Origin of the sequence: Roseovarius sp. ZX-A-9, assembly GCF_028369135.1 — a bacterium.
In the GTDB taxonomy this organism is placed as follows: domain Bacteria; phylum Pseudomonadota; class Alphaproteobacteria; order Rhodobacterales; family Rhodobacteraceae; genus Roseovarius.
Map to the genome: position 1 here is coordinate 55,874 of NZ_JAPWHW010000007.1, position 55,694 is coordinate 111,567.

The 55,694-nt window shown below is 62.6% G+C and carries 61 protein-coding genes (2 of these 61 running past the window's edge); 26 read left to right on the plus strand and 35 right to left on the minus strand.

Features of this window, described 5'->3' with window-relative positions:
- The 8 genes from O3306_RS08555 to O3306_RS08590 form a co-directional block, all read left to right on the plus strand.
- On the plus strand, positions 1 to 265 hold the 3' portion of the coding sequence (locus O3306_RS08555) for a DUF6524 family protein (protein ID WP_272005726.1). It extends 131 nt beyond the left edge of the window; 265 of the gene's 396 nt are visible here — the last part of the coding sequence; its start codon lies off the left edge, out of view; the stop codon is at positions 263 to 265.
- A gap of 116 nt (positions 266 to 381) precedes the next feature.
- Positions 382 to 741 carry a preprotein translocase subunit SecG gene (secG, locus tag O3306_RS08560; protein ID WP_272005728.1) on the plus strand — a complete coding sequence of 120 codons (360 nt, stop codon included), beginning with the start codon at positions 382 to 384 and terminating at the stop codon, positions 739 to 741.
- 184 nt (positions 742 to 925) lie between these two features.
- Positions 926 to 2,569: a CTP synthase gene (locus tag O3306_RS08565; protein ID WP_272005731.1), complete on the plus strand. Its 1,644-nt coding sequence runs from the start codon at positions 926 to 928 to the stop codon at positions 2,567 to 2,569.
- A 98-nt stretch (positions 2,570 to 2,667) separates the two neighbouring features.
- Complete coding sequence (locus tag O3306_RS08570; protein WP_334312345.1) at positions 2,668 to 3,066, plus strand: DUF2946 family protein; 399 nt, start codon at positions 2,668 to 2,670, stop codon at positions 3,064 to 3,066.
- Between the two features lie 254 nt (positions 3,067 to 3,320).
- Positions 3,321 to 4,421, plus strand: a complete 1,101-nt coding sequence (locus O3306_RS08575) for an ABC transporter substrate-binding protein (protein ID WP_272005737.1) — start codon at positions 3,321 to 3,323, stop codon at positions 4,419 to 4,421.
- The gene (locus O3306_RS08580) at positions 4,414 to 5,460 is read left to right on the plus strand and encodes a FecCD family ABC transporter permease (protein WP_272005739.1); all 1,047 of its coding nucleotides are present in this window, start codon (positions 4,414 to 4,416) and stop codon (positions 5,458 to 5,460) included. Before O3306_RS08575 ends, O3306_RS08580 begins: the two co-directional genes overlap by 8 nt.
- Positions 5,460 to 6,251 carry an ABC transporter ATP-binding protein gene (locus O3306_RS08585; protein ID WP_272005742.1) on the plus strand — a complete coding sequence of 264 codons (792 nt, stop codon included), beginning with the start codon at positions 5,460 to 5,462 and terminating at the stop codon, positions 6,249 to 6,251. The genes O3306_RS08580 and O3306_RS08585 overlap by 1 nt, the downstream gene beginning before the upstream one ends.
- 134 nt (positions 6,252 to 6,385) lie before the next feature.
- The gene (locus O3306_RS08590; protein ID WP_272005745.1) at positions 6,386 to 7,126 is read left to right on the plus strand and encodes an MIP family channel protein; all 741 of its coding nucleotides are present in this window, start codon (positions 6,386 to 6,388) and stop codon (positions 7,124 to 7,126) included.
- Between the two features lie 113 nt (positions 7,127 to 7,239).
- Here O3306_RS08590 and O3306_RS08595 read toward each other — a convergent pair whose 3' ends face one another.
- From O3306_RS08595 to O3306_RS08625, 7 genes are read right to left on the minus strand one after another with little or no spacing between them, the layout of a single operon-like run.
- Positions 7,240 to 7,752, minus strand: coding sequence for a DUF3299 domain-containing protein (locus O3306_RS08595; protein WP_272005748.1), 513 nt, complete (start codon positions 7,750 to 7,752; stop codon positions 7,240 to 7,242).
- Between the two features lie 20 nt (positions 7,753 to 7,772).
- Positions 7,773 to 9,023 carry an ABC transporter permease gene (locus O3306_RS08600; RefSeq protein ID WP_272006107.1) on the minus strand — a complete coding sequence of 417 codons (1,251 nt, stop codon included), beginning with the start codon at positions 9,021 to 9,023 and terminating at the stop codon, positions 7,773 to 7,775.
- Positions 9,023 to 9,736, minus strand: coding sequence for an ABC transporter ATP-binding protein (locus tag O3306_RS08605; protein ID WP_272005750.1), 714 nt, complete (start codon positions 9,734 to 9,736; stop codon positions 9,023 to 9,025). Before O3306_RS08605 ends, O3306_RS08600 begins: the two co-directional genes overlap by 1 nt.
- 11 nt (positions 9,737 to 9,747) lie before the next feature.
- The gene (locus tag O3306_RS08610; protein WP_272005752.1) at positions 9,748 to 10,305 is read right to left on the minus strand and encodes a DUF2796 domain-containing protein; all 558 of its coding nucleotides are present in this window, start codon (positions 10,303 to 10,305) and stop codon (positions 9,748 to 9,750) included.
- A 38-nt stretch (positions 10,306 to 10,343) separates the two neighbouring features.
- Positions 10,344 to 11,141, minus strand: a complete 798-nt coding sequence (locus tag O3306_RS08615; RefSeq protein ID WP_272005755.1) for a metal ABC transporter permease — start codon at positions 11,139 to 11,141, stop codon at positions 10,344 to 10,346.
- On the minus strand, positions 11,141 to 11,899 hold the full coding sequence (locus tag O3306_RS08620; RefSeq protein ID WP_272005757.1) for an ATP-binding cassette domain-containing protein: 759 nt from the start codon (positions 11,897 to 11,899) through the stop codon (positions 11,141 to 11,143). The genes O3306_RS08615 and O3306_RS08620 overlap by 1 nt, the downstream gene beginning before the upstream one ends.
- On the minus strand, positions 11,896 to 12,408 hold the full coding sequence (locus O3306_RS08625) for a transcriptional repressor (protein ID WP_272005759.1): 513 nt from the start codon (positions 12,406 to 12,408) through the stop codon (positions 11,896 to 11,898). The genes O3306_RS08620 and O3306_RS08625 overlap by 4 nt, the downstream gene beginning before the upstream one ends.
- 56 nt (positions 12,409 to 12,464) lie before the next feature.
- Here O3306_RS08625 and O3306_RS08630 point away from each other — a divergent pair, with 56 nt between their 5' ends.
- Positions 12,465 to 13,454: a zinc ABC transporter substrate-binding protein gene (locus tag O3306_RS08630; protein WP_272005762.1), complete on the plus strand. Its 990-nt coding sequence runs from the start codon at positions 12,465 to 12,467 to the stop codon at positions 13,452 to 13,454.
- A 162-nt stretch (positions 13,455 to 13,616) separates the two neighbouring features.
- On the opposite strand, the gene O3306_RS08635 is transcribed toward O3306_RS08630, so the two are convergent.
- From O3306_RS08635 to O3306_RS08725, 19 genes are all read right to left on the minus strand, one after another.
- Complete coding sequence (locus tag O3306_RS08635) at positions 13,617 to 14,306, minus strand: amino acid ABC transporter permease (protein WP_272005765.1); 690 nt, start codon at positions 14,304 to 14,306, stop codon at positions 13,617 to 13,619.
- Between the two features lie 12 nt (positions 14,307 to 14,318).
- Positions 14,319 to 15,008 (minus strand): amino acid ABC transporter permease, encoded by a 690-nt coding sequence (locus tag O3306_RS08640; RefSeq protein WP_272005768.1) that lies wholly within the window; start codon positions 15,006 to 15,008, stop codon positions 14,319 to 14,321.
- A 79-nt stretch (positions 15,009 to 15,087) separates the two neighbouring features.
- Positions 15,088 to 15,885: a transporter substrate-binding domain-containing protein gene (locus O3306_RS08645; RefSeq protein ID WP_272005769.1), complete on the minus strand. Its 798-nt coding sequence runs from the start codon at positions 15,883 to 15,885 to the stop codon at positions 15,088 to 15,090.
- A 33-nt stretch (positions 15,886 to 15,918) separates the two neighbouring features.
- Complete coding sequence (locus O3306_RS08650; RefSeq protein ID WP_272005771.1) at positions 15,919 to 16,668, minus strand: amino acid ABC transporter ATP-binding protein; 750 nt, start codon at positions 16,666 to 16,668, stop codon at positions 15,919 to 15,921.
- Positions 16,661 to 17,536, minus strand: coding sequence for a diaminopimelate epimerase (gene dapF / locus O3306_RS08655; protein ID WP_272005774.1), 876 nt, complete (start codon positions 17,534 to 17,536; stop codon positions 16,661 to 16,663). The genes O3306_RS08650 and dapF overlap by 8 nt, the downstream gene beginning before the upstream one ends.
- Positions 17,537 to 17,859: 323 nt before the next feature.
- The gene (gene recN, locus O3306_RS08660; RefSeq protein WP_272005777.1) at positions 17,860 to 19,506 is read right to left on the minus strand and encodes a DNA repair protein RecN; all 1,647 of its coding nucleotides are present in this window, start codon (positions 19,504 to 19,506) and stop codon (positions 17,860 to 17,862) included.
- A gap of 40 nt (positions 19,507 to 19,546) precedes the next feature.
- On the minus strand, positions 19,547 to 20,365 hold the full coding sequence (locus O3306_RS08665) for an outer membrane protein assembly factor BamD (RefSeq protein ID WP_272005780.1): 819 nt from the start codon (positions 20,363 to 20,365) through the stop codon (positions 19,547 to 19,549).
- 233 nt (positions 20,366 to 20,598) lie between these two features.
- Positions 20,599 to 21,519, minus strand: a complete 921-nt coding sequence (lpxC, locus tag O3306_RS08670; RefSeq protein ID WP_272005783.1) for a UDP-3-O-acyl-N-acetylglucosamine deacetylase — start codon at positions 21,517 to 21,519, stop codon at positions 20,599 to 20,601.
- Between the two features lie 252 nt (positions 21,520 to 21,771).
- Positions 21,772 to 23,427: a cell division protein FtsZ gene (gene ftsZ / locus O3306_RS08675; RefSeq protein ID WP_272005786.1), complete on the minus strand. Its 1,656-nt coding sequence runs from the start codon at positions 23,425 to 23,427 to the stop codon at positions 21,772 to 21,774.
- 532 nt (positions 23,428 to 23,959) lie between these two features.
- A complete protein-coding gene (locus O3306_RS08680) occupies positions 23,960 to 24,658 on the minus strand; it encodes a VPLPA-CTERM sorting domain-containing protein (RefSeq protein ID WP_272005788.1) in 699 nt (232 codons plus the stop codon).
- Positions 24,659 to 24,857: 199 nt separating this feature from the next.
- Positions 24,858 to 26,192 (minus strand): cell division protein FtsA, encoded by a 1,335-nt coding sequence (gene ftsA, locus O3306_RS08685; protein WP_272005791.1) that lies wholly within the window; start codon positions 26,190 to 26,192, stop codon positions 24,858 to 24,860.
- Positions 26,189 to 27,064, minus strand: coding sequence for a cell division protein FtsQ/DivIB (locus O3306_RS08690; RefSeq protein WP_272005794.1), 876 nt, complete (start codon positions 27,062 to 27,064; stop codon positions 26,189 to 26,191). The genes ftsA and O3306_RS08690 overlap by 4 nt, the downstream gene beginning before the upstream one ends.
- Positions 27,052 to 27,972 carry a D-alanine--D-alanine ligase gene (locus tag O3306_RS08695; protein ID WP_272005796.1) on the minus strand — a complete coding sequence of 307 codons (921 nt, stop codon included), beginning with the start codon at positions 27,970 to 27,972 and terminating at the stop codon, positions 27,052 to 27,054. The genes O3306_RS08690 and O3306_RS08695 overlap by 13 nt, the downstream gene beginning before the upstream one ends.
- Before the next feature lie 47 nt (positions 27,973 to 28,019).
- Entirely contained in the window at positions 28,020 to 28,961 is a 942-nt protein-coding gene (gene murB, locus O3306_RS08700) for a UDP-N-acetylmuramate dehydrogenase (RefSeq protein WP_272005799.1), read from the minus strand.
- A 158-nt stretch (positions 28,962 to 29,119) separates the two neighbouring features.
- On the minus strand, positions 29,120 to 29,362 hold the full coding sequence (locus tag O3306_RS08705) for a DUF2484 family protein (protein ID WP_272005802.1): 243 nt from the start codon (positions 29,360 to 29,362) through the stop codon (positions 29,120 to 29,122).
- Between the two features lie 4 nt (positions 29,363 to 29,366).
- Positions 29,367 to 30,782, minus strand: coding sequence for a UDP-N-acetylmuramate--L-alanine ligase (murC, locus tag O3306_RS08710; RefSeq protein ID WP_272005804.1), 1,416 nt, complete (start codon positions 30,780 to 30,782; stop codon positions 29,367 to 29,369).
- Between the two features lies 1 nt (position 30,783).
- Complete coding sequence (locus tag O3306_RS08715) at positions 30,784 to 31,887, minus strand: UDP-N-acetylglucosamine--N-acetylmuramyl-(pentapeptide) pyrophosphoryl-undecaprenol N-acetylglucosamine transferase (protein ID WP_272005806.1); 1,104 nt, start codon at positions 31,885 to 31,887, stop codon at positions 30,784 to 30,786.
- Positions 31,888 to 31,929: 42 nt separating this feature from the next.
- Positions 31,930 to 33,096, minus strand: coding sequence for a peptidoglycan glycosyltransferase FtsW (locus O3306_RS08720; protein WP_272005809.1), 1,167 nt, complete (start codon positions 33,094 to 33,096; stop codon positions 31,930 to 31,932).
- 110 nt (positions 33,097 to 33,206) lie between these two features.
- Complete coding sequence (locus O3306_RS08725; protein ID WP_272005812.1) at positions 33,207 to 33,731, minus strand: peroxiredoxin-like family protein; 525 nt, start codon at positions 33,729 to 33,731, stop codon at positions 33,207 to 33,209.
- Between the two features lie 111 nt (positions 33,732 to 33,842).
- Between O3306_RS08725 and O3306_RS08730 the strand changes: the two genes are divergently transcribed.
- Positions 33,843 to 35,039, plus strand: coding sequence for an NAD(P)/FAD-dependent oxidoreductase (locus O3306_RS08730; protein WP_272005815.1), 1,197 nt, complete (start codon positions 33,843 to 33,845; stop codon positions 35,037 to 35,039).
- A gap of 135 nt (positions 35,040 to 35,174) precedes the next feature.
- On the opposite strand, the gene map is transcribed toward O3306_RS08730, so the two are convergent.
- Together map and sfsA are read right to left on the minus strand one after the other, a co-directional pair.
- The gene (gene map, locus O3306_RS08735; protein WP_272005818.1) at positions 35,175 to 35,987 is read right to left on the minus strand and encodes a type I methionyl aminopeptidase; all 813 of its coding nucleotides are present in this window, start codon (positions 35,985 to 35,987) and stop codon (positions 35,175 to 35,177) included.
- A 122-nt stretch (positions 35,988 to 36,109) separates the two neighbouring features.
- Positions 36,110 to 36,811 carry a DNA/RNA nuclease SfsA gene (sfsA, locus tag O3306_RS08740; protein WP_272005821.1) on the minus strand — a complete coding sequence of 234 codons (702 nt, stop codon included), beginning with the start codon at positions 36,809 to 36,811 and terminating at the stop codon, positions 36,110 to 36,112.
- Between the two features lie 48 nt (positions 36,812 to 36,859).
- Here sfsA and O3306_RS08745 point away from each other — a divergent pair, with 48 nt between their 5' ends.
- From O3306_RS08745 to O3306_RS08765, 5 genes are read left to right on the plus strand one after another with little or no spacing between them, the layout of a single operon-like run.
- Complete coding sequence (locus O3306_RS08745) at positions 36,860 to 37,579, plus strand: competence/damage-inducible protein A (protein ID WP_272005824.1); 720 nt, start codon at positions 36,860 to 36,862, stop codon at positions 37,577 to 37,579.
- A 13-nt stretch (positions 37,580 to 37,592) separates the two neighbouring features.
- On the plus strand, positions 37,593 to 38,333 hold the full coding sequence (locus O3306_RS08750; protein ID WP_272005826.1) for a GNAT family N-acetyltransferase: 741 nt from the start codon (positions 37,593 to 37,595) through the stop codon (positions 38,331 to 38,333).
- Positions 38,330 to 38,905: a peroxidase-related enzyme gene (locus tag O3306_RS08755; protein WP_272005829.1), complete on the plus strand. Its 576-nt coding sequence runs from the start codon at positions 38,330 to 38,332 to the stop codon at positions 38,903 to 38,905. Before O3306_RS08750 ends, O3306_RS08755 begins: the two co-directional genes overlap by 4 nt.
- Positions 38,889 to 39,905, plus strand: coding sequence for an OmpA family protein (locus O3306_RS08760; RefSeq protein WP_272005832.1), 1,017 nt, complete (start codon positions 38,889 to 38,891; stop codon positions 39,903 to 39,905). Before O3306_RS08755 ends, O3306_RS08760 begins: the two co-directional genes overlap by 17 nt.
- Complete coding sequence (locus tag O3306_RS08765; protein ID WP_272005835.1) at positions 39,902 to 40,390, plus strand: GNAT family N-acetyltransferase; 489 nt, start codon at positions 39,902 to 39,904, stop codon at positions 40,388 to 40,390. Before O3306_RS08760 ends, O3306_RS08765 begins: the two co-directional genes overlap by 4 nt.
- A gap of 24 nt (positions 40,391 to 40,414) precedes the next feature.
- Here the strand turns inward: O3306_RS08765 and O3306_RS08770 are convergent, their stop codons facing one another.
- From O3306_RS08770 to O3306_RS08800, 7 genes are all read right to left on the minus strand, one after another.
- Positions 40,415 to 42,250: a carbamoyltransferase family protein gene (locus O3306_RS08770; protein ID WP_272005838.1), complete on the minus strand. Its 1,836-nt coding sequence runs from the start codon at positions 42,248 to 42,250 to the stop codon at positions 40,415 to 40,417.
- A 1-nt stretch (position 42,251) separates the two neighbouring features.
- On the minus strand, positions 42,252 to 42,404 hold the full coding sequence (locus O3306_RS08775; RefSeq protein WP_272005840.1) for a DUF5989 family protein: 153 nt from the start codon (positions 42,402 to 42,404) through the stop codon (positions 42,252 to 42,254).
- 9 nt (positions 42,405 to 42,413) lie between these two features.
- Positions 42,414 to 42,812, minus strand: coding sequence for an SxtJ family membrane protein (locus tag O3306_RS08780; protein WP_272005844.1), 399 nt, complete (start codon positions 42,810 to 42,812; stop codon positions 42,414 to 42,416).
- A 100-nt stretch (positions 42,813 to 42,912) separates the two neighbouring features.
- Positions 42,913 to 44,013, minus strand: a complete 1,101-nt coding sequence (locus tag O3306_RS08785; protein WP_272005848.1) for a hypothetical protein — start codon at positions 44,011 to 44,013, stop codon at positions 42,913 to 42,915.
- 97 nt (positions 44,014 to 44,110) lie between these two features.
- A complete protein-coding gene (locus O3306_RS08790; protein WP_272005852.1) occupies positions 44,111 to 45,166 on the minus strand; it encodes a YeeE/YedE family protein in 1,056 nt (351 codons plus the stop codon).
- A gap of 27 nt (positions 45,167 to 45,193) precedes the next feature.
- Positions 45,194 to 45,529 (minus strand): ArsR/SmtB family transcription factor, encoded by a 336-nt coding sequence (locus O3306_RS08795; protein ID WP_272005854.1) that lies wholly within the window; start codon positions 45,527 to 45,529, stop codon positions 45,194 to 45,196.
- Between the two features lie 112 nt (positions 45,530 to 45,641).
- Positions 45,642 to 46,013: a hypothetical protein gene (locus O3306_RS08800; protein WP_272005856.1), complete on the minus strand. Its 372-nt coding sequence runs from the start codon at positions 46,011 to 46,013 to the stop codon at positions 45,642 to 45,644.
- A gap of 79 nt (positions 46,014 to 46,092) precedes the next feature.
- Here O3306_RS08800 and O3306_RS08805 point away from each other — a divergent pair, with 79 nt between their 5' ends.
- The 11 genes from O3306_RS08805 to O3306_RS08855 all read left to right on the plus strand — a co-directional run.
- The gene (locus O3306_RS08805; protein ID WP_272005859.1) at positions 46,093 to 46,830 is read left to right on the plus strand and encodes a cytochrome c biogenesis CcdA family protein; all 738 of its coding nucleotides are present in this window, start codon (positions 46,093 to 46,095) and stop codon (positions 46,828 to 46,830) included.
- Between the two features lie 14 nt (positions 46,831 to 46,844).
- A complete protein-coding gene (locus O3306_RS08810) occupies positions 46,845 to 47,423 on the plus strand; it encodes a thioredoxin family protein (RefSeq protein ID WP_272005861.1) in 579 nt (192 codons plus the stop codon).
- Positions 47,424 to 47,541: 118 nt separating this feature from the next.
- Positions 47,542 to 48,015, plus strand: coding sequence for a sulfur oxidation c-type cytochrome SoxX (gene soxX, locus O3306_RS08815; protein WP_272005864.1), 474 nt, complete (start codon positions 47,542 to 47,544; stop codon positions 48,013 to 48,015).
- 40 nt (positions 48,016 to 48,055) lie between these two features.
- Positions 48,056 to 48,475: a thiosulfate oxidation carrier protein SoxY gene (gene soxY / locus O3306_RS08820; RefSeq protein ID WP_272005867.1), complete on the plus strand. Its 420-nt coding sequence runs from the start codon at positions 48,056 to 48,058 to the stop codon at positions 48,473 to 48,475.
- 22 nt (positions 48,476 to 48,497) lie between these two features.
- Complete coding sequence (gene soxZ, locus O3306_RS08825) at positions 48,498 to 48,827, plus strand: thiosulfate oxidation carrier complex protein SoxZ (protein ID WP_272005870.1); 330 nt, start codon at positions 48,498 to 48,500, stop codon at positions 48,825 to 48,827.
- A 28-nt stretch (positions 48,828 to 48,855) separates the two neighbouring features.
- The gene (gene soxA, locus O3306_RS08830; RefSeq protein ID WP_272005873.1) at positions 48,856 to 49,710 is read left to right on the plus strand and encodes a sulfur oxidation c-type cytochrome SoxA; all 855 of its coding nucleotides are present in this window, start codon (positions 48,856 to 48,858) and stop codon (positions 49,708 to 49,710) included.
- Positions 49,711 to 49,800: 90 nt separating this feature from the next.
- Entirely contained in the window at positions 49,801 to 51,498 is a 1,698-nt protein-coding gene (soxB, locus tag O3306_RS08835) for a thiosulfohydrolase SoxB (protein ID WP_272005875.1), read from the plus strand.
- Positions 51,499 to 51,524: 26 nt separating this feature from the next.
- Positions 51,525 to 52,793, plus strand: coding sequence for a sulfite dehydrogenase (gene soxC / locus O3306_RS08840; protein WP_272005878.1), 1,269 nt, complete (start codon positions 51,525 to 51,527; stop codon positions 52,791 to 52,793).
- A complete protein-coding gene (locus tag O3306_RS08845; RefSeq protein WP_272005881.1) occupies positions 52,777 to 53,814 on the plus strand; it encodes a c-type cytochrome in 1,038 nt (345 codons plus the stop codon). Before soxC ends, O3306_RS08845 begins: the two co-directional genes overlap by 17 nt.
- A 3-nt stretch (positions 53,815 to 53,817) precedes the next feature.
- A complete protein-coding gene (locus tag O3306_RS08850; protein ID WP_272005884.1) occupies positions 53,818 to 54,522 on the plus strand; it encodes a c-type cytochrome in 705 nt (234 codons plus the stop codon).
- Between the two features lie 45 nt (positions 54,523 to 54,567).
- Positions 54,568 to 55,694, plus strand: partial view of an NAD(P)/FAD-dependent oxidoreductase gene (locus tag O3306_RS08855; RefSeq protein ID WP_272005886.1) — the 5' portion only. Its footprint extends 139 nt past the window's final position; the window shows 1,127 of its 1,266 coding nt (coding positions 1-1,127); it begins with the start codon at positions 54,568 to 54,570; the stop codon falls past the right edge of the window.

The window sequence follows — 55,694 nt, forward strand, 5'->3', positions numbered from 1 at the left end:
GCTGCTGCTGGCCGCGGGCTATATCATCTACCTTCGCGCGACACTGCGGTCGATCGGCGGCTTCGGGATGCTGCTGGTGGCGGCGATCATCGGCGCGGTGCTGTGGGTGCTGTATGATTACGGTGTGTTCACGCTCCGAAACGACGCGGCAATGGTCTGGCTGGGCCTTGTCACGCTGGCCACGGTGCTGGGCATCGGGCTGAGCTGGAGCCATGTGCGCCGCCGTCTGAGCGGGCAGTCTGACATGGACGATATCGGCGACTGAACGCGCGACGGCCCAACGCGGGCCCAACCGGCGCCACGCGGGGGCGATTGCCGGGTTGCGGGACCGGACGTTATTGCATAGATACCCCCCTGAACCATTCCAACGCGGGCCGCTACATGGAAAACGTCGTCCTCATCATTCATCTCCTTCTGGCACTGGCGCTGATTGGCGTCGTGCTGATCCAGCGCTCGGAAGGGGGCGGACTTGGCATGGGAGGCGGCGGTGCTGTCGCCGGCCGCTCGGCAGCGACGGCACTGGGCAAGATGACGTGGATCCTGGCGATCGCCTTTCTTTGCACCTCGATGGCGCTGACGATCATCGCGGCACGCAATGCGGCAGGCAGTTCGGTACTGGACCGCATCATGGACGCGCCGGCACCCGCGGCAGCAGAAGAAGAAGCGCCCGACCTGACCGGAGGCAGCCTGTTGCCGCCAGCGGCCGGTGACGATGCGCCACTTCTACCCACAGCAGAGTAACCAAAACTAAGCCTTGGGGCATATCGGAATGACGCAACATCATGTTGCGGCCCGGTTGCATATCAAGGCCGAATCCTGATAGGCTTAAACCCCGTGGGCAGCGGTTCATCGCAGGCCGCCAGCGGCGCTATTGGGCCGATCTGACAAGGCAAGAGCCAAGCATAGCACGGGGGATCACCGACACATGGCGCGCTATATCTTCATCACAGGCGGTGTCGTTTCCTCGCTGGGCAAGGGGCTGGCATCGGCGGCACTCGGGGCGTTGTTGCAGGCACGCGGCTTCTCGGTGCGGCTGCGCAAGCTTGATCCTTATCTCAACGTCGATCCCGGCACGATGTCGCCTTTCGAGCATGGCGAGGTGTTCGTCACCGATGATGGCGCGGAAACCGACCTTGACCTGGGCCATTACGAGCGGTTCACCGGCGTACCCGCCCGGATGACCGACTCGGTCAGTTCGGGGCGCATCTATTCCAACGTTCTGGAAAAGGAGCGCCGAGGCGATTACCTCGGCAAGACCATTCAGGTGGTCCCGCACGTCACCAACGAGATCAAGGATTTCCTGAATATCGGCGATGACGAGGTCGATTTCATGCTCTGCGAAATCGGCGGCACGGTGGGCGACATCGAGGGCCTGCCCTTTTTCGAGGCGATCCGGCAGTTCAGCCATGACCGCCCGCGCGGCCAGTGTATCTTCATGCATCTGACGTTGCTGCCTTACCTTGCGGCCAGCGGCGAGTTGAAGACCAAGCCGACCCAGCACAGCGTCAAGGAATTGCAGAGCATCGGCATCGCGCCCGATATCCTGGTCTGCCGCTCGGAACATCCCATCCCGGACAAGGAGCGCGAGAAAATCGCGCTGTTCTGCAATGTCCGCAAAGAGGCCGTGGTGGCCGCCTATGACCTGGCGTCGATTTACGAGGCACCCCTGGCCTATCATCGCGAAGGGTTGGATCAGGCGGTGCTGGACGCGTTTCAGATTTCGCCCGCGCCGCGCCCCGATCTGGCGGTCTGGCGGGATGTGGCCGACCGCATCCACAAGACTGACGGCACGGTGAATATCGCGATCGTCGGGAAATATGTGCAGCTTGAAGACGCCTACAAGTCGATCAAGGAAGCGTTGACCCATGGCGGCATGGCCAACCGGGTCAAGGTCAATGTCGAATGGGTCGATGCCGAAGTGTTCGACACCCAGGACCCCGCGCCGCATCTCGAAGGCTTTCATGCGATCCTGGTGCCCGGCGGCTTTGGCGAGCGCGGCACCGAGGGCAAGATCAAGGCAGCCCAGTTCGCCCGCGAACGGAAAATCCCCTACCTGGGGATCTGCCTTGGAATGCAGCTGGCGGTAATCGAGGCGGCGCGCAACGTCGCCGGGATGGCGACAGCGGGATCGGAGGAATTCGATCACGAGACCGGCCAGAAACGCTTTGAGCCGGTGGTCTACCACCTGAAGGAATGGGTGCAGGGCAACGCCAAGGTGCGCCGCAAGGTCGGCGACGACAAGGGCGGCACGATGCGCCTGGGGGCCTATGACGCGACGCTCAAGGAAGGCTCCAAGGTGGCCGGGATCTATGGCACGACCTCAATCGAGGAACGCCACCGGCATCGCTACGAGGTGGATATCAAATACATGGAAAACCTGGAAGAGCACGGCCTGCGTTTTTCCGGCATGTCCCCCGATGGCCGCCTGCCCGAGATCGTCGAGTGGACAAACCATCCGTGGTTCATCGGGGTTCAGTTCCACCCCGAGCTGAAATCCAAACCCTTCGCGCCGCATCCGCTCTTTGCCGATTTCGTGCGCGCCGCGATCGAGACTTCGCGCCTGGTCTGAGCCCGCAGTCGCGGCAACGGTCCTTTGTGGGATATGAGGCCTGAGCCGCGAATCCTTCCGGCTTGTGTGCCCTGAGGCAGCAATCTACCTTGCCTCGCATGATTCCCCGCGAGTCCTTCAGATTGCGCGCGCTTTTGCTGCGCGGGCTTGTTCTCCTGTCTCTGTTTTTGTCGGGAATTGTCCCCGATGGAATGATGCGGCTGGCAGAGGACGGCGGCACGCGTCTTGTGCTTTGCACAGGTGACGGCCCGCAGGAGATCTGGTTGACGCCAGATGGGGAACGTCGGCCAGTACCCCCCGGGGACACGAACGAGGCCGCGCATCAGCAACACTGCATTCAGGTGAGCCTCGCCCTGAGCGATGTTCAGCCTCAGGCCGTGGCCCGATTGTTGCAGGTCGCGCTGCCCGTGGAATTTGCGGCAGGCGCGCATCAAACTTTCAAACGCCTGAACGCGGCCACGGCGGCCTCCCCTCGCGCACCGCCAATCCTGCTGTAACCAAAAGGACGTCCACGACGTCTGGACTGCAGGCGGCCGCCGATGAGGTGGCGCGTATTTTTACAGCCACGCACCAACCACGACCCACCGCCCGAATTGCGCCAAAGCCCCCTGTCGGGAGCCGGGCGAAAATGCGGTGTGCTGCGCGGCATGGCCATTTGCATCCAGACACGTAGGCGGGACCGTCGGGCGTTCTCACGCCCTGAAAGCGCAGGATTGCGCCAGCCCCAACATTTGAAATCTGGAAAAAGACAATGTCTCTCACACTTAAATCGGTCATGGCCGCAGGCCTTCTTGCGGCGATCGGCTCTACAGCTGTTGCTGAAATCACCATCACGGATCTGCGCGACCGCACGGTCACGCTGGAAAATCCCGCACAACGGGTCATGCTCGGGTTCTACTACCAGGATTTCCTTGCCATCACCGGCGAAGGCGCGATGGATCGCATCGTTGGCCTTTCACGCGGCCCCTGGGCAGAGTGGAGACCGGGCCAATGGGAGGTCTACACGCAAGCCTTTCCGCAACTGGCAGACCTGCCAGATGTCGGCGACACCGGAAGCTCCACCTTCTCTATCGAAGCTGCAATCGCGACCGATCCCGATCTCGTGATTCTTGCGGCATGGCAATATGACGCCCTTGGCGAAAGCGCCGAGCAATTCGCGGCGGCGGATATCCCGGTGTTGGTTGTCGACTACAACGCGCAGACGCTGGAAAAACACCTCGCTTCCACCCGCGCCATTGGGGCGGCAATGGGGACGGAAGACCGCGCTGAACAGATTGCCACGTTCTACGAAGACATGCTGGCCGACACGGCAAGCCGCGTCGCGGCCTCAACGGAGGCGCCGAAACGGATCTATGTCGAGCTTGCCCAGAAGGGGCCGGACGAGGTCGGCAACTCCTATTCCGGCGGCATGTGGGGGGGCATCATTGACGGCCTCGGGGGGCACAATATCGCGAACGGGCAAATCGAAAACTGGGGGCCGCTGGCACCAGAATATGTTCTGGCGCAGCAACCAGAGGTCATCGTGCTTGCGGGTTCGGAATGGCTTGACCGTCCTGCTGCGGTCCCGCTGGGTTTTGCGCAGGATGCCGATCTGGCCAAGGCACGGATGCGTGCCTATCTGGGGCGGCCCGGTTGGGCGGAACTTCCTGCCGCGCAAGACGGGCAGCTTTTCGGGATCTACCACGGCGGCACTCGGTCGATTTCGGATTTCGCCTATTTCCGCTTTCTGGGAAAGGTCCTGCATCCCGAAGCTTTCGCCGATGTTGATCCGCAGGCCGAACTTGCAAAGTTCTATGCCGACTGGCTTCCCGTCAGACTTGACGGCACATTCATGATCCAAGCGGATGAGTGATGTCATCCCAAGCCTGAGTGGTGTTCCACGCCGCGCTGGTTTGACTCGCGCGGGGGCGGTTCTTGCCGCCCTCGCCGGGCTTGTTTGCCTGATGGTGGGGGATCTGATCACGGGTCCAGCGGGCCTTCCGCTGAGCGAAGTTCTGACGGGCATAGCCGCCGGGCCTTCGGGTGCGGACAAGGGGCTGGCCACCATCCTGTGGCTGTTGCGGATGCCGCAAACTCTCACGGCGGCATTGGTGGGGGCGTGTCTGGGGGTTGCGGGGCTGATGATGCAAACCATCCTGGCGAACCCGTTAGCCAGCCCCTATACGCTTGGGTTCTCGGCTGCTGCGGGCTCTGGCGCGGCCAGTGTCATTCTGTTTGGCTCTGCCCTGCCGGTGGCGATGTGGCTTGGCGTTCCGCTTGCGGCATTTGCAGGCACGCTGGTTGCTGCGGGCCTGATCTATCTCGTTGCGAAATATCGCGGTTCTTCGCCCGAGATCCTCGTTCTGGCGGGGATTGCCGTGTTGTTTTTCTTCCAGTCCTTGCAATCCCTGCTGCAATTCATGGCCGCGCCGGAAATATTGCAGCAGATCGTTTTCTGGCTGTTCGGCAGCCTGCTGAAGGCCACCTGGACAAGCGTCAAGGTTATCACGGTGCTGTTTGCGCTTTGCCTGCCCTTCCTGCTGCGCGATGCGTGGAACCTTACCTCATTGCGCCTTGGCGACAGCAATGCGGCAAGCCTCGGGCTTGATGTCGACGCGCTGCGCCGCCGGACGCTTGTGATCGTCGCGGTGTTAACGGCGGCGGCGGTGAGCTTTACGGGGACCATCGGATTCGTTGGCCTGATCGCACCGCATGTTGCCCGAACGCTGGTCGGCGAAGACCATCGTTTCGCGCTGCCGATGTCGGCGATCATGGGGGCTATCGTTCTTGTTGCTGCCTCGGTGGCGGGGAAACTCATCTCTCCCGGGGCCGTGATCCCCGTGGGGATCATCACCGCCATCGCGGGCATCCCGATGCTTGTCGGCGTCATCTTGCGGAAAGGAACACGCTGATGGGTCGCTTCACCCTCAACCGCTTTTGCGTCCATGTGAAAAAGCGATGCTTGCTTCAGATCGATGCCCTCGATCTGCCCTCGCACGGGATTATCGGGGTTCTTGGTCCGAACGGGGCCGGAAAATCCACCCTCCTGCGCGCGCTTGCGGGCATTGCGCGCCACTCGGGGGAAAAGTCACTCGACGGGTCATGGCCTTCGCCGGAAGACATCGGGTTTCTGCCACAGAATTTCACGGTGAATGCCGCGTTAAGCGTTTCCGAATGTGTGCTTCTGGGGCGGCGCGAGCAACTGGGCTGGCGTGTCACCGACAAGGACCGCCTGATCGTCCATGATGCGCTTGCGCGTTTTGGCCTGACCCATTTGGCCGAACGCCCCATGACATCGCTTTCAGGGGGGCAGCAACAACTCGTCCTTTTGGCGCAGCGCCTGTCACGCGCCCCGCGCCTGCTGATCCTTGACGAGCCGACCAGCGCGCTTGATCTGCGCCACCAGATCAATGTGCTGAGCTACCTCAGGGACTTTCACAGTGACCACACGCTCATCATTGCCGCGCTGCATGACCTCACCCTTGCAGGACGGTTTTCCGATGCGCTTGTCCTGATCGAGAACGGCAGATTGCATGCGCAGGGGCTGCCGAGCGAGATCCTGAGTCCCGAGATGCTTGATCCTGTTTACGAGATTTCGAGCGAGTGCTTGCAAGATCGTTCGGGGGCTCCGGTCGTGGTGCCTCACATGGCGGGGAAATCGGCTCTTGGTATCTTCGATGCCAAGACAGATACCCGCCCTTGAAGCGGCGCGACTCTGAAAAAAGGGGGGGACGCGTTGGTCGCGCAGGCCCGGTCCTGCGGTGGCGGGGCCAATTTTCCCCCTTCTTCAGTGTCGCGATTGCACCATAACGAGCCGATCAACAGAGAGGCTTCACTATGAAAAAAGAAATTGCAGAAATATTTGGGACATTCGTTCTGGTTTTCTTCGGGGTTGGTTCCGCTGTCCTTGCCGGTGGCGGGATCGGCGTGGCTACCCCCATTTCCATCACCGGGATCAGCCTGGCATTCGGGATTTCGGTTGTCGCGATGGCCTATTCGATCGGGCAAGTGTCCGGGGCGCATCTCAACCCGGCGGTGTCGCTGGGCGCCATGGTGGCTGGCCGGATCGATTCAAAAACATTCATCAGCTATTCCATCGCGCAAACGCTGGGCGCGACCCTCGCGGCGCTTGCAGTCTTTCTGATCGCCAAAAACAGTTCTGGCGGGTTCGATATCGCTGCGAACGGGCTCGGCCAGAATGGATTTGGTGAAGGGTATGGCGGGGAGTTCAACCTGTTGGGCGCCTTCATCTTCGAGTTCGTGGCAACCATGGTCTTCATCGTTGTCATCCTGGGTGTGACCGAAGAGAAGACAGGCTCGCCCATGCTTGCTGGTCTCGTGATCGGCTTGACGCTGACCATGATTCACCTTGTGGGTATCACCGTGACAGGAACGTCGGTCAATCCGGCGCGCTCGATCGGGCCGGCCCTGTTTGTCGGTGGTACAGCCCTCGCACAGCTTTGGCTGTTCATCGTCGCGCCACTGCTTGGCGCATTGGCGGGCGGGATGCTGCATAAGCTCAAGGTGACATCGCCACCTGAGAACACGGAAGAAGTCGCATCAGGCAGCGAGGCGTAGTTTCACGTCGAAAAATGGCCGGGGGCAAAACGCCCCCGGTTCAACATCCGAATTCAGGATGGCGGGCTGACCCGGAACCCGGCTGATCTTTCGCCCAAAGGGTTCAGGCGGCGTCACATCCACTCGTAAAGCTCGATCTCATCGACCTCGATCTCGTAGCCGATTTCAGCCAGGTTCGTGCTGATCGGGTTGACCTTGATCGTTCCGGTCACCCAGATCGCATCCCACATCGATTCACTCGGCCACGGGGTCTTTGTCGTGGCAAATACCAGTTGATTGGGCGGCGGCGGCGGGACGTGGATACATGCGCCGACATAGGGTGTCAGAATAAACTCTGTAATGCCGGTCCCGCCCGTTTCGAGCGGGAGCATGTATCCCGGCATCTTGATCCGTGTTCCGTCAAGCGACAGGTTGAACTTCGTGGCGTTCTCGTCGAATTCGGGTAGCCATGTGTCGCTCTGTTCGTCCAGATTTCCGTCGCCAACGATTTCCGGATAGGGAACGCCCGTCGGGATGAGATCCTCCCAGGTGATTTCGCGAACCGGGGCCGCAAGGGCCGGATGCCGCGCACAGAGGAGCGAAACACTTGCAAGGCCAAACATGGCGGCGCGGCGGGACGTATTCATGTAAAACTCCTCCTTTTCATTCAGCTTCTGACGGTCATGCCATCCGACAATGACAGCCTGTAGGCGCGAAGCGCGGGAAACAGGCTGGTCACGGCGGCCGCGAGGACAACGCCAAGCGCGACGACTGCTTCTCGGGATGACAGTGGCTCCATGGGCAAATACAGACCGAATGCAGCATCAACATATGGCCGGCCCACCCACAAGCCCGCGTAGAGCAGGCCGATCCCGAGCAGGACGGCGATCATGGCCATCAGGACCGCTTCCAGCATCAACAGCCCCATGATGGTCAGCGGCCTCGCGCCGACCGCGCGCAGGATCGCCATCTCTCGGCGGCGTTCGTTCAGCCCGGAAAAGATCATCGCGGCCATCCCCAGAAGGGCGGTCGCCACCACCATCGCGGAAACACCGATGAGCGCCTTTTCGGCGATGCCGACAATGCCCCACAACTCTTGCAACGCAACGCCCGGCAGGACCGCCAGCAGGGGCTCTTCGGGGTATTGGTTGATGCTGCGTTGCAGGGAAAAGATCTGCAGCCGGGATTTCACGCCGATCATGGCCGCAGTGATTGCGCCGGGGGTGAGGTCCATCTGGCGGATCTCATCGGGGGTTGTGGCCTGACCGGGGATCTGCGCGCCGCTTTGCCAATCGACATGAATGGCCTCAATCGCTTCAAGGCTGACGATCACGGTACGGTCAACCGGCGTGCCGGTCTTGGCCAGGATGCCCGCAACACGGAACGGCTGGTTGTCGTGGTTCACGAAGGATCCAAGACCATGCGCCACGACCAATGGATCATCCACGCCGTAACCCAACGTCGCGGCCACATCCGCCCCGATCACGGCATCGAACAGATCGTCGAACGGGCGGCCCTGCGCGAAGGCCAGCGCCCTGCCCCCGCGGTATTTGTACCGCTGGAAATATTCTGCGGTTGTGCCCATGACGCGAAACTGTCGGTGGCTGTCCCCAAGTGACATCGGCACGATCCAGTCCACCTCGGGTCGTGCGGCGATGTCCTGGTAGGTTTCCCAACTGACATTGTTTGTCGCATTGCCGATGCGGAACACCGAATACAGCAGAAGCTGCACCGCGCCGGATCGCGCCCCGACGATCAGGTCGGTATCTGAAATCGTGTCTCCAAAGCTGGCCTTGGCCCCTGTGCGCACCTTTTCGACACCCAGAAACAGCGCGACAGACAGCGCCACGGAAAATATCGTCAAACCGACCGTCAACCGGCGTGCGAGCAAGCTGCACAGTGCCATGCGTAACAGGATCATGCCGCAGCCTCGCGGGTGACGGTTGCGATCCGTTCCATCCTGATGCAGCGATCAAAGCGCGGGGCAAGCCGTTCGTCATGGCTGACCATTAGCAATGTCGACCCGGCGGCGGCGCATTGTTCAAAAAGCAGATCAAGAAAATTTGCCTGTGATCCGGCATCCAGCGCCGAGGTGGGTTCGTCCGCGACGATCAATGACGGTGCGCCGATCAGGGCGCGCGCGACCGCCACCCGCTGTTGCTGGCCCACGCTGAGGCGGTCGGCGGTGTGGGATTTCATCACGCTCCGCGGCAAACCGAGCGCATCGGTCAGGACGAGGGCAGCGGCACGGGCATCCCCGGCACGGGCGCGCCGTTCGGGTGCAAAACGCAGGGGCAGCAGGATGTTGTCCAAAGGGGAGGCATAGGGCAGCAGATTGAATTGCTGAAACACGATCCCGATCTTTTCCGCGCGAAATCGGTCCCGTGCGGCGGGGCGCATTGACGATATTTCGGTGCCGTCAACGCAGATTGAGCCGCTTTTCGGGGCGTTGATGCCGCAGATCAGCGACAGGAGCGTCGACTTCCCCGACCCGCTTTCCCCCAGCAACAACACGCGTTCGCCCTGCCCGATGCGAAAATCGGGGACCGTCAGGCCGAACGCATTGCGCCCGGCCCAGTTGAATTCGACCTGACTGAGGGTCAGGGCGGATTTGGCGCCTATCCCGGTCACATATGTCCCCGTCAAATCAGCCCCGACAGGTCAAGAACGGGTGCGTTCCGCTCGACCTCGAAGCCTTGCGCGCCTTTGGCGGAGATCATCTGCACATCGACTTCCCGCGCCTTCGGGAAGGTTTGGAAATACGCGAATTCGATACGGTCGATGGCGCTCGGGTCGGTGCAGTTCAGCAAATATTCTGCGTGGAACTCGGTATGGTGCGCGCCGTCGTCTTTGGCGTGATCATCATGCCCATCGGCGTGGTCGTGGTGTTCATCCACAAGATGCGCATGCGCCTCGACAACCGTGCACCCCGCAGCCGCTGGCAGGACGAAAAGCGACAGCGGGGCCGATAGCGCCGCAATCGCAGCATCCTGTTTGGCGCGGTCGGCTTGCGTGTGCGCCCGATATTCAAAGCCCATGATATCGGCGCCGGGTGCCTCCAGCTCTAGCAAAACCTGCGTCCCTTCAATGGCGATGTTCAACGCAGAGTGCCCGTGTTCATGGGCGCCAAGCTCGCGCGTTTGCTGAGCGAGAAGCGTAGACGGCGCCATGAGGGCGATGACCAAAGCTGTCTTTTTCATATTGTCGTGTCCGTTTTGAAAGTGAGAGGTTGAGGTCTTCACTGGGCAGAGGCGCGAAGGCTGCTCACGATGCTGAGCGCCGCAAAGATCAAGGCGGCAACGCAGACAATGGACGGCCCAGCCGGCGTGTCGAACACATAGGCCGCGCGCAGCCCGACCAAGGCCGACACGCTGCCGATGCCTGCCGCCACCACGGCCATGCCTTCCGGTGTGCGGCTCAAGGGGCGTGCGGCGGCGGCTGGGATGATCAGCATTGCGGCAATCAGCAAAACGCCGACGACCTTGATGGCGACCGCGACGGTAATCGCAAGGGCCAGCGTCAGAACCAACTGTTCGCGCTTGGGGTTGATCCCGCTGGCATAGGCCAGGTCCTCGTTCAACGTGGCGGTCAGCAGGTCCGACCAGCGCCAGCCGATCAGCGCGACAACCAGCCCCGCGCCCGCCCAGATCACGGCCAGATCGGTGCGCGACACCGCAAGGATATCGCCAAAGAGATAGGCCATCAGGTCAATGCGAACGCCTGAGAGGAACGACACGGCCACCAGACCAAAGGCCAGCGCCGAATGCGCCATGACACCCAGAAGCGTGTCCATCGCATAGCCCCGACCCATCAGCAGGTTTACCGTTAGCGCCATGATCAACGCGACCACCAAGGCCCCTGCAAAGACCGATATGGACAGGGCCAGTGAAAGAGCGATGCCCAAAATCGCGGCATGTGCCGTTGCATCGCCGAAATAGGCCATGCGACGCCAGACGACGAAGCAGCCCAAAGGGGCCGCTGCAAAGGCCACACCGATTCCGGCGAGGGTTGCGCGCACCATGAAATCATCGAGCATTATTCGGCGGCCTCTGTCTGAGTGTGGTTGCATGCGCCATGCGCATGATGTTCGTGGTCATGGTCGTGATCATGCCGGTAAAGCGCCAGCGCCCCCATTGTGCCGGAGCCAAACAGCGCACGGTATTCCGGCGCAGACGCCACGACCTCGGGCGCGCCTTCGCAGCACACATGTCCGTTCAGGCAGATCACGCGATCCGAGGCGCTCATCACCACATGCAATTCGTGGCTGATCATCAACACGGCGCAGCCCGTGTCACGGCGCACGGTTTCGATCTGCCGGTAGAACGCGGCAGAACCGGGCTGATCAAGCCCCTGCGTTGCCTCGTCCAAGATCAGAAGCTGGGGCTTGCCGATCAGGGCCCGCGCCAGCAGCACCCGTTGAAACTGCCCCCCCGACAGCCGTGACATCTGCGCCCCGGCCAGATCCGGCACGCCCGCCTGTTCGAGCGCGGCGGCAATCTCGGCGGGGGTCGCACCGTGGGGCAATGCGAGGAAGCGCGCCACGTTCATGGGCAAGGTCGGATCAATATGCAGCTTTTGCGGCACATAGCCCAACCGGACACCTTCCGCGCGCGTCACCTTCCCTTTTGACGGCTTAACCGCCCCGATGATGGCGCGTAAAAGGCTGGTTTTTCCCGATCCGTTCGGACCGACGATGGTCACGATCTCACCGGCATCAATGCCGAGGGATACGTTTGAAAGCACGGTATTGGCACCGTAACGGATGCTCAGGTTCTCGACATCAACGAGGCTCATGCGTCGGCCTGCTCTGCACAGCCGGGGCACAGGCCCTCGGCCTCGACCACGGTGCGTTCAATCCGAAACCCGGTTGCCTTTGCAGCCGACGCAAGGACGCTGCGGGAGGTTCGCGATTGCGCCTCGGCCACCGAATCGCACAGGCGACAGATCATGAAAGCAGGTGCGTGGATCTGGTCGGGATGTGCGCAGGCGATAAAGGCATTGAGCCGCTCGATCTTGTGGGCAAGCCCGTGGGTTACCAGGAAATCAAGCGCACGGTAGGCGACGGGCGGCTGCGACCCGAAGCCCTCTTCGCGCAACCGGTCGAGAATGACATAGGCCCCGAGGGCCCTGTGTTCTTGCAGCAGGATTTCCAGCACCTTCCGGCGCACGGGCGTAAACCGCAGCCCGTCATCCGCACAGCGCGTTTCAGCTGCCAACAGCCCTTCGCTGACACAGGCGGCGTGATCATGCCGCTCAAAACCGAGAGGGACATCGGTAGAAATATTCGAGGAGCCACTTGTCATATTATAACACTTCTCGTACTGAACGTGTAATGTTATACAATCACGCGGAATCAACAATGTCCAGACCACTCCTGCCCGTTTCCCTCGCCGCTGCCCTGATTGGCAGCACAGCTCTGGCCGAAGTGCCAAGCGTCGCTGTCGATATCGCGCCCGTCCATTCATTGGTCGCGCGGGTGATGGAAGGCGTGGGCACCCCGAACCTGATCATGCAACCCGGCGCCAGCCCGCATGAATACGCGCTGCGCCCCTCTGAAGCGCGCGCGCTGCAAGAGGCTGATCTTGTCTTTTGGGTAAGTGCGGGCCTGACGCCCTGGCTGGAAGGCGCGATGGAAACGCTGGCCTCCGATGCCTCGGTCACCGAGCTTTTGGAAACTGACGGCACGGTCGAGCTTGAATTCCGCGAAGGCGCATTGTTCGAGGCGCATGTTCACGATGACGAGGCTGACCATGAGGATCACGCCGAAGAAGAGCATGACCACGACGAACATGAGGACCATGCTGGCGCGGAAGAGGATCATGACGGGCACGACCACGGCAAACATGATCCGCACGCGTGGCTCTCGCCGCAAAACGCCTCGAACTGGCTGAATGTCATTGCGGCGCAGTTATCCGCCGCCGACCCGGAAAATGCAGGCGCCTATTACGCCAATGCCGCCGCTGGCCGGGCAGAGATCGACATCTTGGTCGCGGAGGTTAATGCGACGCTGGAGCCGTTGCGCGGTGGCCGTTTCATCGTATTCCATGATGCCTACCAGTATTTTGAACATGATTTCGCCTTCCCCGCAGCAGGGGCAATTTCGGTCAGCGACGCAACTGATCCCAGCCCTGCCCGTATCGCCGAAATCCGCGATCGGATTGCCGCCGAAGGCATCGATTGCGTGCTGACCGAACCTCAGTTCAATCAGGGCATGGTCGCGACGGTTCTGGATGGATCGGATGCGAAAACAGCGGCGATCGACCCCATTGGCACCGGCCTGGAATTGGGCCCTGCGCTCTATCCCCAGCTCATCCGAAGCCTTGCAACATCTCTTGCGGAATGCCTCTGATCTGCGAGGCTGCAAATGCACGGCGCCCCCATCTCTGGCACTCTTGCGACAGGGGGCACTGACCTTGATCGAACCAAAGGATGGGCTCAACCGTTAGTGGATGAGCCCACCGAAGTTCGGATTTCGGAGGCGGCTTTTTGGAAGCATTGGGCGCCTGCGGGCCTATCTGTCCCCGCCGCCGAATGTTCCGAACCGGCCTTCTGCCCATTTCGATAGGCGCAGCATCGGATAGCAGTAAATGAAGTAAAACAGCGCGATCAGGCTGTATATGAACATGATGTCGCCCGGCATCCGCATGATCGCGACTTCGCCTTGGCGGGTCAGTTCGGAAATGCCGATAACCGACAGGACCGCCGTGCTCTTGATGACGATGACATAGATGCTGGCCATGGGCGGAATCGTCAGCTTGAGCGCCTGCGGCACCAGGATATGCTGATAGGTTCGGAATTTCGACATCCCGACCGAGCGCGCGGCTTCGGCCTGTCCGCTGGGCACTGCATGAATGGCAGCGGCCACGATTTCCGTTACATAGCTGGACGTATAGAGCGACAGCGACACAATGGCCGCGGTGTAGCTGTCAAATGAAAGCCAGGCGATGCCGGTAGAGGGCAGCACGAAGTAGACGATGTAAAGCTGCACAAGATAGGGCGAACCGCGCAGCAGGTGCAGGTAGAGGTTGATGAAACCGTTCAACAGCCTGGAGCCAGCCGTCTTGGCAACACCGAGGACGAAACCGATGATCGACCCGATGGCGATGGAGATGATCGAAATCTGGAACGTCAGCCACAGCCCCTTCAGCATGAAGGGATATAGCTGAACCACGATGTCCCATTTGTCAGCGATCCATTCCATGCGCGGCCCTCCTCAATTCGCCTGCCAGGCGCTGCCGCCCAGACGGTTTTGAACGATGCCTGACAGCACCAGCATCATGGCGTAGATGCCAAGGTAGCAGACGGCGACCGTGACGTAGCTTTCGGTTGCCACGACCGTTTCGGAGAACATCAAAAGGCCTGCGCCCAGCAATTCGAACACCGCGATGATGCTGAGCAGCGAGGTGTCCTTGATCAGCACCGCGGTCTGGCCCAGCAGCGGTGGCATCACGTTGGCGATGGCCTGCGGCAAGGTGATGTAGCGCATCGTCTGGCGCGGCGTCATCCCGACCGACAGCGCGCCTTCGATCTGGCCGCGCGCGACCGATCCGATCCCGGCGCGGATGATTTCGCCCATATAGGGCGAGGTATGAAGCGTCAGAGCGATGATGCCCGACTGCACCTCGTCGAATAACATCCCCGAAGGCATGATCGTCGGCAGGCCATAGTAAACAAGGTAGATCTGCACCAGCAGCGGTGTCGAGCGGATGAATTGGATGTAGCCCGCCACGGGCCGCCAGAGCAGCGGATTTTTCGACATGCGCGCCAGCGCCAGCACCGTGCCCAGCACAAGCGACAGCGCCAGACAGACGGCGGAAATCCACAGCGTCTGCCAGATGCCCTCAGCGAAAACACCTGCATATTCCGACACCAGCCGGAAGTTGAAAAAATTCTGGAGCCACATCATCGGCGGGGCGTGATCCTGCGTTTCATGTCAGATGGTGTCGGGCGGGGGCACTGCTGCGCCCCCGCCCCGGTGGCGATCACTTGTGATCGGCTTCCCAAGCGGTGGAGTTCCACCAGTATTCGACCTTTTCATCCAGACGTCCGTCGATGCGGATCAGACGCATGTAGTTGTCGAGGCTGTTCAGCAGATGCACCGAGTCAGGGCGCACGGCAAAGCCCAGCGGTTCCTTGTTCAGCTCGCCTTCCAGCAGGACGATGCCGTCGATCGACGACTGAAAGCCCGACAGCGTTGCTCTGTCAGTGACACCCGCCGTCGCGCGGCCGGACATCACCGCCTGAACCGCCTGCGCGGTGCCGCCGGAGAATTCCTTCAACTCGGCTTCGGGCAGGAACTTGCGCGCTGCCGCCGCGTAGGACGATGCCTGCGTCGCGGCCAACGTCACGCCGGGCTTGTTCAGGTCCTTCCAGCTGGTGAATTCCGTGCCTTCCTTGGTGAAGGCGACGGTTTCGGCATAGAACACCGGCTCGGTGAACATGATCTGCATGCTGCGCTGCGCGGTTGGTGTCATGTCGGCGGCGATGAAATCGGCCTTACCCGACGTCAGCGCAGGGATCAGACCCTTCCAGTCGTAGTCCTGCACGACCAGCTTGACGCCCATGTCATCGGCCATCATCTGGGCCAGTTCAACGGCAAGGCCGGTGCGCTCGCCATCCTTGTTGATGAAGCTCACCGGCGGCCCTTGGGTCTGCACGGCAATGGTCATCTCGCCGGTGCGCACGATCTTTTCCATCGTGCTCTCGGCCCATGACACGCTGGCCAGCGCCGCCATTGCGGCGCCGCCGATCAGTGCTACGGTCAGGTTCTTAAGTTTCATGGTATCTCTCCTCCTTGATGAGTGATTGTGGTTCTATAAAATCTGACTCAGAAATGCCTTGGCCCGATCGGTCTGCGGATTGTCAAAGAACGCAGCAGGCGTGTTTTCCTCAACAATCGCGCCACCGTCCATGAAGATCATGCGATCTGCGGCCTCGCGTGCAAAGCCCATTTCATGTGTGACGACGGCCATGGTCATGCCCTCGGCGGCCAGCGCGCGCATCTGCTCGAGCACGCCGCCAACGGTTTCGGGGTCGAGCGCCGATGTCGCCTCGTCGAACAGCATCACCTTGGGCTTCATGGCGAGGCTGCGCGCAATGGCGACGCGCTGCTGCTGACCGCCTGACAACATGACAGGATAGCTGTTCTCCTGATCGGGCAGTCCGACTTTTCGGAGCAACTCGCGCGCAATGCGCTCGGCCTCGGCGCGCGGGCGCTTGGCGACGATGATCTGCGGCAGGACGATATTCTCAAGCGCAGTCTTGTGCTGAAAGAGATTGAAATGCTGAAACACCATGCCGACCTCGGCACGCAGACGATTGATATCCGTCTTCTTGCTGGTCACCTCGACGCCATCAATGAAGATGCGGCCGGAATCGACGGGTTGCAAACCATTGAGCGCGCGCAGAAGTGTCGATTTCCCCGAACCGGAAGGACCGATGATCACCACCACCTCGCCCCGGTCGATGGTGACGCTTACATTGTCGAGCGCACGCACATCGGCGCGGCCTTTCATGTGGTAGGTCTTGCTGACCTGCTCAACTATGATCATCGGGTCACTCATATCGTCCTTCCGCGTATAAAGGCAGGCGGCCCCTGAAAGAGGTGGCCACCGGGCCGGTCATCACGGCGCTGCCGTCCTCGGCCATTTCAATCGTCACGGCCCCCGCGCCCATCTTTACCTGAACCGGCCCCGTGCCGACCAGACCACGCAGCTGCGCCGCCCGCACGGCAGCGCAGGCGCCGGTGCCGCACGCCCCGGTCAGGATGCCGGGACGCTCATAGGCTTGCAAGCGGATGCTTGCCGGCCCCAAGATCTCGGCCAGCCCGACATTCACCTGTTCAGGAAAAAGAGGATCGGTCAGCACGGGCTGCGCCAGCGCCGCGACATCGAGCGATGGCAGATCATTCACGAAGAATGTCACATGCGGATTGCCGACCCAGGACGCCACCCCATGCTTCAGCGGTCCGTGCGTCAGCGGCAGGTCCAGCGTATCCACGGCCCGCGCCAGCGGGAATGCCCGCCAATCATGCTCGATCCGTCCCATTTCGACACTGACCTCGTGCGGGCCACGGCGCGTACAGCGCAGTACGGCGGCCTGTGTCTCGATCGTCACCTCGTCCGACCCCGCCTCTTCCAGCAGCAGCCAGGCGACACAGCGCGTGGCGTTGCCGCAGGCGCCAACCTCGCGACCATCGACGTTCAGGATTCGAAGCCGGGCATCTGCCTGCTCGGACAGCTCGACCACCAGCAGTTGATCGCCGCCCACGCCCACTTGAACATCGCAGATATGGGCGATCTCGGACACATCGGGAGCGTAGGAATCGCTGCGGCCGTCGACGATGACGAAATGGTTGCGCAGCCCGTGCATTTTAACGAATGGCCGCCCATCGGCGTTAAAGACGCCGTTCCACGGCTGTGTCACCAACATATCGAATTCGTACCGTTCATTCCCGCGAATAGGATTGCATTGAGCCGCCTACTGCGCCCCGTGCTTTACTGTCGCGCCATCAAATATTCATTGCAAGGCAGGTTATTGCCGGTGACTGCCATTCCGAGTTGCGCCGCGCATGGGCAGACAGAATGGCGGCGACCAGAACCGCCTTCGAGGAAGCCTAAGTCTTCAGCCTGCAAAAGTCGAGCAGTTGCATTCATGGGGTTCACGGGCTTCACTGCCAAAACTCCATTACATTGATATATTTATATTTTATCGCACCAAAGCATTCACTCTGGAGACGCCAACCCGGGGCCAGTTCAGCCCATCAGCGCCTCGGCTGCTGCGCGTGCTTCGTCGGTCACGCGGTCCCCCGAAAGCATGCGGGCAATCTCGTCCACGCGCTCTTGCGCATCCAGCGGTGTCACGGTCGATAGCGTCTGGTCGCCGGTCACGCGCTTTTCCACGCGCCAGTGGTGCCCGGCAAGGGCGGCCACCTGCGGCGAATGCGTGACCACGAGCACCTGACCACCCTGCGCCAGTTGCGCCAAGCGCCGCCCGACCGCATCGGCGGTGGCTCCGCCGACGCCGCGGTCGATCTCGTCGAAGATGAGGGTGAGGCCGCTTTGCGTCCCGGTGAGACAGACCTTCAGGGCGAGCAGGAAGCGGCTCAACTCGCCGCCCGAGGCGATCTTGGCCAGCGGGCCGGAGGGCGCGCCGGGATTGGTGGCAACGCGAAAGGCCACCTCGTCATTCCCATCGGGGCCGGGGTCGGCATCGGCAAACGAGGTCTCGAAAATCGCGCGTTCCATCTTGAGCGGGGCCAGTTCGGCCATCACCGCCGCGTCAAGCCGCGTCGCGGCCTCCTGGCGTGCCGCGCGCAGCGCGGCGGCGGCGGCGGTATAGCGTTCGCCCGCCGAGTGGGCGGCGCTCCGCAAGGCCGCCAGCGCGCTGTCGCCATCGTCGAGTGCTGCCAGTCGCGTGCGCAGCGTGACGGCAAAATCGCCCAGATCATCCGGCGCCACGCCATGTTTGCGCGCCAATGCACGGATGGCAAAGAGTCGCTCTTCGGTGGCTTCCAGCTCCAGCGGGTCAAAGCTGAGCGCGTCAAGGCAATCGGCGACCCCGCGTCCAGCCTCATCAAGTTCCACCATCGCCCGTGCGAGTGCTGCGAGCGGAGCGTCGAGCCGCCCCTCCACCGCATCTGCAGCCCCTTCGAGCCAGCGCAGTGCATCCGAGGCAGCCCCTTCCGCGCCCTGCAGGCCTAGTGCCTCTTGGGCGCGCATCACGTCGGTGCGCAGCTTTTCCGCGCCCTGCATCATCCGGCGGCGGCTGTCGAGATCGGCTTCTTCGCCGGGGACAGGGTCCAGCGCATCCAGTTCGGCCACCGCATGGCGCAGAAAGTCCTCTTCCTCGCGCACGGCGGCCAAGGCCGATTCGGCCTCGGCTTCGGCACGACGGGCCGTACTCCAGTCCTTCCACGCGGCGCGTACTTCGGCGCGCTGCCCGTCCAGCGCCCCGAAAGTGTCGAGCATCTGGCGATGGCCGCGCGGGTTCAGCAAGCCGCGGTCGTCATGTTGGCCGTGCAGCTCGATCAGCGTATCCGACAGTTGCCGCAGCACCTCGCCGGAACAGCGCCGGTCGTTGACCCAGGCGGTCTTGCGCCCGTCAGCGGCATTGATCCGGCGCAAGATCAGCGTCTCGCCCCCCGGCAAGCCGGCCTCTTCCAGAAGCGCATGTGCGGCATGCCCGGCAGGCAGGTCGAATTCGGCCGTCACCTCGCCTTGGGCAGCACCGCTGCGCACCAGTTCGGCCCGGCCACGCCAGCCGAGCACGAATCCCAAACTGTCGAGAAGGATGGATTTGCCGGCACCGGTCTCGCCGGTCAGCACGTTGAGACCGGGCGCGAAGCTCAGTTCAAGCCGGTCGATGATCAGCATGTCGCGGATGTCGAGATGGCGCAGCATCGTTTTGCCCCGTAGGATGGGCCTTAGCCCACCACCCGTGTTACAGCCACTCGCCTTTGATCATCTGACGATAGACCTGACGCAGCCAGTTGTCGCCGCGAGCTTCTAGCGAAAGGCCATTGCGTGTCAGCAGATCATAGCTGTCTTCGTACCATTTGGTGGCGCGGAAGTTATGGCCGAGGATCGCGCCGGCGGTCTGCGCCTCATCGGTCAGGCCCAGCGAAACGTAAGCCTCGACCAAGCGGTGCAGCGCTTCGGCGGTATGCGATGTGGTCTGGAAATCCTCGACCACGACGCGGAACCGGTTGATCGCCGCAGCAAAGTGGTCGCGGCGCAGGTAGTAGCGGCCGACTTCCATTTCCTTGGACGCAAGATGGTCGAATGCGAGGTCGAATTTAAGAATCGCCGAGCGGGCATATTCGCTGTCGGGATAGACCTCGATCACGCGGCGCAGCGCTTGCAGCGCCTGAAAGGTCAGCCCCTGATCGCGCCCGACCTCGTCGATCTGGTCGTAATAGCTGAGCGCCAGAAGATACTGCGCATAGGCCGCGTCTTCGTCGGTCGGGTAAAAATCGATATAGCGTTGCGCGGCAGAGCGGCTGGCCTCGTAATCCTCATCAAGGTGATAGGAATAGGCCTGCATGATCACGGCGCGCTTGGTCAGATCCGAATAGGGATAAAGGCGTTCGACCTCGGCAAAGCTCTTGGCGGCAAGGGACGGCTTGTTGTTTGCCAGATCAAACTCGCCACGTTCAAAGATGTGCTGGGCCGAGTAGTTCTCGTAGTCCAGATCACCGCGCTCGACCTTGCTGTTGATACCGCAGGCCGACAAGCCAAGAGCCAGCACGAATGCCGTCATGAGCCGTATTGCGTTCGTGCGGTAAAAATTGCCGAGCATCATGCCGGACCGGCCCCCTAACCAAAGTAAAGGTTTTGTAGCCCAATCATACCGGCTGTGCCAGTAGAGAAATCTGTTGTTTGCTATGGAGTTGGCGCATTTCGTCATGCCGAGGTGTTTGGGCCCATCGGATCGCGATGCCGCAGGATCGACATTGGCGCACGGCTATGCAGATGTGAAGTGTCTGGCGGCATTCACGCGACGCGCGGCAACTCGCCCCAGTGGACCCCTGCCCCGGGCAGCCTTGCGGCGACGGTGGCGTCGCATGTGACCCATTCGTAACTGTCGGGTGCGGCGAACAGCGCACGCAGCAATTCGTTGGTCAGGGCATGGCCCGCGCGCGAGCCGTGATAGTGCCCGAGAATCGGGGCACCGGCGAGCGCCAGATCACCCAGCGCATCAAGCATCTTGTGGCGCACGGCCTCGTCCCGGTGGCGCAAACCACCTGGGCTGAGCACATCAGCGCCGTCGACCACCACCGCGTTATCCAGCGAACCGCCAAGAGCCAGCCCATTGGCCCGCATTATGTCCACGTCCGATTTGCGACAGAAGGTGCGGCAGTTGGCCAGTTCGCGCACGAAGCTGCCATTGGCCATGTTCAGGGTCTTTTTCTGCACGCCGATCGCGGCATCGGCGAAATCAATGTCGAACTCGATCGTCAATTCATCATGCGGCGTCAAGCGCGCCACCGCGTCGCCACGGCGAACTTCGAGTGGCTTCAGGATGCGCAGCGCGCGCACCGGACGATCCAGCTGGCGCAGCCCGCAGGCAAGGATGCCGCGGACAAATTCGACCGAACTGCCATCGAGAATGGGTGCCTCTGGTCCGTCAACGGTGATCAGGGCGTTGTGGACGCCACAGCCCATCAGCGCGGCCATCACATGTTCCACCGTGGACACCTGAACGCCCTGCGCATTTTCCAGCCGCGTGCAGAGCGGCGATTGCAGGACCCGGTCCCAGAGGGCGGGAATATCGCCCGTCCCCGGCGCGCAATCCACGCGACGGAACACGATCCCATGATCAGCCCCGGCGGGACGGATCTCAAGACGCGCGGGTACACCTGAGTGCAGGCCGACTCCGTCAAACGGGATTGGGGTGTTCACAGTGGTTTGCAATTTGTCCTCATACGTCAGAGTGAGAGAAGTCTCTGAGTTGGTAACGCATGAAGTAATGAACGGGTGCCGAAGCCTCAACTCAATCTTTGCAACCGACTGAAACATGTGTGCCATCCGCTTCGGCGGCTTCTTGCCGAGTTCCGAAAACCCATGCGTTTCCAGATAGTTGATCACCGCGCTGCCGCAAGCCTGAAATGAAAAAGGACCGCCCAAGGCGGCCCTATTCCAGAGGTAACAGTTGATGCCCCTACGTCAGTTTGCCTGACGGCGCAGGAAGGCAGGAATTTCGATCTGCTCGTCACGCTCTTCCTCGGGGTCGGTGCGGGCGGGCTGCGCCTGCAGTGAGGGTTGTTGGCGTGCCGGGCGCGGTGCATCGGCTTCCTGACTGTGGCCGGTCATGCGGTTGAGCAGCGAATTGATGCCGAAGCGCGGGCGCTCTGCTTGGGGTTCCGGCGCGCGCTGCGGCTGCGACTGTTGCTGTTGCTGCTGGCCACCGCGCGGTGCGACGTTGCCAACGGCGGCTTGCAACCGTGCCATCGCCTCGGGCGACGGGGTGCCTGCGGCCGGGGCGCGCGGAGCAACATAGGCGTCAAGCTCTTCCTCGTGATGCTGCGCCTGAGCTGCTGCGGGCTGGGTGTAGGCCGGTGGCGGCAGGTCGTCGGCTTGCTCGCGCGGGGCGTGCGTTGTGCGCACCGGAGCATCGTGGCCTGCGTTCAGAGGCTCGAAGATATCTTCCATCTGCTCGGCAGCGGCGGCCCGTTCGGCCTCCACCTGCGAGAACAGCGATGGCTCTTCGTTTTCTTCGACGCTTGCGGCGATGTCAGCCTCGAGTGTTTCTTCAAAGCTCTCTTCGCGAGGTGCCTGATGCTCTTCGGCGCTGACATTCTGGCGCAGCGGTTCGGCCAGCGACCGGCGCGGCACGGGGATGTCGGTAAGGATCTCGCTGGCGTCGATGCCGGTGGCGACGACGCTGACGCGGATCGAGCCTTCCATCGACGGGTCAAGCGTGGAGCCAACGATGATATTGGCTTCCGAGTCCACCTCTTCGCGGATGCGGTTGGCGGCTTCGTCCAGTTCGAACAGGGTCAGGTCGTGCCCGCCGGTGATGTTGATCAGAACGCCCTTGGCACCGCGCAGGCTGATTTCGTCCAGCAGCGGGTTGGCAATGGCCTTTTCGGCGGCCTGGATCGCACGATCTTCGCCGCTGTCCTCGCCGGTGCCCATCATCGCCTTGCCCATTTCGTCCATCACGGCGCGAACATCGGCAAAGTCGAGGTTGATCAGGCCGGGACGGACCATCAGATCGGTCACACCCTTCACACCTTGGTAGAGCACATCGTCAGCCATCGAGAAGGCTTCGGTAAATGTGGTTTTCTCATTCGCCAGCCGGAACAGGTTCTGGTTGGGAATGATGATCAGCGTATCGACGACCTTTTGCAGCGCATCAACGCCGTCCTCGGCCTGTCTCATCCGCTTTGCGCCTTCGAACTGGAAGGGCTTGGTCACGACGCCGACGGTCAGCACGCCCAGCTCACGCGCGGCTTGCGCGATGATCGGTGCGGCACCGGTGCCGGTGCCCCCGCCCATACCGGCGGTGATGAAGCACATATGCGCGCCGGCCAGATGATCGACGATCTGTTCAATGCTTTCTTCGGCAGCAGCGGCCCCGACCGAGGCGCGCGCACCGGCGCCCAGACCTTCGGTCACTTTCACACCAAGCTGCACCCGGCTTTCGGCATTGCTCTGTTGCAGCGCCTGCGCGTCGGTGTTGGCAACGACGAAATCGACCCCGTCCAGCTCTTTTTCGATCATGTTGTTGACCGCGTTGCCGCCTGCGCCGCCGACACCAAAGACGGTGATCCGGGGTTTCAGGTCTTCGTGACCCGGCATTGTAAGGTTCAATGTCATTGCTCTGTCCGCCTGATGTTGCGCCCGCAGTTTCGGGCCATTTTCCTGCCTATATCCGGCATTATTACCCACAAGCAGCGCAATCGTCACGAAAAAAAACGCGGAAAAGACACAAAATGTACGAGGTTTTTCGTTTGATTCCGCGATATTTCGCCGATTTCGACAAATCTTGTGGATTACCGGAACCGATCCACAACAGGAAGTAGGGCGCGCACGCCACCGCGGCACGCTGCAAAATACTCACGATCAATGTCCGAGGTCCTGCTCGACCCTGGCTTTCAGCGCTGTCTGGCCTCTTGCGGGCCACTTGCCGAATACCAACGTCATAACCTCATTCGCAGATGAAGTCACGCAACTTTGCGAAGGTATTCGCATTGTGGGATGTGTCAAAAATTCAGGCGCCGGATTGACCCATGTCAACCGGCGCCAGATGATCTCGCACCTTCGGGGCGCGCTTGCCTTTGCCAACAACAAGTGAGCCGAAACAGGGCAAACTGCGGCGGGCCGAGGCCTAATGTATCGTCAAGTCAGATCAGGACGCTTTCTTGCGCCGCGACAGGAAGCCAAGACCGCCAAGACCGGCCAGCAGCAACGGAAGGCTTGCGGGCAGCGGCACGGGGGTCGCAGTGCCGAAGTTCGCCTGAAACGCCAAGTCTTCATTGTAGCCGAAACGAGAAAACCAAGTGCTGGAATTCGTAATTGCGCGACCATCATTGGAATACAGGAATTCTCCGCCCAGATAATGATCCGTCGGACCGTTGAAGTCGGTTGCGCGAACGGTTGTATTGTCCAGTGTGCCAAGGCTACCGGCACCATTCCCCAAGAATGTATTCAGGACAAATACATAGCCGGCACCGGATGTCACATTCAGATTCGGCGCGACAGTGAATGCCTCAAGCCCCGTTCCGGTGTGGGTGAGGATTGTCGTGAAAAGCTGGTTGTTGGCATCAGGTGCCCAGCCTGTACCGGGAAGACTGGCATTACGAACCCCATAGATATCAAGGCTGAAAGTACCGCCCACATTCCCGGGGAGGTTCGTCAATCTGACGGACAAATCCGACCAAAAGTCTCCATCAGCAATAACAGTCTGCGCATACTGCGTTGAACCGCCGTTAGATCCAAAACTGCTCTGATCGAAATTGCCCGCAAGATCGAATAGATCCACACTACCAGCGGATGCTCCGCTTACAGTTCCCGCGAGCACGATAACTGCGGCGGCGATCCGGTTCAATGGCCCTCGTTTTACTCGTAGGTGCATCAAAGTTTCCAATTCTATATATTGCCCGTGTAATTCTTGGCATTTCGCCAGTCCTGATGACCTGACGTATCAACACCAACGGGTCAATAAAAAAGCCGAAAAGCTTGTTAACTGGAGAAGATCCGTCAACAGTAGCGAGAGCTGGAAACGTTTGCCCCCAAATGGGCGACAATCACCAGTTGTCTCGGAACCATTTGACCGCCCGTTTCAGCGAGCGTGCCGGATAACGGTCGACCGGCAGTTCGAAGTCCCACCATTCGTCCTGCGGATTGGCCGCAAAGAGGCACATGCCCACTGAGCTGGCAAAGCCCGCGCCGGTCGCGGCCTGCGGCAACCCGTGCACGCGCAAGGGCCGTCCCAGGCGCACCTGTTGGCCCAGAATGCGGCTGGCGAGCCCGTCAAGGCCGGGGATTTGGCTACCGCCGCCGGTCAGCACGATCTGCTGGCTGGGCAGGCAGTCGAACCCGGCAGCATCGAGGCGCGCGCGCACTTCCTCCAGTATCTCCTCGACCCGGGGGCGCATGATGCCGATCAGTTCGGCGCGGCTGACGGTGCGTCGGTCATGATCCCAGTCGCCGGTATCGCCGCCGATCTCGATCATTTCGCGGTCATCCATGCCGGTGGCGACGACGCCGCCATAAAAGGTCTTGATCCGCTCGGCGACGGAGGTGGGCACCTGAAGCCCCATCGAGATGTCGCCGGTGACGTGATCGCCGCCCATGCGCACGGAGTCCGCATAGATCATGTGTTTCTTGATGAAGATCGAAATGCCGGACGTGCCGCCCCCCAGATCGATGCAGGCCGCGCCCAGTTCCTGTTCGTCCTCCACCAGCGACGAGATGCCGCTGACATAGGCCGAGGACGCTACCCCGGCGAGTTCCAGATCGCAGCGTTTGACGCAGTAGGCAAGGTTCTGGATCGCGATGCTGTCCACGGTCAGCATGTGCATGTCTGTGGCCAGCGTCTGGCCCATCTGGCCGCGCGGGTCGATCAGGCCCGAGCGATGGTCGAGCGCGAAATTCACCGGCTGGGCGTGCAGCACTTCGCGGCCGCTGCCGATATCGGGCAGGTCACAGGCGCTGAGCACGCGGCTCACGTCCTGTTCGGTCACGATATGCCCTTCAAGCTCCACCTGCCCGGCCAGCCCGTAGCTGCGCGGCTGAGCGCCGGAGAAACAGGCGATCACGTGATCGACGCGAATGTTGGCCATCTTCTGTGCGGCCTGCACGGCGGTGCGAATGGCGCGCTCGGTTTCCTGCATCGCTTCGATCTCGCCAAAGCGGACCCCGCGCGAGCGGGTGGTGGCGGCGCCAATCACGCGGAACCCCGCCTGCCCGGCCATTGCGCCGACGCCGTCGGTCTCGGTCACACCATCGGTGCCGTCAAAGCGCAGCACGAGGCAGGCAATCTTGGAGGTGCCCACATCCAGCACCGCCACGACACCGCGTTGCATGGCAGCCCGGCGCATGTTGCGCATTGCGCGTTGGGATTCGTATAGTTCAATCATTGCTCTTCTGTCCCCACACCCATGTTTCGCACGTGCCACCAACCTTCAACGGCACGTTCCCTCATTCTCAGCGTCGGCCGCGCGGCAAGGCGCATGTCCACCGCCGCGATATCGCGCTCCAGCATTTCCTGGCTTTCGTTCAACACGATCACGCGCTCCAACGCGCGGACCGGGTTTTGTTCGGGCAGCAGGATGCGCTGCTCGCGGTCCAGCACCACGTCCCAGCGCCGTTCGCCCATCCGCACGAGACCGCGCAGGCGAAGTTGCAGCGGCCCGGCCGCGCGCTTGATCTCGAGCGCCTCGGCCACATGTGCGGCCGCGCCCTCGCCGGTCAGCACCAGCAGATCGGGCCGGGCTGCGCGTGACGGGGCAGTGTCGATGACAACCCCACCGACATCGATGACCTTCAGCCCCTCGCGGGTGCGCAGAAGTGCGGCGGGCTGGCGCTCTTGCACCTGCACCTCAAGCACACCGCCCTGACGCAGGCGCACGGCGGCGGCGGAAACCGCGGGCAGCGCCTCGACGGCGCGGCGTACATCGTCAAGCTCCATGTCAAAGGAACTGGCGGGCAAACGATACGGGAAGCTGTCGTGGATCGCCTCGGCCACACCGGGGCTGGCGCCTTCGACCGAAAGTAGCCTGACCGTGAACTCCGGACGCGATTCAATCTGGTTGCGCAGGTCGGAGATGGTCAGCCAGATGCTTTCCTGCACATCAGCCTGCGACAGGTAGCTGGCCGCGGCCAGAAAACAGACGCTGAAGGGTATGCCCACACGCAAAAGCCGCCGGTAAAGCGGTGTCAGCATGATGCGGTGCACCCGGTAGGACCATCGCGATGGAGCTGGATCGGCGCGCCTGTTCATCTCTGACATGAAGCGTCCTCCACCATCCAGCGACAGAGCGCACCAAAAGACATGCCAGCCGCCTGCGCCTGTTCGGGGCTGAGCGATGTCGGGGTCATGCCGGGCTGGGTGTTCGTCTCAAGCAGGATCAGGCCCGCCGCACCGCGCGCCTCGTCCCAGCGGAAATCGGTCCGGCTGACGCCCCGGCATCCCAGCGCCCGGTGCGCGCGCAGGGCGTACTCCATGCACAGTTCGAAAATTTCGGTCGGGATATTAGCGGGCACTTCGTGGCGCGAGCCGCCCACCTCGTATTTTGCGGAATAGTCGTACCAGCCATCGGTGATGATGTCGGTGACGGTCAGCGCGCGATCACCGACAACCGTGGTGGTCAGTTCGCGGCCCGGCGCATAGCTCTCGACCATCACCTCGTCCGGCATGTCATCGCCCAGTTGCGGCGGACTGTTGGCGGCCTCGTGGACGATATAGACGCCGACAGAAGAGCCTTCGTTGTTGGGCTTGACCACATAGGGCGGGTCCATCACGTGGCGGCGGCGGACCTCGTCACGCGGGGCCAGCAGGCTGTCGGCCACGGGCAGGCCGGCGGCGCGGTAGGCGGCTTTGGTCGCCTGTTTGTCCATCGCAAGGGCCGAGGCCAGAACGCCGGAATGAGTATAGGGGATCTGCATCCATTCCAGCAGGCCCTGAACGCAACCGTCCTCACCCCAACGGCCATGCAGCGCGTTGAAGACGACGTCGGGTTTCAGATCGGCCAGCCGAACGGCCAAATCGCGGTCAGCCAGCAGCTCGACCACGTCATAACCTTCGTCCCGCAGTGCGGCGGCGCATTCGCGCCCAGTCGACAGCGAAACGTCATGCTCTGATGACGGGCCGCCCAATAAAACCGCAACTTTCGGGGGTGTTCTGCTCGAACGAACCACCTTGGTGCCTCAATGTCCCGGGCCGTTATCGACCCTGTTTTTTCTGCTCAGGGCGTGTCGCCCTCTGGTGGGGCCGGTTCACCGACCCTCATGATTTCCCACTCTAGCTGGATTGCGCTGTTTTGAAAAACCTTTTTTCGCACATCCTCGCCCAAGCCTTCCAGATCGGCGGCGGTGGCGCCTCCGGTGTTGATGAGGAAGTTCGGATGTTTCTCGCTCATCTGCGCGCCGCCGCGCCGCGCGCCGCGCAGACCGGCGTCATCGATCACCTTCCATGCCTTGAGATCATGGGTGTCGTCGGCCTGCCCCGTGCTGCTGAAACCCGCCGGATTTCGGAACGTGCTGCCTGCGGTGCGGTCCTTGGTCGGCTGGGTTTCGTCGCGTTTTGCCAGCTGCTCGGTCATCCGCGCTTCAAGCGCCGCCGGGTCGCCCATCGGCCCGCGCAGCACCGCCTGGGTGATCACCCACCCTTCCGGCAGGTCGGTCTGGCGGTAGCGGAAATCGAGGTCATCAGCGGTGAGCGTCACCACCTCGCCCGCCCGCGTCACCGCGCGCGCCGACACGAAGGCATCTGCCGTGTAGGTGCCGTAGCAGCCCGCGTTCATCCGCACCGCGCCACCGATGGCGCCCGGTATGGTGCGCAGGAATGTCAGGTCGATGCCTGCCTGCGCCGCGCGTTTGGCCACATGCGCATCAAGTGCGGCTGCCCCGGCGGTCACATGATCGCCGTCGGTTTCGATAGTGTTGAACCCCCGCCCCAGCCGGATCACCACCGCGCGCAAGCCCCCGTCGCGCACGATGAGGTTGCTGCCCACCCCCATCGGAAAGACCGGGATCGCGGGATCGAGCGCGCGCAGGAAGGCGGCCAGATCGTCCTCGTCCGCGGGCTGGAACAGCCAGTCCGCAGGGCCGCCGACGCGCAACCATGTGAGGTCTGCAAGCGGGCGATCGGGTGTGAGTTTGCCGCGTGGGGTGGGAAGCTGAGTCATGGGCATGAGGTACGGTTTCGCGTGCAGCTCGGCAAGGTGCAACTCTCTGGTTTGGGAAATCGGTTGTCATCGTTGGCCGCTGCGGGCCCCGACAGCATTGCGCATGGCAGGCGCGACAACACTGGCACCAGATCTGCGGAGGTTTGCACCCTGCCCGCTCAGCCCTGCCTGCGCACCCAGCGCCAGAGATAGACCATCGGCCAGCGCAGCATTGACATGGCGGCGATAAGGCAGATGAGGCCAGCCAGCGGGCCGACCTGCCATGTGACATAGCCGAGGATCGGGATGGCAAGCGCTATCAGGCCATAGGCCAGCCGCCAGTGTTTGTCCCGGCTGGGGCGCATTGCCAGCACATTGGCCACCAGCGCCCAGATGCAGGCGAGGATCAAAGACAGCGGCATCGGCTCATCCTTCCTTCAGTCGGTCGGGGAGCGCATTGGCCCAGGCACTGATCGTACCGGCCCCGAGGCAGACGACCAGATCGCCCGGCCCCGCCTGTTCGCGCACCAGGCGCAGCAGATCGTCCTCGTCGCGCAGCGCGCGGGCGTGGCGGTGGCCGTGGCGGATCAGCCCTGCCACCAGATCATCGCGGCTGGCGCCTTCGATCGGGTCCTCGCCCGCAGCGTAGACCGGTGCGATGGCGACCACGTCGGCCTCATTGAAGCAGGCGCAGAAATCCTCGAAATGGTGGCTCAGCCGGGTGTAGCGGTGCGGCTGGTGCACGGCGATGATGCGGCCGCCATCGTCCGGCCCGATGGCGTGGCGCGCGGCCTTGAGCACGGCGGCGATCTCGGTCGGGTGGTGGCCGTAATCGTCGATAATGGTGACGCCGTTCACCTCGCCGACGCGGGTAAAGCGCCGGTTGACCCCGCCGAACGCGGCCAGTGCTGCGCGGATCTCGTCGCCCGGCATACCCAGAAAGCTGGCGACGGCGATGGCGCTGAGGGCGTTGCTGACATTGTGATCGCCGGGCATCGGCAGCATGCAATTCTCGATCGCCGTGCCTTCCGCCTGAAACTGCACGTCGAAATAGGCCTGCCCGCCCTTGTAGTGCAGGTTGACCGCGCGCACATCGGCCTGCTTGTTGAAGCCGTAGGTGACGACGCGGCGATCAGTGATGCGGCCCACCAGCGTCTGCACATCCGGGTCATCGGTGCAGCAGACCGCGAGGCCGTAGAACGGGATGTTGGACACGAAATCGAGAAAGCCCTGATGCAGCGCCTCTTCGGTGCCCCAGTGTTCCATGTGTTCGGGGTCGATATTGGTCACGATGGCGATGGTTGCGGGCAGCCGGTTAAACGTGCCGTCGCTCTCGTCGGCCTCGACCACCATCCATTCGCCCTGCCCCACCCGCGCGTTGGAGCCGTAGGCATGGATGATGCCACCATTGATCACGGTGGGATCGAACTTGCCGTGATCCAACAGGGCCGCGACCATCGTGGTCGTGGTCGTCTTGCCGTGAGTACCCGCCACGGCGACGTTGGATTTCAGGCGCATCAGCTCGGCCAGCATCTCGGCCCGGCGCACGATGGGCAGGCCACGGGCGCGCGCGGCATCAAGCTCGGCATTGCCCGGCTTGATCGCCGACGAGATGACGACAACCTCGGCGTCGGTGATGTTCTCGGCCCTTTGGCCTTCGAATATGAGCGCGCCCTTCTCGGCCAGACGATCTGTCAGCGGTGTGCGCTTGAGGTCGCTGCCCTGAACAACGTAACCGTGGTTCAGCAGGACCTCGGCGATGCCGGACATGCCGATGCCGCCAATGCCGACGAAATGGATGGGGCCGACATCGCCGGGCAGTTTCGTGGCTGTTGCGTTCATGTCAGGTCTTGCCTTTGTCTGCGAGGGTCTCAACCAGGTCGGCCAAGCGGGTCGATGCGTCCGGCATGGCGCAGCTCATGGCCGCCCGGGACATCTGCGCCGCCCCCTCGGGGTGGCTGAGGACGTTTTCAATCTGGGCGCTCAGCGCGTCCGGGGTCAGCGCTGTCTCGGGGATCAGGATGGCGCCACCGGCCTCTGTCAGGTGGCGGGCATTGGCGGTCTGGTGGTCGCCCACGGCGATTGCCAGCGGGATCACGATCGCGGGCCGACCGATCACGCTGATATCGGCGATCGAGGACGCGCCAGCGCGGCTGATCACCAACTGCGCCTCGCTCATCCGGCGCGGGACATCGCGAAAGAACGGCTCGACATCCGCATCGATGCCATTTTCGGCATAATAGGTGGCGACGCGGACCTGATCCTCGCCGCGTGCCTGATGACTGACGCGGATGTTGCGCAGCATCTCCATCGGCAGGGCGGCAATCGCGGGCGGCACCAGATCGCTGAGGATGCGCGCGCCCTGACTGCCGCCGATGACGAGGATCGACATCGGGTAGTCGCCGGGCGGGATATAGCCCGCGCCCGCGCGATCAAGGATTGCGGCGCGCACCGGGTTTCCGACATGCTCGGCCTCGACACCCTCGGGCAATTCCGTGGGCCAGGTGCCGCAGGCGACCAGATCCACCCGCTTGGCAAAGGCCCGGTTGACCCGCCCCAGAACGCCGTTCTGCTCGTGCAGCATACGCGGACGGCGCAGCAGCAACGCGGCACTGAGCGCCGGGATCGTGGGATAGCCGCCGAAACCGATCACCACGTCGGGCTTGTCGCGCAGCATGCGAAACACAGCCCCGACGACGCCGAACGCAATCCGGAATGGGGCCGCCAGCTTGGCCAGCACCCCGCCACGGGAAAATGTCGCGCTGCTGATCTGTTCGATCTCGACCGTATGCGGAAAGCCGCCGGTGTAGCGCGCGCCGCGCGCGTCGGTGCTCAGCTTGACCCGCCAGCCGCGGCGCAGCATGACCTCGGCCAAAGACTGCGCGGGGAACATGTGCCCCCCCGTTCCGCCTGCTGCCATCAACAGAAGTGGTTTCCGCTCACTCATCGCTACCCTCAACAGATGGGTATCACCCCACCATGCGCCCTGTCATCTTATCCTGCCCCGCAGGAGATCACCGATCTCACCCTGCGGACGGGTGCGGGTAAAGGCGAAAAGCATGCCGAGCGCAAGGCCACCCGCAATGAGCGAAGATCCGCCGTAGCTGACAAAGGGCAATGTCATGCCCTTGGCGGGCAGCAAACGCACGGCGACGCCCATGTTGATCATCGCCTGCACGCCGAAGGCAGCAACCAATCCGGTGCCCGCCAGACGGATGAACGGATCACGTTCGCGCATCAGCCGCATGAGCGAGCGCACCACCACCAGCGTGTAGAGCGAGATGATGACCAGCACGAGGATCAGCCCGTATTCCTCGGCGGCCACGGCGATGATGAAATCGGTATGCGCATCGGGCAGTGACCACTTCACCTCACCCTCGCCGACACCGACGCCGAAAAACCCGCCCTCGCGGATTGCGTTGGTGGCAAAACCCAGTTGCGTCGTGGGATCGACATCAGGGCTGAGGAACCCGTCGATCCGGCGCGCGAAATGCTCTGAATTGGCATAGGCAAACTGGCCTACAACGATGACCCCGCCTGCCATCGCCAGCAACAGCATGATCGGCGCACCCGCCACGAAATACATGACACCCCAGGAAAACAGCACCAGCGACGCCTGCCCGAAATCCGGCTGCAGCGCCAGCAGCCCGACGATCATCAGCGCCATCAGGAACGACCAGCTTAGGCCGGGCGGGCCGTTGATCTCGCGGCTGGCGGCAATCATCCAGGCCGCGGCAACCACGAAGCCGGGTTTGAGGAATTCCGAAGGTTGGAAAGAGGCAAAGCCGAGGCTGTACCAGCGCACGGCGCCCTTGCCGAAATCAGTGCCCAGCACCGGCAGCAGCGCCAGTGCCACAAGGGCGATCAGAAAGCCGATCACTGCCAGACGCCGCACCAGCATCGGGCTCAGCATCGAGGTAAACAGCATCGCCAGCATCGCCACGCCGCCAAAGAACGCCTGCCGCTGCACATAGTGAAATGGCGCGAAGCCGTTTTTTTCCGCCAGTGGCGGCGAAGCGGCAAAGCCCAGAAGCAGGCCGATCCCGAACAGGATGAGCACACAGGAGATCGACCATTTGTCGATCGTCCGCCACCATTTCGGCAAAACCGGCTCGACATCGCGAACAGGCACCGCCCCATAGACCATTTCCGTCATGACAACCGCCGCTTACTGCCTCAATACACGCCCCTTTTCGGAGTCTGTGTATCAACGTAGCAGGAAGCGGCGATTGAGGGAAGCGCGCTCTGACGCGCGCCCCGGTGTGATCAGCCCTGATGGGTGCCGCGGATGGGGTATTCATTGCCCCGGATGAACTCCAGCCCGCCGGCCAACCCTTCCAGATCGGGCCGCGAGAACGGTGCGTTGGAGACATCGACGATGTGCAGCTTGCCCTCGGCATTGATCACGAAAACGCCCGGCTCGGGAAACGGGCGGTCGGTTTCCTGCGGGCTGCGCGGATCCGAGATGTAGAGGCCAAGGTCACGCATCTGCGCGATGCTCAGATCATACCCCACAGGGACCGTCAGGCCCAGTTCCTCTGCCATCGCCTGCGCCTTGGCCTCGGGATCGCCAGAGGCCGCGACGACATCGATACCATTGTCGTGGAAACGCGGCAGCAGTTTTTCGAGCCCTGTCAGGTACTTCTTGCAGATCGGACAGTGCAGGCCGCGATAGATCACCACCATCTGCCAATCGCGTCCGCCCTGCGGCGTGCCAAGCGTCAGTTCGCCACCTCCCAACTGCGGAATGGTCTGTTTCGGAAAAGCCATGCCGGCGTCCAGCGTTTTCATATCCTGCTCCTTGCGCGTTCTGTTGAGCATGGAACCTAATCCCGCGCGGGCTGACAACAAACCCGCTCACGACAACTTGACCGCACGCCCGCATTGCGGCAGTGGCGTCGCATGCAACTCGATACCCTGATCCTTGGCGCCGGTGCGGCCGGCATGATGTGCGCGGCCCATGCCGGCGGGCGCACGCTGGTGATCGATCACGCCCGCGCGCCCGGAGAGAAAATTCGCATTTCCGGTGGCGGGCGGTGCAATTTCACCAATCTTTACAGCGGGCCGGAAAATTTCCTGTCGCAGAACCCGCATTTCTGCAAATCCGCGCTCAGCCGCTATAGTCAATGGGATTTCATCGCGCTGGTCGAGGCCCATGGCATCGCCTGGCATGAAAAGACTCTGGGGCAGCTGTTCTGCGACGACTCGGCGAAACAGATCGTCGCCATGCTGCGCGCCGAGATGGAGCGCGCCGGGGCCGCGCTCTGGCTGCAAACCAGCGTCGTGGAGATCGGCCATGACGGCAGCCGTTTCACCGCAACGCTGGAGCGTGACGGCACGCGGCACGAGATCCATGCGCGCAACCTCGTGCTGGCCACGGGGGGCAAATCCATCCCCAAGATGGGGGCAACCGGGCTGGCCTATGACATCGCCCGCCAATTCGGCCTTGCCCTGACAGAGACGCGGGCCGCGCTGGTGCCTTTCACCTTTACCGATGGCCGGTTCTCTGCCCTGTCGGGCCTGTCGCTGCCGGTGCGCGCCACGGCTGGTACCGGGCAATTCGACGAGGCGCTGCTGTTCACCCATCGCGGCCTGTCGGGGCCCGCGATGTTGCAGATCTCTTCCTATTGGCGCGAGGGCGCGCCGATTGCGCTCGATCTCGATCCCGGCGGGGCGCTCTATGATGCCTTGCGGACCCAGCGTGCGCAGTCGGGCCGCCATCTGCTGAGCACCGAACTGGCCCGCCACATGCCCGCGCGTCTGGTCGCGGCCCTGCCTGAGCTGACCGGGTTGGACCTGGCGGGCAACCTTGCCGATCAGAGCGACGCGGCGCTGGGGGCACTTTGCGATATGCTGCGCGACTGGCGCCTGACGCCCTCGGGCACCGAAGGTTACCGCACCGCCGAGGTCACGCTGGGCGGCATCGACACCGACGCGCTGCAGGCCCGCACGCTGGAAGCACGCGACGTGCCCGGCCTCTACGCCATTGGCGAGGCGCTGGACGTAACCGGCTGGTTGGGCGGGTACAATTTCCAGTGGGCCTGGGCCTCCGGCGCCGCTGCCGGGCGCGCGATCACCCAAACAGCCCGAACCGACTGATAACCCCGCACATTCTGGCCCGAAATATCTGCGCCATTGGCACGAAAAACAGCGGCCCGCAGGGCCGCCCCCGGCGACGCGCTCTGCGCGGCGCAATCCCTTGCAGCCGACGCGCCTCGCGCGGAGCGACCGGCCTCAGGCGTAGGTCGGGTGAAACAGCCCGCCGGGCGACAGCGTGAAGATTTCCGCACCTGTCGCGGTCACGCCCACCGAATGTTCGAACTGCGCGCTCAGCGACTTGTCACGCGTCACCGCCGTCCAGTCATCGCCCAGCACCTTGGTTTCGGGGCGGCCCAGGTTGACCATCGGCTCGATGGTAAAGAACATGCCCTCTTCCAGCACCGCACCGGATCCGGCGCGCCCGTAATGCAGCACGTTGGGCGGCGCGTGAAACACCCGGCCCAGGCCGTGACCGCAGAAATCACGCACCACCGACATGCGGTGCGCTTCGACATAGGCCTGAATGGCGTGGCCGATATCGCCAAAGGTTTTGCCGGGCTCGACCGCCTCGATCCCCTTCATCAGCGCGTCATGGGTGACCTGTATCAGGCGCTCGGCCTTGCGGCTCAGCTTGCCGGCCACATACATCCGGCTGGTATCGCCGAACCAGCCATCCACGATCACGGTCACGTCGATATTGAGGATATCCCCGTCTTTCAGCAGCTTGTCGCCGGGAATGCCGTGGCAAACCACGTGATTGACGCTGATGCAACTGGCGTGACGGTAGCCCTTGTAACCGATGGTGGCCGATGTCGCGCCCGCCGCGTTCACCATCTCTTCGATCGCCGCGTCGATTGCCCCGGTGGTCTGGCCCGGCACCACCAACGGGATCACATCATCCAGGATTTGAGCAGCCAGGGCGCCCGCTGCGTGCATTCCGGCAAAATCCGCGTCCTCGTGGATGCGTATTCCGTCACGTGTCACTCGTCCGCGATGTTGATCGTACACTTTGCGCCTCTTGCCTTGTCCGTTTTGCCCTTTTTAGGCCAGTGCTGCACGACATTCCAGTGCCGCCGCGCATTGAAAACCGCGGCGTGACGACGCTCCGTGCCGGGCTTGGTGTTTTCGCATCAAATGAAGTCCAGAGATCCCGCGAGCGTGATCCGTTCGGGGCTGATCCGGCACCCGAGGCACAGAACCTCGACCCCGGCGGCGCGTGCCGCGTCAAAGGCCGCCGCATAGGCCGGGTCGATATCCGCCGCCAAAGTGACCGTGCTGCAATCGGTGCGCTGCACCAGAAACAGTATCACGGCCCGCTGGCCGCGCGCTGCGATCAGCGCCAGTTCCTCCAGATGTTTGCGCCCGCGCGCCGTCACGCTGTCGGGGAACTCCGCCAGCCCCGGCCTGCGCGAAAGAGTGACCGATTTGACCTCGACATAGGCATCCGGCAACCCCGGCTGGCGCAACAGGAAATCAATCCGGCTCCCCTGCCCGTATTTCTGTTCGGGCAGAACAGTTTCATAGGCCGCCAGTTGCGGCACCGCGCACGCGTTCAGCGCCTCTTTCAGCGCCCGGTTTGGCACGCTGGTGTCGACACCGGTGAAATGTCCGCCGCCATGCTCTACCAGACGCCAGCCATATTTCAGCTTTTTCTTCGGGTCGTCATTCGGCTCGACCCAGATGCGGGTGCCCGGCTCTGCCAGCCCCATCATCGAGCCGGGATTGGCGCAATGCGCCGTGACCTCGCGCCCGTCTTCCAGCCGGATGTCAGCCAGAAAGCGTTTGTAGCGGCGCAGCAGCACCGCAGGTTGAAGTGGGGTTTGAAACCGCATGGGCGCGGGCCTATACGAGAGAGACACACCAATCAAGGAGGCCGAGCGATGTCCAACCCCACCGCCGCAATGCTGGTCATCGGCGACGAAATCCTGTCGGGCCGCACGCGCGATGCCAACATGCATTTCCTGGCCGGGAAATTGACCGAGGCGGGCATCGACCTGCGCGAGATGCGCGTCGTCGGCGATGTGCCGGACGCGATCCAGAGCGCCGTGCGCGCGCTGAGCGAGGCCTATACTTACGTCTTCACCTCGGGCGGGATCGGGCCGACCCATGACGATATCACCGCCGATAACATCGCCGCCGCCTTTGGCGTGGCGATCGACGTGCGCGAAGACGCGCGTGCGATCCTTCAGGCGCATTACGACCGTAGTGGATTGGAAATGAACGCGGCCCGGCTGCGCATGGCGCGCATCCCCGAGGGGGCCGCACTGATCGAGAACCCGATCAGCGCCGCGCCGGGGTTCATCCTGCACAACGTTTATGTGATGGCCGGCGTGCCGTCGATCTTCGAGGCCATGGTGGCGTCCGTTCTGCCGACGCTCACCGGTGGTACGCCGCTGACTTCGCGCAGCCTGACGATCCATCGCGGCGAGGGCGATGTGGCCGCCCCGCTGACCGAGCTTGCGGCGCGTTATCCGGCACTCAGCTTCGGGTCCTACCCGTTCCAGCGGGACGGCGCCTATGGCACCAATATCGTGATCCGGGGGCAGGACGCCGCCATGGTCGAAGCCGCGCTGGCCGATCTTGCCGCGCTGGCCGAATGAGAGGACGCAAATGATGCGCCAGCCGGACACGGACCACCTCTTTGACGTGATAGAACACACCTGGCCCGCCTTTGCCCAAAGCACGCTGGGCCCCTGGACCATTCGCGACGGGCGCGGCGGCGGCAAGCGGGTGAGTGCGGCCACCGCGCGGGCGCCCGCAAGCGCCGAAGATCTGCCCGCCGCCGAAGACGCGATGCGCAGCTTCGGCGAAGTGCCGCGGTTCATGGTCCGCCCAGAGCAGGACGCTCTGGATAAGATGCTCGCACAGGCCAACTACACCGTCGTCGATCCGGTGAATATCTATGCCTGCCCGGTGGAAAGCCTCACCGGCACCAAGCCGCCGCGCACCGCGTCCTTTGACATATGGGAACCAATGGCGATCCAGCTCGACATCTGGCAGGCGGGGGGCATCGGGCCCGCGCGTATCGACGTGATGCGCCGCGCCAAGGGGCCGAAGACCGCTCTTTTCGGGCGCGACGACAACCGCCCTGCGGCCACCGGCTTTGCCGCGATCCATGACGGCACGGCGATGGTGCACGCGCTCGAAGTGCTGCCACGCCACCGCAAACGGGGCGTCGGCCGCCACCTGATGACCCATGCCGCCCATTGGGCCGCCGGGCACGGTGCCACCGAGCTGTCCGTTGTCTGCACGGCGGCCAACACCGGCGCCAATACGCTCTACACTTCCCTCGGCATGTCGCTTGTGGGACATTACCATTACCGCCAGCATCCGACAGGAGCCTCTGCCCCATGACCACCCAGCCCAAGAGCCCGACTGCCCTCGATCTACCGATGGTCGATCCGCTGCCCGAGGCCACGCAGAAATATTTCGATATCTGCGACGAAAAGCTCGGGATGATCCCCAACGTGCTCAAGGCGCATGCCTTCGATATCGACAAGCTCAACGCCTTTACCGGGCTCTACAATGAGCTGATGCTGGCCGATAGCGGGTTGAGCAAGCTGGAGCGCGAGATGATCGCCGTTGTCGTCAGCTCGATCAACCGCTGCTGGTATTGCCAGGTCGCGCATGGTGCCGCGGTACGGCAGCTGTCCGGCGATCCGGCACTGGGCGAGGCAATGGTGATGAACTGGCGGGCGGCGCCGCTCGATGAACGCCAGACCGCAATGCTGACCTTCGCCGAGAAGGTCACGACCCAAAGCGCGCATGTGGTCGAGGCAGATCGCGCGGCATTGCGGGCGGCAGGCTTCAGCGATCGTGACATCTGGGACATCGCCAATGTGACGGGCTTTTTCAACATGTCGAACCGCGTGGCAAGTGCAACGGGAATGGAGCCGAATCCGGAATATCATGGCAGTGCACGTTAGGCGCTGGCTGCCGGCCGCGCTGGCATGCCTCTGCAGTGTCCTGTCCCTGTCCCCGGCCCACGCGCTGAAGCTGGAACTGCCCGGCAATGGCACGCTGTCGCGCGAGGTGGTACACGATCCTGACACCTACCAGCTGCCCATCGGCCCCTGGGCCGACGGATCGATGCCGGTGCTCGAAGTGTCGGGCCGTGTCGTGCAACAGGCGTGGCGGATTGATGTGGATGGCATCACGACGTTGCAGGTTCTGCGGCCACTCGCCGCGCAGTTGGAGGCGGCGGGATATGACGTGTTGCTGCGCTGCGCCGGTCAGGCCTGCGGCGGGTTCGATTTCCGGTTCGGCACCAAGGTGCTGCCCGCGCCGGACATGTTCGTTGATCTTTTCGACTACCGGTTCATGTCCGCGCGCGCGGCGGGGCCGCAGGGGCCGGAATATGTGTCGCTGCTTGTCAGTCGCTCGTCCAGCACCGCCTATGTCCAGATCACCCATGTTGGCAGCGATGCCAGTTCCCCGCCCACAGTATCACCGAATCCCAACGCCCGTCCGGTCGCACGGCCCGGCGCCGGCGAAGCCTCGGCAACACCGGCCAGCCCGGATGCGGGCACCGGGAACGAAACCACCATCCCGCCGATTGCCAGCGCGTTGGTCAGCCAGGGCCATGTGATCCTGCATGACCTGGAGTTCGAGACCGGCTCCTCCGCCCTCGGCACCGGCCCTTTCGCCACGGTCGAAGCGCTCGCGGCCTTTCTCAAATCCGATCCCACGCGGCGCATCGTGCTGGTTGGTCATACCGATGCGGTTGGCAATCTGGAGACCAACATCGCGCTGTCGCAGCGCCGTGCGACCTCCGTGCTTGAACGCCTGGTCACGGCCTATGGCGTGCCGCGCGCACAGCTCGATGCGCAGGGGATGGGCTATCTCTCGCCGGTTGCGCCGAACCTTACGCCCGAAGGCCGCGAAGCCAACCGCCGGGTCGAAGCCGTGTTGCTGAACAGCGAATGAGCGCCGAAGTCACACTTCGCGCGCCGCGCCCCGACGAGTTGCCAGAAATCTCGGCCCTGATGCTGCGCTCCAAGGCGCATTGGGGCTATGACGCAGCCTTCATGCAGGCCTGCGTGTCGGAACTGACGATGACCCCCGCCGATCTGGCGGCCGATGATTGCTTTCTGGCCTGCGATGGCGTGCGCATTCTTGGTGTCGCGCAGCTCAGTTGCGACGGAGCTGCGGCCGCGCTTGAGACGCTTTATATCGATACACCGGCCTTGGGGCGCGGCATCGGGCGGCTCCTGTTTGACTGGGCTGTCCGCACGGCGACGGCGCGCGGGGCGCGGATGCTGAGCATCGTGGCCGATCCCAATGCGGCGCCGTTCTATCGCCATATGGGTGCGGTCCCGGCGGGCAGCAAACCGTCCGGGTCGATCCCCGGCCGCGAACTGCCCCTCCTCACGCTGGCGCTGCCTGCGCCTGAAATCCCGCAGGAAAACTAGCATTTGCCCAAGCGTCGGGGCGTGTCAGTCCAGCTCGTAGCGGTTCTTGTAATCGGTTTTCAGCGCCTCGGGCTGGTCGGGTTTGCGCAGCACGCAATTTCCGATCACCAGCATGTCCATCTCGGTGCCCATGAAGCAGTGAAACGCGTCCTCGGGCGTACAGACGATCGGCTCGCCGCGCACGTTGAACGAGGTGTTCACCACCATCGGGCAACCGGTGCGCACGGCAAAGGCCGAAATCACATCGTGATAGGCCGGGTTCGTATCCTTGTGCACCGTCTGGAGCCGCGCGGAATAATCCACATGGGTAATCGCAGGCACTTCCGAGCGTTTGACGTTCAGCTTGTCGATGCCAAAGAGCGCCTGCTGCGCCTCGGTCATCGCGACGCGCTTTTCCTCGACCACATCGGCGACCAGCAGCATATAGGGGCTGTCACCCTCATGCTGGAACCAGTCCGAAACATTTTCCGCCAGAACGGACGGGGCGAAGGGGCGGAAGCTCTCGCGATACTTGACCTTGAGGTTGAGCAGTTTCTGCGTCTTGTCCGAGCGCGGATCGCCGAGGATCGACCGCCCGCCCAGCGCGCGCGGGCCGAACTCCATCCGGCCCTGGAACCAGCCAACCGCGCCTTCCTCTGCCAGGCAATCGGCAGCGGCGGCGATCATGCCGTCATAATCGGCCACCTCGTAGACCGCGCCGCAAGATTTCAGCGCCGTCTCGATCTGGGTCTGGTCAAAGGCGGGGCCGAGATACGAGCCTTTCATGGCATCGCGTTTTTGCACTGTCCGCGGCTGGCCCAGTTCGTGATGCCACATTGCCTGCGCCGCGCCCAGCGCGCCGCCCGCATCGCCCGACGCCGGCTGAATCCAGATGTTTTCAAACGCACCGTCGCGATGCACCTTGCCGTTGGCCACACAGTTCAGCGCAACACCACCTGCAAGGCAGAGATTGGGTATGCCGTATTCCGCCGCGAGCGCGCGTGTCAGGCGCATTACGACCTCTTCGGTCACGCTCTGGATCGAGGCGGCGATATCCATGTGGAACTGGGTCAGGTCCTCGCTCTCGGGCTGGCGCACGGGCTCGCCGAAAAGGGCGGCGAACCGGTGGTTGGTCATCGTCAGGCCGGTGGCGTAGTTGAAATACTGCTGGTCGAGGCGAAAAGAGCCGTCTTCCTTCAGGTCGATCACCTTGTCGAGGATCAGGTCGTGGTATTTCGGCGTGCCGTAGGGGGCCAGCCCCATCACCTTGTATTCGCCGCTGTTGACCTTGAACCCGGTGTAATAGGTGAACGCCGAATAGAGCAGACCGAGGGAATGCGGGAAATGCATTTCCTTCTCGATTGTCAGCGTGTTGCCGCGCCCGATGGCGACCGAGGATGTGGCCCATTCGCCGACCCCGTCCAGCGTCAGCACGACCGCCTCCTCGAAGGGCGACGGGTAGAAGGCCGATGCGGCATGGCTGTAGTGATGTTCGCTGAATTGCAACTGATCGGGGCGGAACCCCTTGTGCTGCTTGCGAAATTCCTTGAGCAGAAAATCCTTCAGGAACAGCTTTTCACGCAGCCAAACGGGCATCGCGAGGCGAAAGGACGAAAACCCGCGCGGGGCGCGGGCCATGTATGTCTCCAGCAGCCGTTCGAATTTCAGCAGCGGCTTGTCGTAAAAGACGACGTGATCCACCTGATCGAATGTCGCGCCCGCCTCTTCCAAAACATAGGCAATCGCGTGCTCGGGAAAGCGCGGATCGTGCTTGCGCCGGGTAAAGCGTTCTTCCTGTGCTGCGGCGACGATCTCTCCGTCGCGCAAAAGGGCTGCGGCACTGTCGTGGTAAAGCGCCGAAATGCCAAGGATCAGCGCCATATCAGAAGATCGTGTAGATGAAGGGCGCGATGGCAGACCCCTGCGCCAGCACGATCAACACGCCAAAGAGTCCGAGCACGACGAGGATCGGCAGCAGCCAGAATTTCTTGCGCACTCTCATGAAAGCCCACAATTCGGAAATGAGTGAAATCATGATCAGACCCTAGAATTGACGGTTGAAGGATTGCAGCGGCGTTTCGCGGGGGATCCAGTAGGATTTGGCCGCCGGATCGGGCGTCGGCGACAGCGGATTACGCCCCAGACGCTGGCGCACCAGACCAAAGGGAGTGATCACCACCACGAACACCAGCGCCATGACGATGGGGGCGACAATGGCCCCCAGCAGCATACCGAATTTGAACCAGATCTTGTTGGGCACGGCCAACCATTGCGGCCGTATCAGCCCGATCGCTAAGATCACCGCAGCCACGGCCAGCGCCCAGAGGCGGATGTCATTGCCATGCCATAGCGGGAAGAGCGCGATAATCGCGAAAACGGCCGCGAATACATAGGCAAAGCCGCGTTCCGACCCCATCTTGACGTCGATATTAGAACTGTCCATCCAGCACCGATGCCCCTGTATCGCCCTTGCGCCGCTTATAGAACGGGTCAGGCGCGAAGATAAAGCTTGGAAATCACACAATGCCGGAACTGTGGCCGTGTTACCGATCGAGCGTTTCCTGCAAAACTTCGAGGATCAGCGCGTTGCCAGCTTTGGAGTAATGCACATCCCCCTGCAGAAAGAGGGTTTCGTACCAGTCGGGTCCGGCGGCGCGTGCGGCCTCAAAGGCCGGAAAGGCATCGACCACCCCGGCGCAGGCGATCCGGGCGCAAAGGGTGCGCACGTGGTCGGGCCAGTGCAGTTGGGTACTGTCATGCACCAGTTGCGCAGGCCAGGGATAGACCAGCAGCCAGACCTCTCCGCCGTTCTGGCGCGCCAGTTCGCTGAGCGTGGTCAGCTTGGCCTCGATCCGGGCCAGCCCGCCCGCGACACCCAGCGGCGCATAGCTACGCGCATCCAGCTTGTCCCAGTCGCGAAAGGTAAAGGCCGAACGGTCCAGGGCCGCCATCGCGCCGGCAACCGTGTCGGCCCCCGCCCCGCCCTCTGGCCGCTTCAATGTCTTGAGGCCCTTTTCGACCATGCCCCAGAGCGTCAGCCCGTGCGGAAAAGTGCGGTCAAACCACAGATCGAGCGCGGATTTCTCAAGGTGAGAATAGCGCACCGGCGTCTCGGGTCCATCGGTCCAGATCGCGGCCTCGTCCTGCACGTCGCTGATATCAAGGCCGATAACGACGCGGTGCTGCGGCGCGAGCCGCCCCTGCTGGAGCGCCTTGCGGTAGACATGCAAATATGCGGTGGGCGAGTAGGAGGATACGCCCGCATTGATCACCGGTTCCGGCACCGCCTGCGCGTACATCCCGACAAAGATCTCGTCCCACGGCCCGTTGACCCCGTAGGTAAAACTGTCGCCAAGAAAGAGCGTCGTTGCCGGGCCGCTGTCGCGGGTGGCGGGGGGCCCGGCGCGGTAGCCATCGGCATCGGTGTAGACGGCGTATTGTGCCCCGCCGAACTGGTCATGCCCGGAAAACTCCGGCCGCAACTGGTACCAGCCCCCGGCCTGCCGGTCATAGGGCAGTGCCTTTTGGTCCTGTCCGGTGGCCAGCGTATAGGCGACATCTAGCACCACAAAGAGCAGCAGCGCGACGAAGATCGACAGAAGGACAAGCGCCGTGGTCTTTACGGCCCGCAGGAAGGGGTGCATTCATCGATATCCGTCTTGTGTGGGCCGGGCGGAAGATGCCGCGCCGCCCGCGCGCCGTCAAGGCCAAGCCCGCCCGCACCATTGCCGGTCAATATCTTTACGACGCCGACGAAAAGCCCTCGATCAACTGTCGCAGGCCGATCATCGCGCCGATGAAGATCGCGCCCAGTGTCAGCGGCGCGCCCAGCGCCAGCACCGACATCGCCGAAATCCCCTGTCCGATGGTGCAGCCCAGCGCAAGGACCGCTCCGCCCCCCATCAGGACCGCGCCGAGGATCTGGCGCTTCAACTCGCGCGGATCCTCGCAGGCTTCCCAGCGGAAACGCCCCTTGATCAGGCTGCCGGCAAAAGCCCCCGCCAGCACGCCCGCGACCGAGCCGATGCCGAAACTGATGCCGCCGCCGCTGGAGGTCATGACAAACAGCACGGTTTCGCCCAGCGGAGCGGTAAAGGTGTGGCTGAGAACGGCCTGCGCGCCAAATCCGGTATCGGCCACCCATTGCGTGCCGATCCAGCCCGTGGCGACCGCGACCGCCACGACGGCGGCCCAGAAAAGCGTCGCGCGCTCGGCCAGAAACGCTCGTGACCAGATTGCCGCCAGCGTGAATGCCGCACAGATCGCCAGCCCTGCCGCGTTGGCCGCGACACCACCCGACGGCGCGATCAGGTCGGCATAACTGCGCGCGCCGGTGTGCAGCGTCGTGGCGTCGACCAGCGCCACGCGCAGCTGCGCCAGCGGCCCCGAAAGCGCCACATAGGCCGCGATGCCCATCACCAGCACAATGACGAAAGACCGCAGGTCACCGCCCCCCGCGCGTGCCAGCGCGCCCAGCCCGCAATTGCCCGCCAGCGACATGCCATAACCAAAAAGCAGCCCGCCGACGACATGCGCCAGCGGCGAAAACGCGGCGAGGTGGTAGATGGTTTGCGACGGGTCGAGCAGCCCCAGCAGCGCCGCAAGAAAGGACAGCACACCGGCAAGGCCGATCGCCAGCCCCCACATGCGCAGCCGGGTATCGCTGCCCTGATAGAGAAAATCCTCGATCGCGCCGAGGGTACAGAACCGCCCAAGCCGGGACGCCAGCCCCAGCAGCACACCACCGCCAAATCCGATAAGCGCCACAAGCCAGGCGTCAGGCAGGCTGTCGAGCATGGCTTGGCCCCTCCTCCGGGCCCGTCGCTAGCTGTCCTTGCAAAAGAGGTCGTAGACGACCTCCAGAATTTGCACCGCGCGGCGATCTTTCAGACTGTAATAGATCACCTTGCCCTCGCGGCGCGGTGTCACCAGCCCCTCGCTGCGCAGGCGCGACAATTGTTGCGAAACCGCCGCCTGCCGGGCCGAGAGCAATCTTTCCAGCTCGGTCACGGATTTCTCGCCGGTGGCAAGGTGGCACAGGATCATCAACCGGCCCTCGTGGCTGATCGCCTTGAGGAAATTGGACGCCTCGCAGGCGTTGCGCATCATCCGGTCCAGCTCGGGCTCGGAGAGATCATCGCGAATGACAGGCAGGTTCATGATCGAAGTTCCAGTCGGTCTAACGTCCACCTGATGATAGGCATCCGAACAGAATCGCGCAAATCTCTGATATTTGTTTTTCCGGAACTGCGGCTATTGCCGCACGGGTGCCTCATTGCTCCGGCACCGCGGCGATGTTGTGGGCGTCCAGCAGACGCCCCAGCAGAAACCAGAAGAACTCGTCGCCGTTATAGCCTTCCATGCGGCCCAGTTCCTGCCCGTCCTCGACCAGAACGAATGTCGGCGTGAACACCGGCCGCGAGGTAAAGTTGATATCTTCGGGCAGATCGCGCAGATCCACCCGGCGCAGCGGCGCGCGGCGCCCCTCAGCCGTTCTTGGATAGATATCAGACAGTTCGGCGTCCCAGCGTTCGCACCAATGGCACCCGGCCTGCTCGACCATGATCAGCTCTGCCGCGCGGAGCGGCAATATCGCGCCCAGCGACAATACGCAGGCAACAACGGACATTCGCGCCCAATTCATCTCGGCTCCTGTTGACGCTGCGGTTAAATATATAATAACTTGAATATGTACCTTGATCAAGCGCCCGGGAGGCATAACGATGCTGGACGTCAGTTTTTTCGGGGCCATTCTGGGCGGGCTGATCGTCTTCTTCTCCCCCTGCGTGCTGCCCATCGTCCCTTTCTACCTTAGCTACATGGCCGGGGCGTCGATGTCAGAAATCAGCGAGGACGGCGCGCTAGCGCCGGGCGTGCAGCGGCGGGCGTTTCTGGCGTCGATCATGTTCTCGCTGGGGATCATCACCGTTTTCGTGCTGATGGGCGCTGCGGCCTGGGGGCTGAGTCAGGCGTTTCGCGGCGTGCAGACCGAATTCCGGCTAGTGGCGGCACTGATCGTCTTTATCATGGGCCTGCATTTTCTGGGCGTGCTGCATATCAGCTTTCTCAACCGGGTGTTTCAACTGGATGCGGGCGAAACCAAGGGCATGTCGGTGCTGGGCGCCTATGTGGTGGGCTTTGCCTTTGCCGCAGGCTGGACGCCCTGTGTGGGCGGGGTGCTGACCGCTGTCATCTTCACTGCCAGCACCGAATCAACCGCGCTGGAGGGGCTGTGGCTGTTGCTGGTCTTTGGTGCTGCGATGACCGCGCCCTTCGTGATCGCGTCGCTCTTTATCGCGCCATTCCTGCGCTTTGCCGCGCGGTTCCGCAAACACCTGCCCCTAGTCGAAAAGGCGATGGGCCTGCTGCTGATCGTTTTCGCAGTTCTTATTGCCACCGACAGTGTTAACTATATCGCGCAATGGATGCTGGAGACGTTCCCGGCCTTCCAGAGCATCTGATGAGGAGAGGATCGATGAAACGACTAGCCACATTCCTTGCCGCCGCGCTCTTGGCGCTGCCCGCCTTTGCCGTCGAAATCGGCGACGATGGCCTGCACAAGACCGACTGGATGCGCGACACGTTCAAGGACCTGCGCGAAGATCTGGCGGATGCAAATGCCGAAGGCAAGCGACTGGTCATCATGGTGGAACAACGCGGCTGCGTCTATTGCACCAAGATGCACAAGGAGGTTTTCCCTCAGGAAGTGCTCGCTTCCTACATCCGCGAGAATTTCTTTGTCGTGCAGATGAACCTTCACGGCGATGTGGAGGTCACGGATTTTGACGGCGAGGTTCTGAGCGAGAAACAGGCCGTGGGCAAATGGGGATTGCTGTTCACGCCATCGATCCTGTTCCTGCCCGAAGAGGTTGCAGAGGATCAGAGCGCCTCGGAGGCGGCAGTCGCCCTGATGCCCGGCGCCTTCGCTCTGGGGACAACTCTGGACATGTTCACATGGGTGAATGAAAAGCGCTACGAGCTTGATAACGGAGAAGATTTCCAACGTTACCACGCGCGGCGCATACAGGAACGCAACGACGGCTCTACCGACTGAGCGCCGGTGCGGCCGGGAAAGATAAATTCAAAAATGCGAATTTATAGTTGATCGCGCCGCGCCCCCTGCCCTAGAGTAGCTCACAAACAAGACAACAAATTGTGTTGCGGGAGGACGCATGAGAAAATCCATTCTAGCTGCGATGGCGCTGGCGCTGTCGGCCGGGGGGTCTGCCGCTGGCGAGATCGCCCCGAGCCAGGTCAAATTCGAAGATGGCGCGGTGGCGACTTCGCTGACCGGCGTCCCGGGCGACGCTGCCGAAGGGCGCAAGATCGTCGGTAGCAAGAAGTTGGGCAATTGCGTGGCGTGCCACGTGGTATCCGAACAGGCCGAGGTGCCCTTCCAGGGCGAGATCGGCCCGCCGCTGGACGGGGCCGGCGATCGCTGGAGCGAGGCCGAACTGCGCGGCATCGTGGCCAACGCCAAGATGATGTTCGAAGGCTCGATGATGCCTTCCTTCTACAAGACCGAAGGCTTTATCCGTCCGGGTAAGGCCTATACCGGCAAGGCCGCCGATGACACGTTCGGGCCGCTTTTGACGGCACAGCAGATCGAAAACGTCGTGGCCTATCTGGGCACGCTCAAGGAATGACCGGCCTGCAACACAAGGTTCAAGTTCAGGAGATGAAAACATGGAACTGACACGACGCAACGCGATGATCCTCGGTGCCGGGGCCATCGTCGCCACCGGTCTGCCGCTGACCGCCGCCGCCGCTGCCGGGGATGAAGAAATCGCGGCATTCACCGGCGGTGCGGAAATTGGCAGCACGGGGGTTACCCTGACTGCGCCCGAGATTGCCGAAAACGGCAACACAGTGCCGATCGAGGTGTCTGCCCCCGGTGCCACCGCTATCATGGTGCTGGCGCTCGGCAACCCGACGCCGCCTGTCGCCACTTTTAATTTCGGCCCGCTCGCAGCTTCGCAATCGGCCTCCACGCGCATCCGTCTGGCGGGCACGCAGGACGTTGTCGCAATTGCCAAGCTTGCAGATGGGTCGTTCGCCCGCGCATCGAGCACGGTCAAGGTCACAATCGGCGGCTGCGGCGGCTGATAGGTTCAAGGAGAAACATGAAATGGCCAAAGGTGTAAAACCCCGCGTCAAAGTCCCCAAGACTGCCGCTGCCGGCGAGGCGATCACGATCAAGACGCTGATCAGCCACAAGATGGAAAGCGGTCAGCGCAAGGATGGTGACGGCAACCCGATCCCGCGTTCGATCATCAACCGCTTTACTTGCGATTTCAACGGCGAGAATGTCGTGGATATCAAGATGGAGCCCGCAATTTCGACCAACCCGTTCTTCGAGTTTGAAGCGACTGTACCGGAAAGCGGCGAATTCCAGTTTACCTGGTACGATGATGACGGATCGGTCTACGAGACGGCCAAGAAAATCGCCGTCGAATAGACGCCGGGCATCGATGGGAGGAACGATAATGATAAAAAAGACTAGGGCCCTGAGCGCAATCGGCGCGCTGGTGCTGGCGGCAACGCCCGCACTGGCGGATCCGGTGGATGCAACGCTGATCCTCAACGAAGAGACCGAGATGGTCACGCGCACCGCAGCGCCTGATCATCTTTCGGACACGCTGGACGAGGTGATGTCGGGCTGGCTGTTTCGCGGGACCGAGACCCGCGCGATGCAGGCGGATGATTTCGACAATCCCGGCATGATCTTTGTCGAACAGGCGATGGATACCTGGGACACGGTCGAAGGCACCGAGGACAAATCCTGTGCCTCTTGCCACGAGTCCCCTGATACGATGGCCGGTGTGCGCGCTGTCTATCCCAAGTGGAACGAGGCGGCGGGCGAGGTTCGCACGCTGGAGATGCAGATCAACGATTGCCGTGAAAACCGCATGGGTGCGGAGAAGTGGAAATACACTGGCGGAACCATGCAGAACATGGTCGCGCTGATTTCCTCTGTCTCGCGCGGCCTGCCGGTGAATGTGGCGATCGACGGCCCGGTACAGTCCACCTGGGAAAAGGGCAAAGAGCTGTATTATACCCGTAATGGTCAGCTGGAACTGAGCTGCGCCAATTGCCACGAAGACAATTACGGCAACATGATCCGCGCCGACCATCTCAGCCAGGGGCAGATCAACGGCTTTCCGGTCTACCGGCTGAAAAACACCAAGCTCAACGCGGTGCATGCCCGCTTCAAAGGCTGCATCCGTGATACCCGCGCAGAGACCTATAGCCCGGGCAGCGAAGAATTCATCGCGCTCGAGCTTTATGTCGCGTCGCGCGGCAACGGTCTGTCGGTCGAAGGGCCGTCTATCCGCAACTGAACGAACGCCCCGCCCGAGCGATCGGTGCGGGGTGTTTTTTGACCTTAAACATTCAATTTCGCGCATGTGATCGCGCGAGGGAGCCTTATGATGATCTCACGGCGTGACTTTTTGCAGACCGGCATGGCGGCAAGCGCGATCCTCGGCGCATCGTCTTTCGGTCAATGGGGCCGTCTGGCTGCGCAACAGGCACTGACGCAGGATCAACTGACCCGGTTCGACACGTTCGGGAATGTGTCACTGATCCACGTCACGGATATTCACGCCCAGCTGAAGCCGCTCTATTTCCGCGAGCCGTCGATCAACATCGGCGTTGGCGACAACAAAGGTAAGGTGCCGCATGTGACCGGCGCGGATTTCCGCCGCCTTTACGGGATCGACGATGGCAGCCCCGCGCATTACGCGCTTTCTTCGGGGGATTTCACGGCATTGGCGCAGGGATATGGCCGCGTCGGCGGACTGGACCGCGTTGCCACCGTGATCAACCAGATCCGCGCGGACCGCCCTGACGCGCTGCTGCTGGATGGCGGCGACACATGGCATGGCAGCTACACCTGCTACCAGACTGAGGGTCAGGATATGGTCAACGTGATGAACGCGTTGAAACCGGATGCGATGACATTCCACTGGGAATTCACGCTGGGCTCTGACCGCGTCAATGAACTGGTCGAGGGGCTGCCCTTTGCGGCCCTTGGTCAGAACATATTCGACGCAGAATGGGACGAACCGGCCGAGCTGTTCCCGCCCTACAAGTTTTTCGAGCGCGGCGGCGTCAAGATCGCCGTGATCGGCCAGGCATTCCCCTACATGCCGATTGCCAATCCCGGCTGGATGTTCCCCGAATACGCCTTCGGCATCCGCGACGAACATATGCAAGAGATGGTGGACGAGGTGCGCGCCCAAGGCGCCGAACTGGTCGTCCTGCTCAGCCATAACGGCTTTGACGTGGACAAGAAGATGGCCGGTATCGTGACCGGCATCGACGTGATCCTGTCCGGCCACACCCATGATGCGCTGCCAGAGCCGGTGCTGGTAGGCGAGACGATCATCGTAGCGTCGGGCAGCAACGGCAAATTCGTCAGCCGCGTGGATCTGGACGTGCGCGACGGACGCATGATGGGTTTCCGTCACAAGCTGATCCCGATCTTTTCCGACGTGATCGCCCCCGATCCGGAGATGACCGCGCTGATCGACGCGCAGCGCGCTCCCTTTGCCGACCAACTGTCAGAGGTGATCGGCCAGACGAGCAGCCTGCTCTACCGGCGCGGCAATTTCAACGGGACTTGGGACGACCTGATCTGTGACGCCCTTCTGTCGGAACGCGAGGCGGATATCGCGCTTAGCCCCGGCGTGCGTTGGGGGCCGAGCATTCTGCCCGGTCAGGACATCACCCGCGAGGATATCTGGAACGTCACCTCTATGACCTATGGTCAAGCGTACCGCACTGAAATGACGGGTGAATTCCTGCATGTGGTGCTGGAGGACGTGGCCGACAACCTCTTCAACCCCGATCCCTATTATCAGCAGGGCGGCGACATGGTGCGCACCGGCGGGCTGGGCTACCGGATCGACATATCGAAACCGCAGGGCAGCCGGATCACCGATCTCACGCTGCTGAAAACCGGCGAGGCGATTGATCCGTCCAAGAGCTACGTGATCGCAGGCTGGGCCTCGGTCAACGAGGGCACCGAGGGGCCGATGATCTGGGACGTGGTCGAGGATCACATCGCCCGGCTGGGCACCGTCACCATCAATCCCAATACCAGCGTCACGGTCACCGGACTGTAAATGCACAGGACAAGGAGGCATCAGCCATGACAGAATCCTCTTCCCCCAAACCCACCACGCGGCGCGCGTTTTTGCGCGGCGCGGCGGCGGCCGGGGTCGGGGCCGCAGCGACCAGCGCCGCTGCAGCCACCCCCGATCCACTGATCACCGAGGTCCAGCCCTGGGCGCAGGGCTTTGGCGATCCCGTCGATGAAACGCCCTACGGCCTTCCCATCCGGTTCGAGAGCGACGTGATCCGCCGCAACGTCGAATGGCTGACCGCCGACACGATCAGCTCTATCAACTTCACGCCGATCCACGCGCTGGATGGCACCATCACCCCGCAGGGCTGCGCCTTCGAACGGCATCATTCCGGCGCGATCGAGCTGGCAAAGGAAGACTATCGCCTGATGATCAACGGGCTGGTCGATACGCCACTGGTGTTCACCTATGCCGATCTGGAACGGTTCCCGCGCGAAAACCACGTTTATTTCTGCGAATGCGCGGCCAATTCCGGCATGGAATGGGCAGGCGCACAACTGAACGGGGCGCAGTTCACCCACGGCATGATCCACAACATGGAATATACCGGCGTGCCGCTACGCACGCTGCTGCAGGAGGTCGGCTATCAGACCGCCGGCAAATGGGTCTATGTCGAGGGGGCTGATGCGTCTTCGAACGGGCGTTCGATCCCGATGGAAAAAGCTTTGGACGATGTGCTCGTTGCGTTCAAAGCCAATGGCGAGGCTTTGCGTAAAGAGCACGGGTATCCAGTGCGCCTCGTCGTGCCCGGCTGGGAAGGCAACATGTGGATCAAGTGGCTGCGCCGAATCGAAGTCTCGGACGCGCCCGTGGAAAGCCGCGAGGAAACCAGCAAATACACCGACGTGCTGGAGGATGGCACGGCGCGCAAATGGACCTGGGCGATGGATGCCAAATCGGTCATCACCTCGCCCAGCCCGCAATCGCCCATCACCCACGGCCCCGGCCCTCTGGTGATCAGCGGCCTGGCCTGGTCCGGGCGCGGTGCAATCACCCGCGTCGATGTCTCGACCGATGGTGGCAAGTCATGGCAGATCGCGCGACTGGCCAAGCCCGGCGAGAAGATGGCGCTGAGCCGCTTCTATCTGGACATTGATTGGGACGGCTCGGAAATGCTGCTGCAGGCCCGCGCGATGGACGACACGGGCTATGTCCAGCCGACCAAGAACCAGCTGCGCGAGGTACGCGGGCTGAACTCCATCTACCACAATAACGGCATTCAGACATGGTGGGTTCGGACAACAGGGGAGGCAGAAAATGTCGAAGTATCTTGAAACGGCTGCCCTGCTGGCCGCCACATGCCTGATCTCTGCGCCCGCGCTGGCCGGTGATTTCGGCCTTGGCCGCCCTGCCCTGCCCGAGGAGATCGCGGCATGGAACCTTGACGTGCGCCCTGATGGCACGGGGCTGCCTGCAGGATCGGGCGATGTGGCCACGGGCGAGGCAATCTTTGCCGAACGCTGCGCCTCGTGCCACGGCGATTTCGCCGAAGGCGTCGGCAACTGGCCCAAGCTGGCCGGTGGTGAAGGGACGCTGGCGGATCCCGATCCGGTCAAGACCGTGGGCAGCTACTGGCCCTACCTTTCGACCACGTGGGATTACATCAACCGGTCGATGCCCTTTGGCGATGCCCAGAGCCTTGAGGCGGATGAAGTCTATGCGATCACCGCCTATATCCTCTATTCCAACTATCTGGTGGATGACGATTTCGTGCTGTCGAACGAGACTTTCGGCGACGTGCAGATGCCCAATGCCGATGGCTTCATCATCGATGACCGGGCCGAAACCGAATATCCGAAATTTACCGGCGAGCCCTGCATGCAGGATTGCAAGGACGAGGTGGAGATCACCATGCGCGCCCGGGTTCTGGACGTGACCCCTCAGACCGAGGAAGACGCAGCGACGGCCGAACCGGTCGAGGAGGCCGCAGAAGCCGTCGTGCAGGAGGTTGCCGAAGCGGCACCAGCTCCGGACCCCGAACTGGTGGCACAGGGCGAAAAGGTGTTCCGCAAGTGCAAGGCCTGCCACCAGGTCGGCGAGAAAGCGAAAAACCGCGTCGGCCCGCATCTGAACGGCATTGTCGGGCGTGCGGCAGGTTCGGTCGAAGGGTTCCGCTACTCGACCCCGCTGCTGGAGCGCGCCGAACAAGGGTTGGTCTGGACACCAGAGGAATTGACGGCGTTTCTCGCGTCGCCAAAAAAATACCTCAAGGGCACCAAGATGTCCTTTAACGGACTTCGCAAGGATGCTGACCTGGAGGCGATCAACGCCTATCTTTCAACCTTCACGGAGTAGTTGATGCGCCCATTCCGGCCCTACCCACTGGTTCTGGCGGCAATTCTGGCCGCCAGTTCCGGTGCGGCAGAAGGTTTGGGCGATGCTGAAAAGGGTGCGGCATTGTTTGAGCAATGCAAAGGCTGCCACATGGTCGGGGATGGCGCCCGGGACCGGATCGGCCCGCATCTGAACGGGATATTCGGGCGACGCGCGGGCACACAGGGCGGTTTCGCCTATTCCGCATCCATGACCCGCGCGGGCATGGACGGGCTGGTCTGGACGGCCGAAACGCTGGATGCCTATATCGAAAACCCGCGGGCGCTGGTCTCGAAAACCCGAATGAGCTACCGTGGCATGAAGGACGCGCAGGACCGCGCCGATCTGCTGGCCTATCTGCGACGCCATTCGGACAGCCCCGCAGACATCCCCGAGGCAGAACCGACTGCCCGGCCCACCGATCACGATCTTGATCCCGCGATCCTGGCGCTGGAAGGAGACGCGGAATACGGCGAATATCTGGCGACCGAATGCCTGACCTGCCATCGCGCCGACGGCAGTGCGACGGGCATTCCGTCGATCACTCACTGGCCCGCGGAGGATTTTGTCGTCGCGATGCACGCCTATAAATCGAAACTGCGCCCGCATCCGGTGATGCAGATGATGGCCGGACGGCTCTCTGCCGAAGAGATCGCGGCGCTGGCGGCCTATTTCGGAAATATCGATTGAGTCAGTCTGAAACTGAAACGTGAAATTACTGCGGGAGGAAAGACGATGACATTCAACAGACGCACATTCCTGGGCGGCAGCGTGGCAGCGGCCGCTGCCCTCAAATCGCCTTCCCTGCTGGCGGCCGGACACGAAAAACCGCGTGTCGTGGTGATCGGCGGCGGCCCAGGCGGCGCCACGGCGGCGCGCTATATCGCCAAGGACAGCGAGGGCAAGATAGATGTCACGCTGGTTGAACCTTCGCGCACCTACTTCACCTGCTTTTTCTCGAACCTCTATCTGGGCGGGTTCAAGGAGATGGACGAACTGGCGCACACCTACGGCGCGCTCGCAATGGGCGGTGTCAACGTGGTGCATGACTGGGCCATCGACGTGAATGCCGAGGCCAGCAACGTGACCCTCGCGGGCGGCGATGTGCTGCCCTATGACAAGCTGATCATCAGCCCCGGCATCGACTTCATCGACGATTCAGTGCCCGGCTGGAGCATCGCAGCCCAGAACGCCATGCCGCACGCATACAAGGCCGGATCGCAGACCGAACTGCTCAAGGCGCAGATCATGGCCATGCGCGAAGGCGGGACTTTCGCCATGGTCGCCCCGCCCAACCCGTTCCGCTGCCCGCCTGGCCCCTATGAACGGGTCTCGATGGTCGCCCACACCCTGCAAAAGACCAACCCGACCGCCAAGATCATCATCGCCGACCCTAAGGAGAAATTCTCCAAGATGGCGCTGTTCCAGGAAGGCTGGGCCGATCACTATGCCGGCATGATCGACTGGATCGGCCCGGAATTCGGCGGCGGCAATGTCTCGGTCGATCCGCGCGCCATGACCGTGACGATCGACGGCGAGATAACACAGGTGGATGTCTGCAACGTGATCCCGGCACAAAAGGCCGGACGCATCGCGGAAATCGCCGGTGTGACCGATGGGAACTGGGCCCCGGTCAACCCCACCGACATGAGCAGTCGCGCGAACCCGGACATCTATGTGCTGGGCGACTCGGCCCAGCAGGGTGACATGCCCAAATCAGGGTTCTCGGCCAACAGCCAGGCCAAGGTCTGCGCCAACGCGGTGCGCGGCGCGCTGACCGGATCGCGGGTCTTCCCGGCGAAGTATTCCAACACCTGCTGGTCACTGATCGACACCAATGACGGCGTCAAGGTCGGCGCCAC

Bases quoted from the DNA above. Each gene is read 5' to 3' on its own strand.
- sfsA (WP_272005821.1), bottom strand. From the start codon at position 36,811: ATGCGGTTTCAAACCCCACTTCAACCTGCGGTGCTGCTGCGCCGCTAC.
- O3306_RS08785 (WP_272005848.1), bottom strand. From the start codon at position 44,013: ATGCACCCCTTCCTGCGGGCCGTAAAGACCACGGCGCTTGTCCTTCTG.
- O3306_RS08590 (WP_272005745.1), top strand. From the start codon at position 6,386: ATGAAAAAAGAAATTGCAGAAATATTTGGGACATTCGTTCTGGTTTTC.
- O3306_RS08645 (WP_272005769.1), bottom strand. From the start codon at position 15,885: ATGAAACTTAAGAACCTGACCGTAGCACTGATCGGCGGCGCCGCAATG.
- O3306_RS08760 (WP_272005832.1), top strand. From the start codon at position 38,889: ATGGCAGTGCACGTTAGGCGCTGGCTGCCGGCCGCGCTGGCATGCCTC.
- recN (WP_272005777.1), bottom strand. From the start codon at position 19,506: ATGCTGCGCCATCTCGACATCCGCGACATGCTGATCATCGACCGGCTT.
- O3306_RS08745 (WP_272005824.1), top strand. From the start codon at position 36,860: ATGTCCAACCCCACCGCCGCAATGCTGGTCATCGGCGACGAAATCCTG.
- O3306_RS08850 (WP_272005884.1), top strand. From the start codon at position 53,818: ATGCGCCCATTCCGGCCCTACCCACTGGTTCTGGCGGCAATTCTGGCC.
- O3306_RS08565 (WP_272005731.1), top strand. From the start codon at position 926: ATGGCGCGCTATATCTTCATCACAGGCGGTGTCGTTTCCTCGCTGGGC.
- ftsZ (WP_272005786.1), bottom strand. From the start codon at position 23,427: ATGACATTGAACCTTACAATGCCGGGTCACGAAGACCTGAAACCCCGG.
- O3306_RS08750 (WP_272005826.1), top strand. From the start codon at position 37,593: ATGCGCCAGCCGGACACGGACCACCTCTTTGACGTGATAGAACACACC.
- O3306_RS08765 (WP_272005835.1), top strand. From the start codon at position 39,902: ATGAGCGCCGAAGTCACACTTCGCGCGCCGCGCCCCGACGAGTTGCCA.
- O3306_RS08770 (WP_272005838.1), bottom strand. From the start codon at position 42,250: ATGGCGCTGATCCTTGGCATTTCGGCGCTTTACCACGACAGTGCCGCA.
- O3306_RS08845 (WP_272005881.1), top strand. From the start codon at position 52,777: ATGTCGAAGTATCTTGAAACGGCTGCCCTGCTGGCCGCCACATGCCTG.
- O3306_RS08595 (WP_272005748.1), bottom strand. From the start codon at position 7,752: ATGAATACGTCCCGCCGCGCCGCCATGTTTGGCCTTGCAAGTGTTTCG.
- ftsA (WP_272005791.1), bottom strand. From the start codon at position 26,192: ATGATTGAACTATACGAATCCCAACGCGCAATGCGCAACATGCGCCGG.
- O3306_RS08690 (WP_272005794.1), bottom strand. From the start codon at position 27,064: ATGTCAGAGATGAACAGGCGCGCCGATCCAGCTCCATCGCGATGGTCC.
- O3306_RS08730 (WP_272005815.1), top strand. From the start codon at position 33,843: ATGCAACTCGATACCCTGATCCTTGGCGCCGGTGCGGCCGGCATGATG.
- dapF (WP_272005774.1), bottom strand. From the start codon at position 17,536: ATGTTGGTGACACAGCCGTGGAACGGCGTCTTTAACGCCGATGGGCGG.
- O3306_RS08665 (WP_272005780.1), bottom strand. From the start codon at position 20,365: ATGACGGCATTCGTGCTGGCTCTTGGCTTGTCGGCCTGCGGTATCAAC.
- O3306_RS08795 (WP_272005854.1), bottom strand. From the start codon at position 45,529: ATGAACCTGCCTGTCATTCGCGATGATCTCTCCGAGCCCGAGCTGGAC.
- soxY (WP_272005867.1), top strand. From the start codon at position 48,056: ATGGAACTGACACGACGCAACGCGATGATCCTCGGTGCCGGGGCCATC.
- O3306_RS08805 (WP_272005859.1), top strand. From the start codon at position 46,093: ATGCTGGACGTCAGTTTTTTCGGGGCCATTCTGGGCGGGCTGATCGTC.
- O3306_RS08715 (WP_272005806.1), bottom strand. From the start codon at position 31,887: ATGAGTGAGCGGAAACCACTTCTGTTGATGGCAGCAGGCGGAACGGGG.
- O3306_RS08775 (WP_272005840.1), bottom strand. From the start codon at position 42,404: ATGATTTCACTCATTTCCGAATTGTGGGCTTTCATGAGAGTGCGCAAG.
- O3306_RS08800 (WP_272005856.1), bottom strand. From the start codon at position 46,013: ATGAATTGGGCGCGAATGTCCGTTGTTGCCTGCGTATTGTCGCTGGGC.
- O3306_RS08790 (WP_272005852.1), bottom strand. From the start codon at position 45,166: ATGCTCGACAGCCTGCCTGACGCCTGGCTTGTGGCGCTTATCGGATTT.
- O3306_RS08705 (WP_272005802.1), bottom strand. From the start codon at position 29,362: ATGCCGCTGTCTTTGATCCTCGCCTGCATCTGGGCGCTGGTGGCCAAT.
- O3306_RS08585 (WP_272005742.1), top strand. From the start codon at position 5,460: ATGGGTCGCTTCACCCTCAACCGCTTTTGCGTCCATGTGAAAAAGCGA.
- O3306_RS08720 (WP_272005809.1), bottom strand. From the start codon at position 33,096: ATGACGGAAATGGTCTATGGGGCGGTGCCTGTTCGCGATGTCGAGCCG.
- O3306_RS08725 (WP_272005812.1), bottom strand. From the start codon at position 33,731: ATGAAAACGCTGGACGCCGGCATGGCTTTTCCGAAACAGACCATTCCG.
- soxB (WP_272005875.1), top strand. From the start codon at position 49,801: ATGATCTCACGGCGTGACTTTTTGCAGACCGGCATGGCGGCAAGCGCG.
- O3306_RS08640 (WP_272005768.1), bottom strand. From the start codon at position 15,008: ATGTGGCTCCAGAATTTTTTCAACTTCCGGCTGGTGTCGGAATATGCA.
- soxZ (WP_272005870.1), top strand. From the start codon at position 48,498: ATGGCCAAAGGTGTAAAACCCCGCGTCAAAGTCCCCAAGACTGCCGCT.
- O3306_RS08575 (WP_272005737.1), top strand. From the start codon at position 3,321: ATGTCTCTCACACTTAAATCGGTCATGGCCGCAGGCCTTCTTGCGGCG.
- O3306_RS08625 (WP_272005759.1), bottom strand. From the start codon at position 12,408: ATGACAAGTGGCTCCTCGAATATTTCTACCGATGTCCCTCTCGGTTTT.
- murC (WP_272005804.1), bottom strand. From the start codon at position 30,782: ATGAACGCAACAGCCACGAAACTGCCCGGCGATGTCGGCCCCATCCAT.
- O3306_RS08630 (WP_272005762.1), top strand. From the start codon at position 12,465: ATGTCCAGACCACTCCTGCCCGTTTCCCTCGCCGCTGCCCTGATTGGC.
- O3306_RS08615 (WP_272005755.1), bottom strand. From the start codon at position 11,141: ATGCTCGATGATTTCATGGTGCGCGCAACCCTCGCCGGAATCGGTGTG.
- O3306_RS08635 (WP_272005765.1), bottom strand. From the start codon at position 14,306: ATGGAATGGATCGCTGACAAATGGGACATCGTGGTTCAGCTATATCCC.
- murB (WP_272005799.1), bottom strand. From the start codon at position 28,961: ATGACTCAGCTTCCCACCCCACGCGGCAAACTCACACCCGATCGCCCG.
- O3306_RS08580 (WP_272005739.1), top strand. From the start codon at position 4,414: ATGAGTGATGTCATCCCAAGCCTGAGTGGTGTTCCACGCCGCGCTGGT.
- soxX (WP_272005864.1), top strand. From the start codon at position 47,542: ATGAGAAAATCCATTCTAGCTGCGATGGCGCTGGCGCTGTCGGCCGGG.
- O3306_RS08755 (WP_272005829.1), top strand. From the start codon at position 38,330: ATGACCACCCAGCCCAAGAGCCCGACTGCCCTCGATCTACCGATGGTC.
- O3306_RS08570 (WP_334312345.1), top strand. From the start codon at position 2,668: ATGATTCCCCGCGAGTCCTTCAGATTGCGCGCGCTTTTGCTGCGCGGG.
- soxA (WP_272005873.1), top strand. From the start codon at position 48,856: ATGATAAAAAAGACTAGGGCCCTGAGCGCAATCGGCGCGCTGGTGCTG.
- O3306_RS08650 (WP_272005771.1), bottom strand. From the start codon at position 16,668: ATGAGTGACCCGATGATCATAGTTGAGCAGGTCAGCAAGACCTACCAC.
- secG (WP_272005728.1), top strand. From the start codon at position 382: ATGGAAAACGTCGTCCTCATCATTCATCTCCTTCTGGCACTGGCGCTG.
- O3306_RS08780 (WP_272005844.1), bottom strand. From the start codon at position 42,812: ATGGACAGTTCTAATATCGACGTCAAGATGGGGTCGGAACGCGGCTTT.
- soxC (WP_272005878.1), top strand. From the start codon at position 51,525: ATGACAGAATCCTCTTCCCCCAAACCCACCACGCGGCGCGCGTTTTTG.
- O3306_RS08620 (WP_272005757.1), bottom strand. From the start codon at position 11,899: ATGAGCCTCGTTGATGTCGAGAACCTGAGCATCCGTTACGGTGCCAAT.
- O3306_RS08610 (WP_272005752.1), bottom strand. From the start codon at position 10,305: ATGAAAAAGACAGCTTTGGTCATCGCCCTCATGGCGCCGTCTACGCTT.
- O3306_RS08810 (WP_272005861.1), top strand. From the start codon at position 46,845: ATGAAACGACTAGCCACATTCCTTGCCGCCGCGCTCTTGGCGCTGCCC.